This is a genomic window from Cupriavidus sp. GW823-FHT07A04 (assembly GCF_058794615.1).
In genome coordinates this window covers 1-56156 of sequence record NZ_JBXAHA010000004.1, presented here as the reverse complement: position 1 = coordinate 56156, position 56156 = coordinate 1, and the positions used below count along the sequence as shown (strand labels likewise).

49 protein-coding genes (1 of these 49 running past the window's edge) are annotated in these 56156 nt (G+C 66.7%); 23 read left to right on the top strand and 26 right to left on the bottom strand.

All coding sequences use genetic code 11. The features are described from left to right. The 7 genes from AC1Q7Q_RS08090 to AC1Q7Q_RS08060 form a co-directional block, all read right to left on the bottom strand. On the bottom strand, nt 1-633 hold the 5' portion of the coding sequence (locus AC1Q7Q_RS08090) for an NAD-dependent succinate-semialdehyde dehydrogenase (RefSeq protein WP_492375349.1). The gene continues 834 nt to the left of window position 1, outside the view; only the first 633 of its 1467 coding nucleotides appear in the window; it begins with the start codon at nt 631-633; its stop codon lies off the left edge, out of view. Nucleotides 634-701: 68 nt separating this feature from the next. Then, nucleotides 702-1964 carry a 4-aminobutyrate--2-oxoglutarate transaminase gene (locus AC1Q7Q_RS08085; RefSeq protein WP_492375348.1) on the bottom strand — a complete coding sequence of 421 codons (1263 nt, stop codon included), beginning with the start codon at nt 1962-1964 and terminating at the stop codon, nt 702-704. 52 nt (nt 1965-2016) lie between these two features. Further along, nucleotides 2017-3654 (bottom strand): ABC transporter ATP-binding protein, encoded by a 1638-nt coding sequence (locus AC1Q7Q_RS08080; protein ID WP_492375347.1) that lies wholly within the window; start codon nt 3652-3654, stop codon nt 2017-2019. Nucleotides 3655-3673: 19 nt separating this feature from the next. Then, the gene (locus AC1Q7Q_RS08075) at nt 3674-4513 is read right to left on the bottom strand and encodes an ABC transporter permease (protein ID WP_492375346.1); all 840 of its coding nucleotides are present in this window, start codon (nt 4511-4513) and stop codon (nt 3674-3676) included. After that, complete coding sequence (locus tag AC1Q7Q_RS08070; protein ID WP_492375345.1) at nt 4510-5514, bottom strand: ABC transporter permease; 1005 nt, start codon at nt 5512-5514, stop codon at nt 4510-4512. The genes AC1Q7Q_RS08075 and AC1Q7Q_RS08070 overlap by 4 nt, the downstream gene beginning before the upstream one ends. A 109-nt stretch (nt 5515-5623) precedes the next feature. Next, on the bottom strand, nt 5624-7186 hold the full coding sequence (locus AC1Q7Q_RS08065; protein WP_492375359.1) for an ABC transporter substrate-binding protein: 1563 nt from the start codon (nt 7184-7186) through the stop codon (nt 5624-5626). A gap of 119 nt (nt 7187-7305) precedes the next feature. Beyond that, nucleotides 7306-8682, bottom strand: a complete 1377-nt coding sequence (locus AC1Q7Q_RS08060) for an ArgE/DapE family deacylase (protein ID WP_492375344.1) — start codon at nt 8680-8682, stop codon at nt 7306-7308. A 177-nt stretch (nt 8683-8859) separates the two neighbouring features. Here AC1Q7Q_RS08060 and pdxR point away from each other — a divergent pair, with 177 nt between their 5' ends. The 3 genes from pdxR to AC1Q7Q_RS08045 all read left to right on the top strand — a co-directional run bounded on the left by pdxR (nt 8860) and on the right by AC1Q7Q_RS08045 (nt 13081). Further along, on the top strand, nt 8860-10458 hold the full coding sequence (gene pdxR, locus AC1Q7Q_RS08055; protein WP_492375343.1) for a MocR-like pyridoxine biosynthesis transcription factor PdxR: 1599 nt from the start codon (nt 8860-8862) through the stop codon (nt 10456-10458). Between the two features lie 56 nt (nt 10459-10514). Further along, nucleotides 10515-11546, top strand: coding sequence for an alpha/beta fold hydrolase (locus AC1Q7Q_RS08050; RefSeq protein ID WP_492375342.1), 1032 nt, complete (start codon nt 10515-10517; stop codon nt 11544-11546). A gap of 104 nt (nt 11547-11650) precedes the next feature. Then, complete coding sequence (locus AC1Q7Q_RS08045) at nt 11651-13081, top strand: FAD-binding oxidoreductase (RefSeq protein ID WP_492375341.1); 1431 nt, start codon at nt 11651-11653, stop codon at nt 13079-13081. 39 nt (nt 13082-13120) lie between these two features. On the opposite strand, the gene AC1Q7Q_RS08040 is transcribed toward AC1Q7Q_RS08045, so the two are convergent. The 4 genes from AC1Q7Q_RS08040 to AC1Q7Q_RS08025 are packed head-to-tail and all read right to left on the bottom strand — an operon-like array spanning nt 13121 to nt 15999. Further along, nucleotides 13121-13435 carry a HigA family addiction module antitoxin gene (locus AC1Q7Q_RS08040; protein ID WP_150986486.1) on the bottom strand — a complete coding sequence of 105 codons (315 nt, stop codon included), beginning with the start codon at nt 13433-13435 and terminating at the stop codon, nt 13121-13123. 12 nt (nt 13436-13447) lie between these two features. Beyond that, complete coding sequence (locus AC1Q7Q_RS08035) at nt 13448-13726, bottom strand: type II toxin-antitoxin system RelE/ParE family toxin (RefSeq protein ID WP_492375340.1); 279 nt, start codon at nt 13724-13726, stop codon at nt 13448-13450. A gap of 54 nt (nt 13727-13780) precedes the next feature. Beyond that, nucleotides 13781-14569 (bottom strand): ethanolamine ammonia-lyase subunit EutC, encoded by a 789-nt coding sequence (gene eutC, locus AC1Q7Q_RS08030; protein WP_492375339.1) that lies wholly within the window; start codon nt 14567-14569, stop codon nt 13781-13783. Nucleotides 14570-14616: 47 nt separating this feature from the next. Further along, on the bottom strand, nt 14617-15999 hold the full coding sequence (locus tag AC1Q7Q_RS08025; RefSeq protein WP_492375338.1) for an ethanolamine ammonia-lyase subunit EutB: 1383 nt from the start codon (nt 15997-15999) through the stop codon (nt 14617-14619). 181 nt (nt 16000-16180) lie between these two features. Here AC1Q7Q_RS08025 and AC1Q7Q_RS08020 point away from each other — a divergent pair, with 181 nt between their 5' ends. After that, nucleotides 16181-17218 carry an AI-2E family transporter gene (locus AC1Q7Q_RS08020; RefSeq protein ID WP_492375337.1) on the top strand — a complete coding sequence of 346 codons (1038 nt, stop codon included), beginning with the start codon at nt 16181-16183 and terminating at the stop codon, nt 17216-17218. Nucleotides 17219-17282: 64 nt separating this feature from the next. Here the strand turns inward: AC1Q7Q_RS08020 and AC1Q7Q_RS08015 are convergent, their stop codons facing one another. After that, on the bottom strand, nt 17283-18008 hold the full coding sequence (locus tag AC1Q7Q_RS08015) for a FadR/GntR family transcriptional regulator (RefSeq protein ID WP_492375336.1): 726 nt from the start codon (nt 18006-18008) through the stop codon (nt 17283-17285). 138 nt (nt 18009-18146) lie between these two features. On the opposite strand from AC1Q7Q_RS08015, the gene AC1Q7Q_RS08010 reads away from it, so the two are divergent. From AC1Q7Q_RS08010 to AC1Q7Q_RS07995, 4 genes are all read left to right on the top strand, one after another. After that, the gene (locus AC1Q7Q_RS08010; protein ID WP_492375335.1) at nt 18147-18935 is read left to right on the top strand and encodes a (Fe-S)-binding protein; all 789 of its coding nucleotides are present in this window, start codon (nt 18147-18149) and stop codon (nt 18933-18935) included. After that, nucleotides 18932-19642: a LutC/YkgG family protein gene (locus tag AC1Q7Q_RS08005; protein WP_492375334.1), complete on the top strand. Its 711-nt coding sequence runs from the start codon at nt 18932-18934 to the stop codon at nt 19640-19642. Before AC1Q7Q_RS08010 ends, AC1Q7Q_RS08005 begins: the two co-directional genes overlap by 4 nt. Beyond that, nucleotides 19639-21108, top strand: coding sequence for a LutB/LldF family L-lactate oxidation iron-sulfur protein (locus tag AC1Q7Q_RS08000; RefSeq protein ID WP_492375333.1), 1470 nt, complete (start codon nt 19639-19641; stop codon nt 21106-21108). The genes AC1Q7Q_RS08005 and AC1Q7Q_RS08000 overlap by 4 nt, the downstream gene beginning before the upstream one ends. Before the next feature lie 438 nt (nt 21109-21546). Beyond that, entirely contained in the window at nt 21547-23289 is a 1743-nt protein-coding gene (locus AC1Q7Q_RS07995) for a lactate permease LctP family transporter (RefSeq protein WP_492387144.1), read from the top strand. A 19-nt stretch (nt 23290-23308) separates the two neighbouring features. Here AC1Q7Q_RS07995 and AC1Q7Q_RS07990 read toward each other — a convergent pair whose 3' ends face one another. The 4 genes from AC1Q7Q_RS07990 to AC1Q7Q_RS07975 form a co-directional block, all read right to left on the bottom strand. Further along, on the bottom strand, nt 23309-24460 hold the full coding sequence (locus AC1Q7Q_RS07990) for a CaiB/BaiF CoA transferase family protein (RefSeq protein WP_492375563.1): 1152 nt from the start codon (nt 24458-24460) through the stop codon (nt 23309-23311). A 54-nt stretch (nt 24461-24514) separates the two neighbouring features. After that, nucleotides 24515-24970: a PaaI family thioesterase gene (locus AC1Q7Q_RS07985; protein WP_492375562.1), complete on the bottom strand. Its 456-nt coding sequence runs from the start codon at nt 24968-24970 to the stop codon at nt 24515-24517. Between the two features lie 180 nt (nt 24971-25150). Further along, entirely contained in the window at nt 25151-26131 is a 981-nt protein-coding gene (locus AC1Q7Q_RS07980; RefSeq protein WP_492375561.1) for a Bug family tripartite tricarboxylate transporter substrate binding protein, read from the bottom strand. Between the two features lie 116 nt (nt 26132-26247). Further along, complete coding sequence (locus tag AC1Q7Q_RS07975; protein WP_492375560.1) at nt 26248-28068, bottom strand: acyl-CoA dehydrogenase family protein; 1821 nt, start codon at nt 28066-28068, stop codon at nt 26248-26250. A 118-nt stretch (nt 28069-28186) separates the two neighbouring features. Between AC1Q7Q_RS07975 and AC1Q7Q_RS07970 the strand changes: the two genes are divergently transcribed. Further along, nucleotides 28187-29065, top strand: a complete 879-nt coding sequence (locus tag AC1Q7Q_RS07970; protein WP_492375559.1) for a LysR family transcriptional regulator — start codon at nt 28187-28189, stop codon at nt 29063-29065. A gap of 265 nt (nt 29066-29330) precedes the next feature. Here AC1Q7Q_RS07970 and AC1Q7Q_RS07965 read toward each other — a convergent pair whose 3' ends face one another. After that, a complete protein-coding gene (locus AC1Q7Q_RS07965) occupies nt 29331-29630 on the bottom strand; it encodes an antibiotic biosynthesis monooxygenase family protein (protein WP_492375558.1) in 300 nt (99 codons plus the stop codon). 247 nt (nt 29631-29877) lie between these two features. Here AC1Q7Q_RS07965 and nadC point away from each other — a divergent pair, with 247 nt between their 5' ends. Further along, nucleotides 29878-30714, top strand: a complete 837-nt coding sequence (gene nadC / locus AC1Q7Q_RS07960; protein WP_492375557.1) for a carboxylating nicotinate-nucleotide diphosphorylase — start codon at nt 29878-29880, stop codon at nt 30712-30714. Nucleotides 30715-30848: 134 nt separating this feature from the next. Here nadC and AC1Q7Q_RS07955 read toward each other — a convergent pair whose 3' ends face one another. Beyond that, complete coding sequence (locus AC1Q7Q_RS07955; RefSeq protein WP_492375556.1) at nt 30849-31394, bottom strand: MarR family winged helix-turn-helix transcriptional regulator; 546 nt, start codon at nt 31392-31394, stop codon at nt 30849-30851. 560 nt (nt 31395-31954) lie between these two features. On the opposite strand from AC1Q7Q_RS07955, the gene phnN reads away from it, so the two are divergent. The 6 genes from phnN to AC1Q7Q_RS07925 all read left to right on the top strand — a co-directional run bounded on the left by phnN (nt 31955) and on the right by AC1Q7Q_RS07925 (nt 39200). Further along, nucleotides 31955-33994 carry a phosphonate metabolism protein/1,5-bisphosphokinase (PRPP-forming) PhnN gene (gene phnN / locus AC1Q7Q_RS07950; RefSeq protein WP_492375566.1) on the top strand — a complete coding sequence of 680 codons (2040 nt, stop codon included), beginning with the start codon at nt 31955-31957 and terminating at the stop codon, nt 33992-33994. 70 nt (nt 33995-34064) lie between these two features. After that, complete coding sequence (locus AC1Q7Q_RS07945) at nt 34065-35057, top strand: tripartite tricarboxylate transporter substrate binding protein (RefSeq protein ID WP_492375555.1); 993 nt, start codon at nt 34065-34067, stop codon at nt 35055-35057. Between the two features lie 223 nt (nt 35058-35280). Further along, entirely contained in the window at nt 35281-36387 is a 1107-nt protein-coding gene (locus tag AC1Q7Q_RS07940; RefSeq protein ID WP_492375554.1) for a porin, read from the top strand. A gap of 277 nt (nt 36388-36664) precedes the next feature. After that, entirely contained in the window at nt 36665-36970 is a 306-nt protein-coding gene (locus AC1Q7Q_RS07935) for a FeoA family protein (protein WP_492375553.1), read from the top strand. 19 nt (nt 36971-36989) lie between these two features. Further along, on the top strand, nt 36990-38861 hold the full coding sequence (gene feoB, locus AC1Q7Q_RS07930; protein ID WP_492375552.1) for a ferrous iron transport protein B: 1872 nt from the start codon (nt 36990-36992) through the stop codon (nt 38859-38861). A gap of 18 nt (nt 38862-38879) precedes the next feature. After that, nucleotides 38880-39200 (top strand): DUF6587 family protein, encoded by a 321-nt coding sequence (locus AC1Q7Q_RS07925; protein WP_492375551.1) that lies wholly within the window; start codon nt 38880-38882, stop codon nt 39198-39200. A 242-nt stretch (nt 39201-39442) separates the two neighbouring features. On the opposite strand, the gene AC1Q7Q_RS07920 is transcribed toward AC1Q7Q_RS07925, so the two are convergent. Further along, the gene (locus tag AC1Q7Q_RS07920) at nt 39443-40798 is read right to left on the bottom strand and encodes a hypothetical protein (protein ID WP_492375550.1); all 1356 of its coding nucleotides are present in this window, start codon (nt 40796-40798) and stop codon (nt 39443-39445) included. An 802-nt stretch (nt 40799-41600) separates the two neighbouring features. Here AC1Q7Q_RS07920 and leuA point away from each other — a divergent pair. Further along, on the top strand, nt 41601-43298 hold the full coding sequence (gene leuA / locus AC1Q7Q_RS07915; protein ID WP_492375565.1) for a 2-isopropylmalate synthase: 1698 nt from the start codon (nt 41601-41603) through the stop codon (nt 43296-43298). 382 nt (nt 43299-43680) lie between these two features. Further along, nucleotides 43681-44325: an OmpW/AlkL family protein gene (locus AC1Q7Q_RS07910; RefSeq protein WP_492375549.1), complete on the top strand. Its 645-nt coding sequence runs from the start codon at nt 43681-43683 to the stop codon at nt 44323-44325. Nucleotides 44326-44377: 52 nt separating this feature from the next. Here the strand turns inward: AC1Q7Q_RS07910 and AC1Q7Q_RS07905 are convergent, their stop codons facing one another. Further along, entirely contained in the window at nt 44378-45073 is a 696-nt protein-coding gene (locus AC1Q7Q_RS07905; protein ID WP_492375548.1) for an HD-GYP domain-containing protein, read from the bottom strand. 106 nt (nt 45074-45179) lie between these two features. On the opposite strand from AC1Q7Q_RS07905, the gene AC1Q7Q_RS07900 reads away from it, so the two are divergent. Next, the gene (locus AC1Q7Q_RS07900) at nt 45180-45314 is read left to right on the top strand and encodes a hypothetical protein (protein WP_492375547.1); all 135 of its coding nucleotides are present in this window, start codon (nt 45180-45182) and stop codon (nt 45312-45314) included. A 58-nt stretch (nt 45315-45372) separates the two neighbouring features. On the opposite strand, the gene AC1Q7Q_RS07895 is transcribed toward AC1Q7Q_RS07900, so the two are convergent. Then, nucleotides 45373-46869: an AMP nucleosidase gene (locus AC1Q7Q_RS07895; protein ID WP_441632696.1), complete on the bottom strand. Its 1497-nt coding sequence runs from the start codon at nt 46867-46869 to the stop codon at nt 45373-45375. A 174-nt stretch (nt 46870-47043) separates the two neighbouring features. On the opposite strand from AC1Q7Q_RS07895, the gene AC1Q7Q_RS07890 reads away from it, so the two are divergent. Then, nucleotides 47044-47433, top strand: a complete 390-nt coding sequence (locus AC1Q7Q_RS07890) for a GNAT family N-acetyltransferase (protein ID WP_174426156.1) — start codon at nt 47044-47046, stop codon at nt 47431-47433. Nucleotides 47434-47487: 54 nt separating this feature from the next. Further along, a complete protein-coding gene (locus AC1Q7Q_RS07885) occupies nt 47488-47922 on the top strand; it encodes an EamA family transporter (protein ID WP_492375546.1) in 435 nt (144 codons plus the stop codon). Nucleotides 47923-47955: 33 nt separating this feature from the next. Here AC1Q7Q_RS07885 and AC1Q7Q_RS07880 read toward each other — a convergent pair whose 3' ends face one another. Next, nucleotides 47956-48957: an MBL fold metallo-hydrolase gene (locus AC1Q7Q_RS07880; protein ID WP_492375545.1), complete on the bottom strand. Its 1002-nt coding sequence runs from the start codon at nt 48955-48957 to the stop codon at nt 47956-47958. A gap of 52 nt (nt 48958-49009) precedes the next feature. Further along, nucleotides 49010-49603 (bottom strand): hypothetical protein, encoded by a 594-nt coding sequence (locus tag AC1Q7Q_RS07875; protein ID WP_492375544.1) that lies wholly within the window; start codon nt 49601-49603, stop codon nt 49010-49012. Nucleotides 49604-49864: 261 nt separating this feature from the next. Here AC1Q7Q_RS07875 and AC1Q7Q_RS07870 point away from each other — a divergent pair, with 261 nt between their 5' ends. Then, entirely contained in the window at nt 49865-51976 is a 2112-nt protein-coding gene (locus AC1Q7Q_RS07870) for a ParB/Srx family N-terminal domain-containing protein (protein ID WP_492375543.1), read from the top strand. An 81-nt stretch (nt 51977-52057) separates the two neighbouring features. Here AC1Q7Q_RS07870 and AC1Q7Q_RS07865 read toward each other — a convergent pair whose 3' ends face one another. The 3 genes from AC1Q7Q_RS07865 to AC1Q7Q_RS07855 form a co-directional block, all read right to left on the bottom strand. Continuing rightward, on the bottom strand, nt 52058-53047 hold the full coding sequence (locus tag AC1Q7Q_RS07865; RefSeq protein ID WP_492375542.1) for a Bug family tripartite tricarboxylate transporter substrate binding protein: 990 nt from the start codon (nt 53045-53047) through the stop codon (nt 52058-52060). Nucleotides 53048-53135: 88 nt separating this feature from the next. Further along, on the bottom strand, nt 53136-53501 hold the full coding sequence (locus tag AC1Q7Q_RS07860; protein WP_416051262.1) for an AtuA-related protein: 366 nt from the start codon (nt 53499-53501) through the stop codon (nt 53136-53138). Continuing rightward, nucleotides 53498-54859, bottom strand: a complete 1362-nt coding sequence (locus AC1Q7Q_RS07855) for an acyclic terpene utilization AtuA family protein (protein WP_492375541.1) — start codon at nt 54857-54859, stop codon at nt 53498-53500. Before AC1Q7Q_RS07855 ends, AC1Q7Q_RS07860 begins: the two co-directional genes overlap by 4 nt. 161 nt (nt 54860-55020) lie before the next feature. Between AC1Q7Q_RS07855 and AC1Q7Q_RS07850 the strand changes: the two genes are divergently transcribed. Further along, nucleotides 55021-55917, top strand: coding sequence for a LysR family transcriptional regulator (locus tag AC1Q7Q_RS07850; protein ID WP_492375540.1), 897 nt, complete (start codon nt 55021-55023; stop codon nt 55915-55917). Nucleotides 55918-56156: the final 239 nt, after the last annotated feature.

Below are 56156 nucleotides of genomic sequence, written 5' to 3'. Positions count from 1 at the left end.
GCCCGTCACCACGCTCAGCAGGCCGGCGGGCAGGCCAGCGCGTTCTGCCAGCAGCGCCAGCGCGAGCGCCGACAGCGGTGTGTCTTCCGCCGGCTTGAGCACCATGGCGCAACCCGCCGCCAGCGCCGGGCCGGCCTTGCGGGTGATCATGGCCAGCGGGAAATTCCACGGCGTGATGGCCGCGCACACGCCAACCGGTTCCTTGACCACCAGCAGGCGCTTGTCGGACGCGGGCGTGGCCAGCACGTCGCCGTGGACGCGCTTGGCTTGCTCGGCGAACCATTCCAGGAAGGAGGCGGCGTAGACGGCTTCCCCGCGCGCCTCGGCCAGTGGCTTGCCTTGCTCGGTGGTCATCAGCACGGCCAGGTCGTCGGCATTGGCCAGCATCAGGTCGTACCAGGCACGCAGCACCTGGGCACGCTCGCGGGCCGTCTTGCGGCGCCATGCGGCCTGCGCCACGCGGGCCGCCTCGATGGCGCGGGTGGCTTCCGCCGCGCCCATCAGCGGGACGGTGCCGATCAGCGAACCGTCGGCGGGGTTGGTCACGGGGAAGGTGGCGCCGCTGTCGGCGTTCTGCCATTGGCCGCCGATAAAGGCTTGCGAGCGCAGCAGGGTGGGGTCTTTGAGTTGCATGATCGTTCTGACTCTCTTTGTCTGTTCGTGGATGGCTTGGTGGATGGCTTCTTGGATGAATTCGTGGCTCAGCGCGTCAGCACATCGGCCAGGATATCCAGCCCTTCGTTCATCACCGCGTCGGAAATCGTCAGCGGGAACAGGAAGCGGATCACATTGCCGTACACGCCGCAGGACAGCAGCAGCAAGCCTTGCTCCAGCGCGCGGTTCTGCACCTCGCGCGTGAACTCCGCATCCGGCGCGCCGTCGGCGCGGCGGAATTCCACCGCCACCATCGCGCCCAGGCCACGGATCTCGGCGATCTGCGGCACGCGCGCCTTCAGGGTTTCCAGCCGCTCTACCAGGCGCTGGCCAAGTGCCGCGCCACGCGGGATCAACTGCTCGCCTTCCAGCACGTCCAGCACCGCCAGCGCCGAGGCCACGGCCAGCGGATTACCGGCATAGGTGCCGCCCAGGCCGCCGGGCGCGGGGGCGTCCATCACCTCCGCGCGGCCACACACCGCCGACAGCGGCATGCCGCCGGCCAGGCTCTTGGCCATGGTGGTGAGATCAGGCGCCACGTCGTAGTGCTCCATGGCAAAGAGCTTGCCGGTACGGCCGAAGCCGGTCTGCACTTCATCGGCGACCAGCAGGATGCCGTGCTCGTCGCAGATCGCGCGCAGCGCCTTGACGAAGGCCGGCGGCGCCACGTTGAAGCCACCCTCGCCCTGCACCGGCTCGAAGATGATGGCGGCCACGCGCTTGGGATCCACGTCGGCCTTGAACAAGTGCTCCATCGCCTTGAGCGCGTCCTCCACCGACACGCCATGCAGCGCGCACGGGTACGGCGCGTGGAAGACCTCGCCGGGGAACGGGCCAAAGCCCACCTTGTACGGCACCACCTTGCCGGTCAGCGCCATGCCCATCATGGTGCGGCCGTGGAAGCCGCCGGAGAAGGCGATCACGCCCGGGCGGCCGGTCGCGGCGCGGGCGATCTTGATGGCGTTCTCCACCGCCTCGGCGCCGGTGGTGAAGAACGCCGTCTTCTTGGCGCTGCGGCCTGGCGCGCGCTGGTTGATCCGCTCGGCCAGCTCGATATAGCTGGCATACGGCACGATCTGGTAGGCGGTGTGCGTGAAGCGCTCAAGCTGGCGTTGTATGGCTTCGACCAGGCGCGGGTGGCGGTGGCCGGTGTTGAGCACGGCGATGCCGGCGGCGAAGTCGATATAGCGCTTGCCTTCCACATCCCAGATCTCCGAATTCTCGGCACGCTCGGCGTAGAAGTTGCACATCACGCCAACGCCACGGGGCGTAGCGGCATCCTTGCGGCGAACCAGTTCGGCATTCTTCATCTGTTGCTCCATCTTTGATATCGGTTGTGCTGTCGGGGTTGTGCTGTTGAGTTCAGGCCGCGGCGCGGATCAGGGCCGGGTCCCACTCCTTGCCGGGAATCGCGGCAATCAGCCGCTGCGTGTAGGCATGCTGCGGCGCGTCGAAGATCTGGTCTGGCGGGCCGGACTCCACCACGCGGCCTTTGTGCATCACGATCACGTGGTGGCAGATCTGCGCGGCCACGCGCAGGTCGTGGGTGATAAAGATCAGGCCGATGTTCAGGCGCTTCTGCAGGTCGGCCAGCAGTTGCAATACCTGCGCCTGCACCGAGACATCCAGCGCGGAGACGGACTCGTCCGCCACCAGCAACTTGGGATCCAGCGCTAGCGCGCGCGCAATGCCGATGCGCTGGCGCTGCCCCCCGGAGAACTGGTTGGGATAGCGGTCGAACGCGGAAGGCTCCAGGCCCACCAGCTGCAGCAGCTCGCGAGCGCGCGCCTGCGCCTGCGCCAGCGGCACGCCATTGGCGACAGGCCCATCGGTGATGATGCGGCCCACCGTATGGCGCGGGTTCAGCGAGGCGAACGGATCCTGGAAGATCATCTGCACATCGCTGCGCAGCGGGCGGAACTGGCGCTCCGTCAGCCGGGCGATGTCCTGGCCGTCGAACAGCAGCTCGCCGCCGTCGATGTCGGTCAGCTTCAGCAGGCATTTGCCGATGGTGGACTTGCCCGAGCCGGATTCGCCAACGATGCCGAGCGTCTGCCCGCGCCGCACGCTGAAGCTCACCCCGTCCACGGCGTTGACCACGCGCTTCTTGCTGAACAGGCCGCCGCCGGAGGAATACGTCTTGCGCAGGTCGCGCACTTCCAGCACGGTCTCGGCCGCCTGCTGGTCGCGCGCCTTGGCGCGCCCGTGCGGCACCGCGCCAATCAGCCGCCGCGTATAGGGATGCTGCGGATGGTTGAGCACCTGCTGCACCGGGCCTACCTCCACCAGCACGCCCCGCTCCATCACCGCCACGCGGTCGGCGATTTCCGCCACCACGCCAAAATCGTGCGTGACGAACATCACGCCCATGCCCTTGTCGGCCTGGATGCGTTTGATCAGCGCCAGGATCTGGGCCTGCGTGGTCACGTCCAGGGCAGTGGTCGGCTCGTCGGCGATCAGCAGCGCCGGCTCCAGCGCGAGCGCCATGGCGATCACCACGCGCTGGCGCTGCCCGCCCGACAGGCGGAACGGATAGCTGTGGATCAGCGTGGCCGGATCGGGCAGGCCGACGAACTCCAGCAGTTCCAGCACGCGCTTTGTCCTCGCCTCGCCGGGGTAGGCGTCGTGCACGCGCATGACCTCGGCAATCTGGTCGCCCACCGTCATCACGGGGTTAAGCGCCGACAGCGGCTCCTGGAACACCATGGCCATGGCCTTGCCGCGCATGGACAGCAAGGTCTGCTCATCCTGCGTGAGCAAGTCCTTGCCCTGGAACAGGATCTGGCCGCCCTGCGGCTTCAGGTACGGCGGCAGCAGGCCCATGATGGCGTTGGCGCTCATCGACTTGCCCGAGCCGGATTCTCCGACGATGCAGAGAATCTCGCCGGCGTGCAGGTCATAGCTGACGTCCTTCACCGCGTGCGCACGGTCACCGCCCGTAGGCAGCGCAATGGTGAGGTCGCGCACGGATAGCAGCGGTAGCTTGTCTTGTGCTTGCATGGTGGCGTCTTCCTTGTCGTTACTCGCCACGGCGGCGCAGTTGCGGGTTCATGGCGTCGTTCAGGCCTTCGCCGATCAGATTGATGGACAGCACCGTCAGCAGGATGGCCACGCCGGGCCACACGCTCATCCACCAGGCCTCGCGGATCATGGTGCGGGCCGCGCCGATCATGAAGCCCCAGCTCATCATGTTGCGGTCGCCCAGGCCCAGGAAGGACAACGCGGACTCCGTCAGGATTGCCGTGGCCACCATGAAGGAGGCCGACACGATGATGGGCGACATGGCGTTGGGCAGGATCTGCGTGAGGATGATACGCAGCGGCTTCTGCCCGATCACCACCGCAGCCTGCACGAACTCGCGCTGCTTGAGCGTAAGGAACTCGCCGCGCACCAGGCGCGCCACCGGCGGCCAGGACACCACCGAGATGGCGGCGACGATGGAGTAGATGGTGGGATTGAAGATCGCCACGATCACCACCGCCATCGCCAGCTGCGGGATGGTCTGGAAGAACTCGGTAAAGCGCATCAGCGCGTCGTCGATGCGTCCGCCGCAATAGCCGGCCACCGACCCGATCAGGATGCCGAACACCAGCGCCACGCCGGTGGAGATCACGCCCACCAGCAGCGAGACGCGCGCGCCGTACAGCATGCCAGCGGTGATGTCGCGCCCGAGCATGTCGGTGCCAAAGGGAAACGCCGCGTCGGCAAACGGACGCACCAGCGGATCGCCCACCATCAGCCAGGGCGACTCCTCGTACAGCACCGGCGCCAGCAGCGCCACGGCGACCACCAGCATCAGCACGATCAGGCCGATCACGGCGCCGTAGTTGCGGCAATAACGTTGTGCGAAGGCTTTCATGCCGTGGCTCCCTTGCCGCCCACCGAGATGCGGGGGTCGATGAAGCGGTAGACGATATCGGTCACCAGGTTGAAGAACACAACCAGCGCCGAGGTGACGAAGAAGATGCCAAGCAGCAGCTGGTAGTCACGTTGCAGCAGGGCGTCGAACATCAGCCGGCCAATGCCCGGCCAGGAGAACACGGTTTCGGTCAGCACCGCGCCGCCTGCCATCTGGCCGAGCTGGATGCCGGCAAAGGTGATGACCGGCAGCAGCGCGTTGCGCAGCACGTGCACGCGGATCACGCGGCCAGCGGGCACGCCCTTGGCGCGCGCGGTCTTGACGAAGTCCATGCCCATGACTTCCAGCATCGAGGCGCGGGTCAGGCGCACGTACACCGCCATGAAGAAGCAGCCGAGCGAGATGGTAGGCAGGATCATGTGCAGCGCCACATCCTGGATGCGCGCCAGGCCGGTATAGCCTGCGCCGATGGTTTCCATGCCAAACGCCGGCAGCCAGCCCAGCACCACCGAGAACAGGATGATGGCCATCAGCGAGAGCCAGAACAGCGGCGTGGCGTACAACAGCAGCGCCGCGGACATCACCGCGCTGTCGATCCAGCGCCGCTTGTTCTCATAGCGCGTGCGCGCCGAGATCACGCCGAGAAACACGCCAAGCACGAGGGAAAAGACAAAGGCACCGCTCATCAGCACGATGGTGGCGGGCAGCCGGTCCAGGATCAGGTCGAGCACCGGCAGGTGATTGCGATACGAGTAGCCAAGATCGAGCTTGGCCACGCCTTTGAGATAGATGCCAAGCTGCGTGAGCACCGGCTGGTCCAGCCCGAACTGCTGACGCAACTGGCCAACGAAGGCGGCATCGCCCGCGCCGGCCTCGCCCGCCAGCACGGTGGCGGGGTCGCCAGGCGCCATGCGGATCAGGAAGAAATTGATGACGACCACGCCGAGGACGACCACGAGGGCCTTCCACAGTCGGGATAGCAGGAAAGAGAGGAAATTCACGACATGCTCCACGCGCGCGCCGGGCGGATGGCCCGGCGCGTGAACTGACTGGCGACTTGTTACCTGGGTAGCGGCGTACTCTGGCGTACTCTGGCGTACTCTGGCGTACTCAGTTCTTCTCGATGGAAACGTTGTCGAACGACTCGTTCAGGCCGATGGCAGTGGTCACGAGGTTCTTGACGTTCTTGCGGTACAGCGTGGGGAACTCCAGCTCGAACAGGTTGCCCGCGGCCACTTCCGTCATCAGGATCTTCTGCACCTGGCTGTAGAGCTTCTGACGCTCGGCCGGGTCCATGGTGACGCTGGCCTTGGCCCAGAGTTCATCGGCCTGCGGATTGCTGTATCCCTGCACATTGGCGAACGGCGTGCCCTTGACGATGTTCTTGGTCACGTAGAGCCGCTCCACGCCCAGCGCCGGATCCCCGTACTGGTAGGTGTAGGTGGCGGTCAGGTCGAAGTCCCAGTTGCTGACGCGGGCGGACCAGGTACCGGCATCGGCGGACTCGATGCTGACCTTGAAGCCAAGCTGTTCCAGCATCTGCTTCATGTACTCGTCAAGCCGGTCCCAGTTGGCGCCATAGGATGACGACAGGATCTTGACCGGGTACTGGCCCACGTTGACGCCGGATTCCTTGATCAGCTCGCGCGCCTTCTTCAGGTTGAAGTCATAGACGGGTGTGGTCTTGTCGAAGAACAGCGTGGCGGAGGCGAACGGGCTGACCGCCGGCTTGCCCATGCCGAAGAAGATGTTGTCCACGATCATCTTGCGGTTGAGCGCGTGCATCACCGCCTCGCGTACCTTGACGTTGTTGAACGGCGGCTTGCGCATGTTCATCAACAGGTTCGACATCGGCGAGAACAGCTCCCAGCCCTTGGTGGTGTATTCCACATTGGGCAACGCGCGCAGGCGCTTCACGTCCACGTTGTCCACGTCGCCGCCGCGCAGCACCTGCACGTCGCCCTTCTCGAAGGCCACCGCGCGCGAGGCCGAGTCCGGGATCACGTAGAACACCAGTTCATCCAGGTAGGGCTTGCCCTTCTTCCAGTAGTTGGGGTTCTTGGCCAGCTTGATATAGGCGCCCTTCTTCCATTCCTTGAACATGAAGGGGCCGGTGCCGACAGGCTTCTGGTTGGCCGGGTTGTTGCGGTAGTCCGTGCCGTCGTAGATGTGCTTGGGCATCATCGGCATGGTGCCGGTCTCGAACATCGAGATAAACGGCGGGAACGCTTCCTTGAGTTTGATCTCGACCGTGCCGTCGTTCACGGCGCGGATCGATTCCATGTACTTGTTCAGCACGGCGCGCGTACGAACATGCACTTCGCGCAGCATCTTGTCGATCGAGAACACCACGTCGGCGGAAGTGAAGGGCTTGCCGTCATGCCACTTCACGCCACTCTGCAGCTCGAACGTGTAGGTCAGGCCATCAGGCGAGATCTTCCACGACTTGGCCAGCTCCGGGCGCGGCTTGAGGTCGGGGCCGTAGGTGAGCAGGCCCTGGTAGATCTTGCCGGCGACATATTGCGTGGGCGCCTGCGAGTTCATCGCGCTGATCAGGATCGGCGGCTCGGGTTGCACGATGCCGGACAAGGTGCCGCCAACGGTCTGCGCAACCGCGTTGCCCGCGGGCAACAGTGCCGGTGCCAGGGCCAGGCCGGCGGTTGCCAGCGCCATCGACACCAGGCTTTTACCAAAGCTCTTTTTCAGGTGTTGGGTGAGGTGTTTCATCGGTCAGTTTCCTGTGGTGGTGATCGTGATCTGCGAATACGCGAAGACGATTTTCTGCGTGGACTTCAAGCGCTGACCGGCTCTACGCCGCACCAGTCGTGCATGAACTGTGCAAGCGTGGTGGCAACGCGCACCATGCTCTGGATGGAAACCGACTCGTCGATGCCATGGATGTTGCGGGCCTGCGGGCCGTAGCAGGTCACCGGCGTTTCCAGCATCAGGCGGAAATGCCGCGCGTCGGTGGTAGCGGTGGTGGCTTCGCGCCGCACCTCTTCGCCATTGACCTTGCGGTGGGCTTCGCCAAGCGCCTGCATGCTGGGCACATCGAGATCGAACTCGCAGCCCGGGGCGTGGAAGCCTTCGTAGCGCAGATCGAGCGTGAGGTTGCTGGCCAGGCGCTCCAGCGTGCCGCGCACGCAGGCTTCGACGCGCGCCTTGGCATCGGTCACGCTCATGGTCGGGTAGAAGCCGATGCGAATGCCGAGCGTGCAGGTGCAGGGCACCGACGAGTTCCATTCGCCGCCCTGGATCTGGCCGAGGTTGAAGTTGATCGGGTGCGCGTGGTCGCGGTACACGGCGGGGCGGTTTTCCGGCAGGTTCCATTCGGCCTCGAGCTTGCGCAGGTCGGCCATCACCTCGATGCCGGCCTCCACCGGGTTCACGCCGGTGGTCATGTAGGCGGCATGCGCCGGGCGGCCGGTGAGTTCGACGAACATCCAGAACACGCCCATCTGCGCGCTCATCAGGCTCTCGCCCAGCGGTTCGGGAATCACCACGGTGTCGAACGAGGCCAGCTTGCCGGCGCCCACCGCGCTGGCGAGCGCGGCCACGGTCGCCAGCGCGCCGTTGCCGGTGTTCTCTTCTTCGAGCACGGCATTGAAGCCGACCGCGCCGGCGGGCTGCACGCCGAGATCTTTCAGCGCCTTATAGGCGGCGAGCGTGCAGATGATGCCGGCCTTCATGTCGCCCGCGCCGCGGCCGAACAGCCAGCCGTCCTCGACAAACGGCGCATACGGCGACTGGCGCCACATCGACTCCGGGCCGGTGGGGACCACGTCCAGGTGGCCGTTGAACAGCACGGAGCGGCCGCCCTTCGTCGCCGGGCGATGCGTAGCCAGCAGGTTATAGCGTCCGCCGTCCGGACAGCATGGCGGCGAGAACAGCGGCAGATCCTTCAACGTCTCGCTGCGCAGGTAGATGCGCTCCGGCTCCAGGCCCAGCTCGCGCAGCGCGCCCTCCATGAACGCCACGGCCGGCTGTTCCTGCCCGGAGGGGCTGGGTGCCGCCACGAATTCCGACAACGTACGCACCATGTACGGCTCGAGCGCGCGCACGGCGGCGGCGATGGCATCGGTGGAAAGCGCGGGGGTGGCGGGGATAGAGGGCGTAGAGGACGTAGAGGACGTAGAGGACGTAGAGGGCATAGCGGTGGGACGTTGCATAAGTGGCTCCACTGGCTGTCCGGTGCGCGCGCTTGGAACGTGCCCGGAGAGGATCGAATCGGCCTGATTGGCAAAACGTCGTTGAGAAAAACGACGATCGAAACAAGATGTGTCGAAACTTAGCCGATCATTGGTACCATACATAGATCCATATTTTTCTTTTCGCGCGGGGCCACTTTGAAAGAGACGATTTTGTCGGAGCTGCTGCTGCAGCGTCTGGAGCGGCCCGCGGACGGTGCGGCGGACAAAAACGGCGCGCATATGAACCGCCAGCTCTACGAGATCATTCGGCAGGAAATCCTTGCTGGGTCTTTGGTTGCGGGTAGCAAGCTGCCTGCGTCGCGCCTGCTTGCGAAGGAGATAGGGGTTTCCCGCAATACCGTGCTTTACGCATTTGAGCAGCTGCTGGCAGAGGGCTATGTCACCGCGGCCAGCGGAAGTGGCACCTTCGTGTCGCAGAGTTTTCCCGACCATAGTGCATTGCACAACGTTAGGGCGCAAAGTGGCACCATGCCGGTGCTCGCGGCGCAGCAAAATCCGAATCGCTTCACGCTTTCGCGGCGGGGGCAACATCTGGTGTCGCATTCCGGTGCGTCGGATCGCCAATGGGGTGCGTTCGTCTCCGGCGTACCCGACGTTTCGTTGTTTCCGCACGCGGTCTGGGCACGGTTGCTGAACAAGCACTGGCGCGCCCCCAAGCCCGAGCTACTGACGTATGCGCACAACGGTGGCTACCTGCCGCTGCGCCGCGTGCTGGCCGAGCACCTGCGGCTGGTGCGCTCGGTGCGCTGCGAGCCGGAGCAGATCATCCTGACCACCGGCATCCACCAGGCCATCGACCTCATCGCGCGGCTGCTGGGCGATGTCGGCGACAAGGCCTGGATGGAAGACCCCGGCTACTGGGGCACGCGCAGCCTGCTCAACAGCGCCGGCATCGAAACCATCCCCGTGCCGGTGGATAGCGAAGGCCTTGCCCCGGATGCGGCCACGCTGCAGAACCCGCCGCGTTTTATCTTTGCCACGCCGTCACACCAATACCCGCTGGGCATGGTGATGAGCTTGTCGCGCCGGCGCATGCTGCTGGAATACGCGCGCCAGCGCGGCGCGTGGATCGTGGAGGACGACTACGACAGCGAATTCCGCTTCGAGGGCCGCCCGCTTGCCTCGCTGCAGGGGCTGGATGACCATGACCGCGTGATCTACATGGGCACGTTTTCCAAGACGCTGTTCCCCGGCCTGCGCATGGGCTTCATGGTGCTGCCCAAGCCGCTGGCGCCGCATTTCGCAACCGGGCTGTCGGAGCTGTTCCGCGAGGGGCAGCTGGTGCAGCAGGCGGTGCTGGCCGACTTTATCGAGGAGGGGCATTACGCCACGCATATCCGCCGCATGCGCCAGCGCTACGCGCAACGCCAGGGGCTGCTGCGCGAGGCCATCGCCACGCGCCTGGGCGCGGACTGGCCCACCTCCACGCATGAAGCCGGGCTGCATATGGTGATCCACCTGCCGCCGGGCGCCGACGACCTCGGCATCAGCATGGCGGCGCGTACCCAGGGCTTGTCGACGCGGCCGCTGTCGCGCTATTTCGCGGACCCCGCGCGGGCGACCAACCAGGGCTTGCTGCTGGGGTATGCCTGCGTGCCGGACGACGAGATCGCGCCGGCCTTCCACAAGCTGGCGGAAGTGATCGAACCCGCGCTGGAGCATCTGGCACGCACGCAGGCGCCGCGCCGCGCGCCGGTGGCGGGGATCAACCGGGAAGCCTGGAGCGGTGCTTGAGTGTGATGACGCGAGTGCGGGCACAATAGCCGCCATCCCTACCTGGAGCTGCTGACATGACCGTCGACAAAGACTACGCGCTGTTCGATGCCGGCACCGTGACGCTGCAATCCGGCCAGGCCTTCCCCGGCATGCAGCTGGCCTACAAGACCTTCGGCACGCTCAACGCCCGCAAGGACAACGTGATCGTCTACCCGACCTCGTTCAGCGCGCAGCACTACGACACCGAATGGCTGGTCGCACCTAGCGGGGTGCTGGATCCGGAACGCTACTTCGTCATCATCCCGAACCTGTTTGGCAACGGCCTGTCGGCGTCGCCGTCGAATGCCGCGGCACGGTTCGCCCCGGGCGCCTACCCCTGCGTGACCTACCACGACGCCGTGGCGGTGCAGCGCAGGCTGCTGCAGGAGGTGTTCGGCATCGAGAAGATCGCTCTGGTGTACGGCTGGTCGATGGGCGGCATGCAGGCCTACCACTGGGGCGCCTGCCATGCGGACATGGTCGAGCGGATCGCCGTGGTCTGCGGCAGCGCGCGATGCTCCCCGTTCAACCAGGTCTTCCTCGAAGGCGTCAGGGCCGCGCTCACTGCCGATGCGGCATTCAAGGACGGCCGCTTCACCGAGGCGCCGCGAGCGGGGTACCGCGCCATGGGCCGCGTGTACGCCGGCTGGGCGCTGTCGCATGCGTTCTACCGCGACGAATTGTGGCGGCAATCGGGCTTTGCCTCGCTGGAGGATTTCCTGGCGAGGACCTGGGACGTCAACTTTTCGCGCCGTGACGCCAACGATCTGCTGGCGCAACTGTGGACGTGGCAAAACGGCGATATCAGCCGCTGCGATGCCTTCGGCGGCGACCTGGACCGCGCGCTGGCGGCGATCCGGGCGCACGTGCTGCTGATGCCCGGCCAGACCGATGCTTACTTCCAGGCCCAGGACAACGCCGCGGAAATCGGCAAGCTCACCGGAGCCCGCACTGCCACGCTGCGGCCGATTCCCTCGGACTACGGGCACCGAGCCGGGAACCCGCACAGCATCCCGGCCGATCGCGCCTTCCTGGCCCAGGCGATCTCGGCGTTCATGGCGCAATGAGCCCCATTGCGGCGATGGTGCCATCGTCACCGGCCCGATTGGCCCTTAACGCTGTGCCCATCCTCCCATAGCATTAACACCCTTCTCCTTCACACACACCGCACATGGCAAGCCCCGCTCCCCAATCCGCTCCGTCCTCCGCCCTGCTCAGGGAACTCGCCACGCTGCTGGACGCGCCCGGGCTGCAAACCGGCGACGCCATCGAGACCCGCTTTCGCAAGGACTGGTACGCGCCGCTCGGCGCGGTGCCGCCGCTGGCGGTGGTGCGCCCGCGCAATACGGAAGACGTGGCCGCCGTGCTGGCGCTATGCCAGCGGCTGCGCCAGCCCGTGGTGCCGCAAGGCGGGCTGACCGGCCTGGCCGGCGCCGCCACGCCCGAAGGCGGCGAGCTGGTGCTTTCGCTGGAGCGCATGCGCGGCGTGGAAGAGATCGATGCGCAGGCCGGCACCATGACCGTGATGGCGGGCACCACGCTGCAGGCGGCGCAGGAAGCGGCGTGCGCGGCCGGCTGGCTGCTGGCGGTGGACCTGGGCGCGCGCGGCAGCTGCCAGATTGGCGGCAATATCGCCACCAACGCGGGCGGCAACCGCGTGATCCGCTACGGCATGATGCGCGACCAGGTGCTGGGGCTGGAAGCCGTGCTGGCCGATGGCACGGTGGTGTCGTCGCTCAACAAGATGCAAAAGAACAATGCCGGCTACGACGTGCGCCAGCTGTTTATCGGCAGCGAAGGCACCCTGGGCGTGATCACCCGCGCCGTGCTGCGTCTGGCACCGCTGCCCAGCGCCACGCAAACGGCGCTGTGCGCGCTCGAAACCTACGATGACGTGGTGCGCCTGCTGCGCCATGCGCAGCGCAAGCTCTCGGGGCGGCTGTCAGCCTTTGAAGTCATGTGGGCGGATTTCTACGGGCTGGTGACCACGCGCGTGCCCGGCGTGCGCGCGCCGCTGCCCGCCGGCCATCCCTTCTACGTGCTGCTCGACCTGCAAGGCAACGACGCCGCGCAGGATGCGCCGGTCTTTGAAGGCATGCTGGAATCCGCGATGGAAGCCGGCCTGATCCAGGACGCGGCGGTCGCCTCCAGCCACAAGGAAGCGCAGAGCTTCTGGCAACTGCGCGATGCGGTGGCCGAATTCCCGGTGATGTGGTCGCCCAATGCCGCCTATGACATCAGCCTGCCGATCGGCCGCATCGGTGAATTCGCCGAGACGCTGCGCGCCCGCTTGCTGGCGGTGTGGCCGCATGCCGAGCCGGTCAATTTCGGCCACGTGGGCGACAGCAACCTGCACGTCAGCGTGTACCTGCCCGGCGCCACCGACCACGACTTCCCCGAGCATGAGATTTCCGATGTGATGTACGGTGTGGTGCAGGAGTTCAAGGGCAGCGTCTCCGCCGAGCACGGCATCGGCTTTCACAAGAAGCCCTACCTGCACTGCTCGCGCACGCCGGAGGAGCTGGGATTGATGCGCTTGCTCAAGCGCTCGCTGGACCCGCACAACATCCTCAGCCCAGGGCGGGTGTTTGATCTTGCGTGAGCGCAGCAAGAAGCCCGCCTGAAAGGCGGGAAAATGTCATCAAGCCGCTTCCAGGTCGCGTGGCGCGATCTGGGCCGCGATCTCCTTGCCGTGTTCGCGCTGAGCCACTTTCAGGTCATAAGACTGCTGCAGGTTGAGCCAGGACTCGGCGTCGCCGCCAAAGTAGCGAGCCAGCCGCATGGCGGTGTCCGGCGTAATGCCCCGGCGCTCGCGCACGATGTCGTTGATGCGAGCCGCGGTGACATGCAGCGCCACGGCGAGCGCATTGGCGCTCATGCCAAGCGGGACGAGAAACTCCTCGCGGAGGATTTCGCCGGGATGGACCGGTCGCATACCGTTATGGAAGCGGGCCATGGTGATCTCCTTTCAGTGATAGTCCACGATCTCGACGGCCTCCGGGCCATCGGGTGTCCAAACGAAGCACACTCGCCACCGATCGTTGATGCGAATGCTGTGCTGCCCTTTGCGGTCGCCTCCCAGCACTTCGAGCCGGTTGCCAGGCGGGGACCGCAGGAAGTCGAGCGAGGCAGCAACCGCAAGCATCTCCAGCTTGCGTTCAGCCGTTGCCCTGATGTTGGCGAATCGTGGAACGCGCCGGCCTGAGAACAACGCTACAGTGTCCTCGCATTTGAACGACTGGATCATGGCGGAATTGTATATCGTTTACCGATAAACGAGTAGGACATCCGCGATGGCCAGTCAGTTCCCCAACGGTCCTTGCCGCGCCGATGGCTCCGGCAACACCCCATGCTCGCTGTCGTCCTTCAAATCCACCCCGCTGTGCCCGAGCGCCAGCGCCCCGCGCAACAGGAAGGCCAGCTTGGCCGCAGCCTGCGCATAGGGCAGCCCTTCGGGGCGCACGTTGGAGATGCAGTTGCGCTCGGCGTCGGTGCGGCCGGGGCGCGGGTCGTGCGTCAGGTAGACGCCGAGGCTGTCGGGCGAGCTCAGCCCGGGGCGCTCGCCGATCAGCATCACCACCTGGCGCGCGCCGAGGAGCAGCGCGGCTTCATCACCGAGCGCCACGCGGGCTTGCTCGGCCACCACCACGGGGCCGATGCGCCAGCCCGGCAGGCGCTCGCGCACGGCCAGCAGCAATGGCACGCCGTGGCGCTGCGCCGCCAGCGCGGACAGGCCGTCGGCCATCACGAAGACGACGTCGGGCGGCTCGGCAGGGCGCGCCCGCGCCAGCAGCGCGCGGCTGGCGTCGTCAAGCTGGCGGCCAAGGTCCGGGCGGCGCAGGTAGTGCTGCCGATCCGGTGCGGCGCTGTGCGCGGCCACGGTGTCGAAGCCGGCATTGCGCAATGCCTGTTCAATGGCTGCACGCGCCAGCGGCGCATGCACCGCGTCGCGCGCCTGCGCATGCGCCAGGCCGAACGCGAGCACGGTCTGCGTCGTCTGGCTGTTGCCGCAGCGGCCCAGTGCAATCCGTGCCACGGTGAACTGCCGCAGGCGCTGCCAGGGGTTGTCGTGGATCAGCTTCTGGCTCATGACGCGGGCCTCGTGCGGGCGGGAAAACGTTGGCTGGCCATGACGCGTTACAGGCCGTGCGCGAGTTGCAGCAGCGGCTGGCGCTCGGCCAGCTCCAGCAAGCGGCCATCCGCGCCGAGGATGCCCATGCGCTGCAGCCAGTCCTCGAACTCGGGCGCGGGGCGCAAGCCCAGCGTGTCGCGCAGGTAGAGCGCGTCGTGGAACGAGGTGCTCTGATAGTTCAGCATGATGTCGTCGGCGCCGGGCACGCCCATGATGAAGTTGATGCCGGCCACGCCGAACAGCGTCAGCAGCGTGTCCATATCGTCCTGGTCGGCCTCGGCGTGGTTGGTGTAGCAGACATCGCAGCCCATCGGCACGCCGAGCAGCTTGCCGCAAAAATGGTCTTCCAGCCCGGCGCGGATGATCTGCTTGCCATCGTACAGGTACTCGGGGCCGATAAAGCCCACCACGGTATTGACCAGCAGCGGCGAGAACGCGCGCGCCACCGCATAGGCGCGCGCCTCCATGGTCTGCTGGTCCACGCCGTGGTGCGCGTTGGCCGACAGCGCGCTGCCCTGCCCGGTCTCGAAATACATCACGTTGTTGCCCACCGTGCCGCGCGCCAGGCCTTGCGCGGCGTCATGCGCCTCGCGCAGCAGCGCCAGGCTGATGCCGAAGCCGGCGTTGGCGCGCTCGCTGCCGGCCACCGACTGGAACACCAGGTCCACCGGCGCGCCCTGCTCGATGGCGCGCAGCGTGTTGGTGACGTGGGTCAGCACGCAGGACTGGGTGGGCACATCGAAGCGGCAGCGCAGGTCGTCGACCAGCCGCAGCAGCGTGACGATGGCGCCGAGGCTGTCGGTGGCGGGGTTGATGCCGATGGTGGCATCGCCGCAGCCGTAGAGCAGGCCATCGATCATCGAGGCGGCAATGCCGCGGGCATCGTCGGTGGGATGGTTGGGTTGCAGCCGTACCGAGAGCCGGCCGGGCAGGCCGATGGTGTTGCGAAAGCGCGTGACGACGCGGCACTTGCGGGCCACCGCGATCAGGTCCTGGTTGCGCATCAGCTTGCTCACCGCCGCCGCCATCTCCGGCGTGATGCCCGGCGCCACGCGCGCCAGCGTCGCGGAGTCGGTCTCGTGCAGCAGCAGCCAGTTGCGCAAGTCGCCCACGGTGAAGGACGCGATCTCGTGAAAGGCCTGGGCGTCATGGCTGTCAATGATCAGGCGCGTGACCTCGTCGTCCTCGTAGGGCACCAGCGCCTCGGCCAGGAAGTGCGCCAGCGGCACCTCGGCCAGCGCCATGCGCGCGGCCATGCGCTCCTCCTCGCTGGCAGCCGCCAGCCCGGCCAGGTAGTCGCCCGAGCGCGCCGGGCTGGCCTTGGCCAGCAGGGTCTTGAGATCGGCGAAGAGATGCCGCCGCGAGGCTACGGTGTGGGCAAAGGTCATGGGATCTGTCTCGGTCAGCTGGCGGGCCCGCGAACAGCCCGATCATAGCAACCACGGGCGCACATTGTCGCCGCCCGGGCGCTTGCCTTCGCCGTCCGCCCATCGGACAATCGAGCGCCGTACAATGCACAGACGCCCGGCCGTCCACCAGACGGCGCGGCCCCTCAATGCAGGAGACTTGATGAATCAACCCGATCCGCCACGCATACCCCGCTTGCCGGATGCAAAGTGGTTCAATGTCACGACTGCCGCCTATATCCTGACCGCCCTGGCGCTCTGGATGGTGATGCAGGCCAACCTGGTGGCGGCGCTCATGGCGGGCCTGCTGCTGTACTCGCTGGTGGACGTGCTGGCGCCCAAGCTGGTGGGCCTGCACCAGCGCCACGACGCCCTGGCGGTGGCGATTCTCTCCGCTGTCACCTTGCTGGGGCTCACGCTTGGGGGCTGGGCGCTGGTGCGCTTTGTCAGCGGCGACGGCAATACGCTCGACACCCTGCTGATCCGCACCGCCGACATCATCGACAAGTCCCGCGCCCAGTTGCCGGTCTGGGTCAGCGACGCGCTGCCGCGCGGCGTGGATGAACTGGCCAACGCCCTCATTGCCTGGCTGCGCGAGCACGCGCAGATGGCGCAGAAGTTCGGCACCGAGGTGCTGCGCAGCCTCGCGCATATCCTGATCGGCCTGGTGATCGGCGCGATGGTCGCGCTGTACCGCGCCATCTCCAAGCCCAACCGCCGGCCGCTGGCCTCGGCGCTGGTGGAACGTGCCCGCAACCTGCAGCTGGCGTTCTCGCAGTTCATCTTCGCCCAGGTGCAGATCTCGCTGATCAACACCGCGCTCACCGCGGTCTACCTGCTGGTGGTGCTGCCGCTGTTTGGCGTGCACCTGCCGCTGGCCAAGACGCTGGTCGCCTTCACGTTCCTGGTCGGGCTGCTGCCGGTACTGGGCAACCTGGTGTCGAACACGGGCATCGTGGTGGCCTCGCTGTCGATCTCGCTGCCCATGGCGATCGCCTCGCTGTTCTACCTGGTGCTGATCCACAAGTTCGAGTACTTCCTCAACGCACGCATCATCGGCGCGCGTATCAATGCCGCCGCCTGGGAACTGCTCACGGTCATGCTGCTGATGGAGTCGCTGTATGGCGTCGCCGGTGTGATTGCCGGGCCGATCTACTACGCCTATCTCAAGCGCGAGCTGTCGAACAAGGGCCTGATCTGACGCCTGGCGTCACCGGTAGGACCAATTTCCGCCAATACAGCGCCCGCCGATCCGGTGCCCGGCTTCAGGGGCTTGCCCCGTCTCCTTGCTGCTCAACCCGGCTGCGCACAAAGTCGATGTGTGTCTGCATGGCGGTGCGCGCCTCCTCCGGGCGGCGCGCGCAGATCGCCTCGCACAGCGTGCGGTGCTGCAGCAGCAAGAGCGCGGAGGCATCCTCGTCCTGCACCCGCAGGCCCGTGCCGTTGATGGTGATGTGTTCGCGCAGCATGCCGATCACGCTGGTATGCAGGTGCAGGAACATGGTGTTGTGCGAGGCCTGGGCAATGGCCTCATGCAGCTTGGCGTCCGCCCCGGCCTCGGCGGCCTTGTCGTCTTGCTGGCGGGCGGCTTCCAGCGCGCGGAGCAGGCCGCGGATGCGCTTGAGATCCGCGGCATCCGCGCGCATTGCGGCAAAGTAAGCGGTAGCGCCCTCCAGCACCCGGCGAAACTCCAGGATATCGTCACGCAGCACCGGGTGGTCCGCCACCAGCTGGCGCCATGGCGAGGCAAAGCCGGTGCGCAGCTGCTCGGTGACGAACACCCCTGCGCCCTGCCGGCTTTGCAGCAAGCCTCGCGCCGCCAGCCGCTGGGTAGCCTCGCGGATGGTGTTGCGCGCCACGCCATATTGCTCGGCCAGGAGCCGCTCCGCGGGCAGGCGGGCACCAGCCGGCCAGGTGCCGTCCAGCATCGCCGTTTCCAGTTTCCGCATCACCTCTTCCACGCGCCCGCGCGCCTGCCTGCCCGCCGCCATCCTCTCGCTCCGAAATCCGTTCGCCACGCCCAACTGGTCCAACCAATTTGAACTGGCGCGCGTCTCGCGGAATTATGCGCTCAAACAACGGCCAGCCCTGAGCCCCACAGCCAGGCGGCCGCCCCCACGGAGCGAGACATGAAGCAAAGGCGCTATCCCCCTGCCCCGGCACAGGTCTACCTGTTCGCCACCTGCCTGGTCGACATGTTCGTGCCGCAAGCCGGCCTGGACGCCGTGCGGCTGCTGGAGCGAGAGGGCCTGACCGTGCACTTCCCGCGTGGGCAGAGCTGCTGCGGGCAGCCCGCCTATAGCAGCGGCAACCCGGCACAGGCCCGGGCCGTGGCGTTGGCCCAACTGGATCTATTCGCCGAACCGTGGCCGGTGATCGTGCCCTCTGGCTCTTGCGCCGGGATGATGCGGCACCACTGGCCGCAGCTGTTCGCGCAAGATCCCGTGGCCGGCCCCAAGGCCGCCCTGCTGGCCGAGCGCGTGTACGAGCTGAGCGAATTCCTGCTGCACGTGCTGAACGTCCGCTTCGATGTCAGCGGCGTCGCCGGCCAGCCACCCGAAACCGTGGTGCTGCACACCTCCTGCGCCGCCCGTCGAGAAATGGGTACGCGCGACCATGGCGTGGCCCTGGTCGACACCCTGCCCGGCGTCACGCGTACCGAGCATCAGCGCGAATCCGAATGCTGCGGCTTTGGCGGCACCTTCTCGCTCAAGCATCCCGACATCTCCGGTGCGATGGTGCAGGACAAGATCGCCTCGGCCTGCGCCACCGGCTGCGACCGGCTGGTCTCCGCCGACTGCGGCTGCCTGCTCAATATCGGGCACGCGGCCAGGCACCAGGGGGCGCCGCTGCCTGTCGAGCACCTCGCCACCTTCCTGTGGCGGCGTACCGGCGGTGCCGCCAAGGAGCAAGCATGAGCACACTGAGCGCCCGCGAGCGCATGCTCGGCCGGCTACGCGCGGCCGCACCCGCACCCGCTGCCACTGCCGATGCCAGCCAGCTGGATGCGCGCATCGACGCGCACTACGACGCCCGCCGCGAGGCGGCCACCCCCGCCGAGCTGGCGCAGGCCATGCAGGCGGCACTGGGCGCCTCGCACGCGCTGGCCTGGTGCGCCAGCGCCGAGGCCTGGCCCGCGCAACTCGCAGGCAGGCTCGCTGCCGCCGGCGTGCGCCGCCTGTTGCTGGACCCCGCCTCCGCGCAAGGCGCCGCGCTGATGCGCGCCCTGCCCGCCAGCGTGGCGCCGTTGTCTTACGCGCGCCCCATCGAAGCGTGGAAGGCGGAACTCTTCGACACCGTGGACGCGGGCTTTACCGTGGCGCGCTCCGGCATTGCCGCCACCGGCACGCTGGTGCTGGCGCCCGACGCGCAAACGCCACGCACGGTCTCGCTGGTGCCGCCGCTGCATATCGCGCTGGTATACGCCGAAACGCTGCATCCGGACCTGCATTGCGCCGCGCGCGCCGAGCGCTGGAGCGCGGGCATGCCGACCAACCTGGTGCTGGTCTCCGGCCCATCCAAGACCTCGGACATCCAGCAAACGCTGGCCTACGGCGCGCACGGCCCGCGCGAATTGTGGGTCATCATCGTGACCGGCAGCGCCGGAACAGGAGCCGCGCAATGAGTACGCCCACGACTACTCAGGCTGGTGCCAAACCCCTGCACTTCGTGCCCGCCGCGGACTTCAAGGCGCGCTCGCGCGCGGCGCTGGACGACCCCAAGTTGCGCAGCAGCTTCCGCGGCGCCATGGACTTCCTGCAGGCCAAGCGCGCCGTGCAGTTCCCCGACGGCGATGAGCTGGAGCAGTTGCGCGACCTGGGCGAAGCGATCCGCCAGCACGCACTGTCGCAACTGCCGGACCTGCTGGTGCAACTGGAGGACAAGCTCACCGCGGCCGGCGTGCAGGTGCACTGGGCCGAGACCGCGGACGAGGCCAATGCGATCGTGCACGGCATCGCACAGGCCCGCCAGGCAAGCCGCGTGATCAAGGGCAAGTCGATGGCCAGCGAGGAAATCGAGCTGAACCATTACCTGGCCGAGCGTGGCATCGACTGCATCGAGTCCGACATGGGCGAGTACATCGTGCAGCTCGCGGGCGAGAAGCCGTCGCACATCGTGATGCCGGCCATCCACAAGACGCGCGGCGACATTGCCGCGCTGTTCGAGCAGCATATCCCCGGCACGCCCTATACCGAGGACGTGGACGAACTGATCCAGACCGGCCGGCGCGCGCTGCGCCAGGAATTCGTCAACGCGGACATCGGCCTGTCCGGCGTGAACTTTGCCGCCGCGGACACCGGCACGCTGTGGCTGGTGGAAAACGAAGGCAACGGCCGCCTGTCCACCACCGTGCCCGATGTGCATATCGCCATCATGGGCATGGAGAAGGTAGTGGCCCGGCTTGAGCACATCGTGCCGCTGTCCAGCCTGTTGACGCGCTCGGCCACCGGGCAGGCCATCACCACCTACTTCAACCTGATCTCCGGCCCGCGCCGCGCGGGCGAGCGCGACGGCCCGCGCGAGGTGCACCTGGTGCTGCTGGATAACGGCCGCAGCCAGGCCTATGCCGATGCGCAACTGCGCGCCACGCTGCAGTGCATCCGCTGCGGCGCGTGCATGAACCATTGCCCGGTGTACACCCGCATCGGCGGCCATGCCTACGGCACCACCTACCCCGGCCCGATCGGCAAGATCATCTCGCCACACCTGCTCGGGCTCGATGCCACGGCGGACCTCGCCACCGCCTCCAGCCTGTGCGGCGCCTGCGGCGAAGTCTGCCCCGTGCGCATCCCGATTCCGCAATTGCTGATCCGCCTGCGCACCGAAGCCAACCGCGATCCCGACGAACAGGTTGCGCATCCGCTGCGCGGCCAAGGCGCCAAGTTCAGCCGCGGCGAGCACCTGGTCTGGCGCTTCTGGAGCGGCGCGTTCGCGCATCCGCTCGCCTACCGGCTGTTCCGCTGGGCCGCCACGCGGCTGCGGGTGCTGACGCCAAAACAGCAACTCGGGTGGACCCGGCACCGCGCACCGCTTACCCCAGCGCCGCGCAGTCTGTCGGACTTGCTGCGCGAGCGTGGACAGGCGGAGTAGGCCCGCCAGCGGGCAACACAGCGCAATGCGAAGCGAGCCCCCCAAGCGATGCGAAGCGAGCCGTCAAGGTTTACCAGGCCGTATGGGGCGCCTCGTCGGCAGACAAAAAGAGCGGAAAAGAGGGGGCCGTGTCTGAGCATCGCCTTAAGGCGATGTGAGTTTGGCCCCCGGCCGCTCTTTTTGGCTGCCGACGAGGGGGTGTCGCCCCATCCGGCGCGCCTTCTTTGCCTACTTTCTTGGCAAGACAAGAAAGTAGGTCGCCGCCCCGCAGGGGTGGTGAAACCGCCTTTGACTTTAAGCCTTTGACTTTAAGCCTTTGACCTTAAGCCTTTGACTTCGCCGTCAGGCAACAAGGCAACAAAAACCAGACAAAAAAACACAAGCAACAAAACGCCCCACCCCAGTTCACTCAAACACAATCCCCGGAGGAGACCCACCGTGCAACCCTGGACCCAGACCTACACACCGCTAGGCAGCCTGTGGCTGTCCGCGCTCGCGGCAGCGCTGCCCATCCTGTTCTTCTTCCTCGCCCTGGCGGTGCTACGCATGAAAGGCCATGTGGCAGCAGCCATCACGCTGCTCCTCGCCATCGGCGTGGCGATCTTCGCCTACGGCATGCCCGTGCGGCAGGCGCTCGCCGCCGCGGGCTTCGGCTTTGCCTACGGCCTGTGGCCGATCGCGTGGATCATCGTGACCGCAGTGTTCCTCTACAAGATCGTGGTGAAGACCGGGCAGTTCGACATCATCCGCGCATCCGTGCTCGCCGTCACCGATGACCAGCGCCTGCAGATGCTGCTGATCGGCTTTGCCTTCGGCGCCTTCCTGGAAGGCGCGGCGGGCTTTGGCGCGCCGGTGGCCATCACCGCGGCCCTGCTGGTGGGCCTGGGCTTCAACCCGCTCTATGCGGCGGGCCTGTGCCTGATCGCCAACACCGCGCCGGTGGCCTTCGGTGCCATGGGCATTCCCATCATCGTGGCGGGCCAGGTGACCGGCATCGATGCCATGCACATCGGCGCGATGGCGGGCCGGCAATTGCCGCTGCTGTCGCTGGCGGTGCCGTTCTGGCTGGTGTTCATCATGGACGGCAAGCGCGGCGTGAAAGAGACATGGCCGGCGGCGCTGGTGACCGGCGCGAGCTTCTCGGTGACGCAGTATTTCACCTCGAACCATATCGGGCCGGAGTTGCCTGACATCACGTCGGCGCTGGTGAGCCTGGTGTCGCTGACGCTGTTCCTCAAGGTGTGGCAGCCCAAGAGCGCAAGCCAGCGGGCTGGCGGCGCGGTGAAGGCGAGCGGCGGGGCGGCAGCACTGGCGCGCATGGGTGGCGGGTTGGCAAGCGATGCGGGCAGCTTCGGCAACGGGGCGGGCGACGGGGCGGGCAACAACCGCCGCGCCTCGCCCTACACCGTGGCACAGACCGTGCGCGCGTGGGCGCCCTTCGGCATCCTTACCGCCATCGTGACGGTCTGGAGCCTGCCGTCGTTCAAGGCGCTGTTCGCCGGCAACGGCGCGCTGGCTGGGTGGGTGCTGAAGTTCCATGTGCCGGCGCTGGACCAGCTGGTGATCAAGGCCGCGCCGATCGTGGCACAGCCTAAGGCCTACGAAGCTGTGTTCAAGCTCGACCTGGTATCGGCGGTGGGCACCGCCATCCTGCTGACCGCGCTGATCTCCGCCGTGCTGCTGCGCATGAAGCCGCGCGATGCGCTGGCCACCTTCGGCGAAACGCTGATGGAGCTGCGCCGCCCGATCCTGTCGATCGGGCTGGTGCTGGGCTTCGCCTTTGTCGCCAACTACTCGGGCATGTCGTCGACGCTGGCGCTGCTGCTGGCCGGCACGGGCGCGGCGTTTCCGTTCTTCTCGCCCTTCCTGGGCTGGCTGGGCGTGTTCCTGACTGGCTCGGACACGTCGTCCAATGCGCTGTTCTGCTCGTTGCAGAGCACCACCGCGCACCAGATCGGCGTGTCCGACACGCTGCTGGTGGCGGCCAACACCACCGGCGGCGTGACCGGCAAGATGATCTCGCCGCAATCCATCGCGGTAGCCTGCGCGGCCACCGGGCTGGTCGGCAAGGAATCCGAGCTGTTCCGCTTTACCGTGAAGCACAGCCTGCTGTTCGCGGTGATCGTGGGCATCATCACCATGCTGCAGGCTTACGTGTTCACGGGGATGATTCCCCACTAAGCGGGCATGGCCGCCAAGCTCAGGCGCTGTCGTTGGCGGCGTCGCGCGGCAGGAACTGGTCACCCTCGGCCAGGGGCGCGTAACGGTAGGTGGCGGGCGTGCGGCTGAGCTTGACGGGCGACCCAAGGCCCTTGTAGCCATCCGCCATCTCCACCACCATCTCGCGGTGGACGGTATGCGGATGCTGCAAGGCGTCCGCCACCGACAGCACCGGCGCGCACGGCACGCCGGCGGCCACCAGCGTATCGGCCAGCACCTTGCCATCCAGCTTGCCCATGCGCGCTTCCAGTTCCACCTTGAGCGCGGCACGGTTGACCGAGCGCGCGCCGGCGGTGGCATAGCGCTCATCGTCGGCAAACCCGGGCATCTCCAGGTGCTCGCACAGGATGCGGAACTGGCGATCGTTGCCGACCGCGAGAAAGATCGGGTCGGTGGCGGTGGCGACGGTGTCGTACGGATAGATGTTCGGGTGCGCGTTGCCGGTGCGGGTCGGCTCCTTGCCGCTCATGAACCAGTTGGCCGCGTGCGGATGCAGCAACGACAGGCCCGAGTCGTACAGCGCCGCCTCGACAAACTGGCCGCGCCCGCTGCGCTCGCGCTCCTGCAGGGCCAGCAACACGCCCAGCGCGGCGTTCAGCCCCGTGACCATGTCCACCACCGGCAAGCCCACGCGCAGCGCGTCGCCGCCGGCTTCGCCGTTGATGCTCATGATGCCCGCCATGGCCTGGATGGCCGCGTCGTAGCCGGGCAGGCCACCCAGCGGGCCATCCGCGCCAAAGCCGGAAACCCGGCAGTGCACCAGGCGCGGGAAGCGCGCCGACAGCGCGTCAAACCCCAGCCCCCATTTTTCCAGCGTGCCGGTCTTGAAGTTCTCGACCAGTACGTCGGCGTCCGCCAGCAGGGCAAGCAGCACCTCGCGGTCGGCATCGGTGGTCAGGTCCAGCCGCATCACGCGCTTGTTGCGGTTCAGGCCGAAGTAATAAGAGGCCACGCCGTCCTTGAACGGAGGGCCCCAGGTGCGGGTATCGTCGCCTTGTGGCGGCTCGATCTTCAGCACGTCGGCGCCATGGTCGCCAAGGATCTGGCCGCAGAACGGCCCGCCCAGGATGCGGGAGAGATCGACCACGCGGATACCGGCAAGCGCGCCGGGCGAGACAGGGAGTTTGCTCATGAGAGGGGTTCCGTAACTGCGGCGATGAACGTGCGACAAAAAACGCGGATTGGCTCAGGCGGCCGGCGCGGGCGTGCGATCCAGCAACTTGAAGGTGCCGGTGGCCAGCGCCAGCAGCTCGCCCTGCGCATCGCGGATCTCGCCGCGCGCGAAGCACAGGGAACGGCCGCGCCGCTCGCACCAGGCGGTGGCGGTCAACTCGCCGCGCCCGGGGGCGGTGAAATGCACCGACAAGTCGATCGTGGCCACGCCAAAGCGGCGCGGATCGTGGCCGCGCGCGGCGCAGGACAGCGCGCAATCGAGCAGCGTGGCCAGCGCGCCGCCGTGCACGTCGCCGCGGCTGTTGGTGTGGTCCGGGTGGTAGGCCATGCTCACGCGCGCCTCATTGGCGTTGATGTGCACGCCGGTCAGGCCGAACACGCGGGCCATGGGCATCGGCAGGGCAAACAGCAGGCCCGGCGCTTCGCCGGCAAATTCGTTGACGGGCGCGGGCGAGGAAAGATCGGTCATGGCGGGCACAGAGTAGGTTGGGGCCGCATGAAGGCAAAGCGGGCACCGCTATGCCGCGATGCCCACGAATTCGCCCACATGCCGCCAGGTGCATTGGACTGCACGCAGGTTGGCAAACGTCGATACTACCGCCGAACCGGCCATGATTCATAGCCTGGCTTGGCGGAGCGTGCCCCTGGCTCAGTCCAGCTGAGCACCCGATTTCTGCACCACGCCGCGCCATTTGGCCACCTCTGCCTTGACGAAGCTGCCAAGCTGCTCGGGCGAGGTCGATGGCGGCAGTTCCAGCCCTTGCGCCTGCAGGGTCTTGCGCACTTCGGGCTGTTGCAGCGCATCGGCAAAGGCGTGGTTGAGCTTGGCGATGACCGCTGGCGGCGTGCCGGCCGGGGCGACCACGCCGAAGAACACCGAGACGTCGAAGCCGGGCACGCCCTGCTCGGCCACGGTGGGCACATCGGGCAGCGCCTGCGAGCGGGCCTTGGTGGTCACGCCCAGCACGCGGAACTTGCCGCTCTTGATGAAGGGCAGCGCGGTCAGCACGTCGGTGAAGCTCATGCTCACCTGGCCGCCAAGCAGGTCGTTCAGCGCCGGGCCGGTGCCCTTGTAGGGAACGTGCTGGAAGTCCGTGCCGGCCAGGTTGTTGAACAGCACGCCAGCCAGGTGCGAGGACGCGCCATTGCCCGACGAGGCGTAGCTCAGCTTGCCGGGGTGCGCCTTGCCGTAGGCGATCAGCTCACCGACGGTCTTGACGGGCACCGAGGGGTTCACCACCAGCACATTGGGCAACTGGCCGATCTGGATCACCGGCGCAAAGCTCTTGATCGGGTCATATTTGATCTTGCGGTACAGGCTGACGTTGATCGCCAGCGGCGCCGAGGTGCCGAACATCAGCGTGTAGCCATCCGGCTCGGCGCGCGCCACGGCTTCGGCGCCGATGTTGCCGCCGGCGCCGGCGCGGTTTTCCACCACCACGGTCTGGCCAAGGCTGCCCTTGAGCGCGGACGCCAGGGTGCGCGCCATCACGTCGGTGGGGCCGCCGGGCGGGTAAGTCACGATCATCATGATGGGCTTGGACGGGTAGTCCTTCTGCGCCAGCGCGGGGGCAATGCCCACGCAGAGGGTGCAGGCGGCGACAGCGGCGAGGCGTTGCCAGAGGGTCATGGTTGTCTCCTGATATTGGTCTATTAGGTCGATGTCCACCCGGCGGGGCGCCATGGTGAAGTGTGCTGCGCCGGCTTCTGGCGGCGCAGCGGGGGCTGTGTCCTGCCCTTGCGGGATCAGAACAGGTTGACCTGCGCCACGGTCGTGGCGGCGTCCACTGCGCCATCCTCTGGCGGCGCAATGGTGTCGGCCAGCCAGTCGGGCTCGGCCTCGCCTGCCAGCGGATCCTGCGGCAGCACGCGATGCAGCAGCACCAACTGGGCCAGGCGCATGCGGCGCACGGAACCGATGCGGCCCGCTTCCCAAGCCATGGCGACCGCGCTGGTCACGTGGTACAGCCCGGATGCGGCCTGGCGCGCCAGCACGTCGCCATCGGCGCCGGCTTCGGCGGCGCGGGCGGCCAGCGTGGTGGCACGCGCGATCGCGGTGGTAAAGACGCCGCGTGCGCCGGCATGCATCGGCGTGGCTTGCAGCAGGCCGGCCAGGTGAGCCTCGAGCACGGGCAGCGCGCCTTCGCGGCGGATCGCGCGCAGCACGTCCAGGGCGACGATATTGCTGGTGCCTTCCCAGATCGAGCCAAGATGCGCGTCGCGCACCAGGCGCGGATCGCTCCATTCCTCGATATAGCCGCAGCCGCCACGCATTTCCATGGCGTCGCCGGTGACCTTGCGCGCATCGCGGCAGGCGCGGAACTTGATCAGCGGCGTCAGCACGCGCATCAGCGGATAGGCATCGGCCTCGCCGGCATCGGCGCGGCGCAGCGCCTCGGCGGTCTGGAACACCATGGTGCGGGCCTGCTCGGTGGGCAGCGCGAGCTTGAGCAGCTGGCGGCGCATCAGCGGCATGTCCAGCAGGCGCTTGCCAAAGGCCCGGCGTTCGCGCGCGATGAACTGGCCCTCCGACAAGGCGCGGCGCATCAGGCCGGCCGCGCGTACGCCGTTGGACAGGCGCGAGTTGTTGATCATGTCGGCCATCTGCACGAAGCCCCGGCCCAGCTCGCCCACCAGGTAGGCATGCGCGCCTTCCAGGCGGATCTCGCCACTGGCCATGGAGCGCGTGCCAAGCTTGTCTTTCAGGCGGATGATGCGATAGTGGTTGGCGCTGCCATCGGCCAGCGTGCGCGGCAGCAGGAACAGCGACACGCCTTTGATGCCGGGCGCGGCCTCGCCGTTTTCGTCCTCGACGCGAGCCAGCACCATCGCCAGCGCGGCGTCCGGGTTGGAGCAGAACCACTTGTCGCCCGACAGGCGCCAGCCGCCCTCGGCCTGCGCATCGCGCGCGGCGCGGGTGGTGGTGGCAGCCACGTCGGAGCCTGCGCCCTGCTCGGTCATGAACATGGCACCCTGGTACAGGTCCTCGAAGACCTGGGTGGTGAGGTTCGGCAAGAAGCGCTCGACCACCGCCGGATCGCCGAACTTGCGCAAGGTGCGGGTCAGCGAATCCGTCATCGACAGCGGGCAGCACAGGCCGAACTCGGCCTGCACGAACAGGTAGGTCAGCGCGTACTTGGCCACGGCCGGCATCGGCTTGTCCCAGCCCAGCACGCCGCCACGGTGCGACGCCGCCGCCAGACCGAACTCGGAGAAGGCAACCCGCTCAAGCTCCACATAGGCCGGATGCTTCTCGATGTGCTGCGCGTCGATGCCCGTGCGGGTGCGGTGCGACAGCGTGGGCTTGTTCTGGTCGGCGGTATGCGCCAGCGTGTCCAGCACGCCGCCGGCCAGCGCGCCCATGCGATCGAGGTGGGGCAGCAGGTGGGCGAACAGGTCGGGCGGGAGGTAGAGCGGCAGCAGCGCGCGCAGGTCCGGATCGCTGGCAAACAGGTTGACGCCTTGCTGGTCGGGCACCGGATGGGCGGGCGTGGCCGAGGTTGCGGGAATGGCCGAGGCGGCCGGGGTGGCCGAAGAGGCAGTATGGCGCGCTGCGCTGGTCCGCATGAAGTGTCTCCTGTGTTTGCCGGCACGTGGCGCCGGATACTTTGTCTGCATTATTCAAAGTCCGGCGATTCGTGTCTAATTCTAAAATTGGCTTGGTCCATATATTTTTTATATCGCCATGGAATTCCGTCACCTGCGCTACTTCCTCGTCCTCGCCGAAGAACTCCACTTCGGCCGGGCCGCCCGCCGCCTGTCGATCTCGCAGCCGCCGCTCTCGCTCAATATCCAGCAGCTGGAAGCCTCGGTAGGCGCCCGCCTGTTCGAGCGCGACAGCCGCGGCGTGCGCCTGACGGCCGCTGGCCGGGCTTTTCGCGAATCGGCCAGCGCGCTGCTGGCCCAGGCCGAGGAGGCCCGCTTGCTGGCGCGCGAGATCGAGGCCGGCGCCGTCGGGCGGCTGCGCATCGGCTTCGTGGGCTCCATGCTGTACCGCGGCCTGCCCCAGCGCCTGCGGGAGTTCCAGGCCAGCTACCCCGGCATCCAGGTGGCGTTGACGGAACTCAACTCACAGGAGCAGATCGACGCGCTGCTGCATGACGGGCTGGATGCTGGCTTCATCCACACCGACCGCGTGCCCGACGAACTGGCCACCGCACTGGTCCATAGCGAACCTTTCCTGTGCTGCGTGCCGCACGATCATCCCCTGGCGCGCCAGGCCACCGTGGCGCTGAGCGAGCTGCGCGGCGAGCCCTTTGTGCTGTTCTCCCGCAAGGCCTCGCCCGACTACTACAACCGCATCTTCGAGATGTGCGCGGCGCAGGGCTTCTATCCGCAGATCCGGCATGAGGTGCGGCACTGGCTGTCGGTGGTGTCCCTGGTGTCGCAAGGAACCGGCGTGGCGCTAGTGCCGGCGGCGCTGCAGAGGTCGGCAATGGCGGGGGCGGTGTTTTTGCCGCTGGCGCAGGCGACGGTGCCGTCGGAGGTGTATTGCGTCTGGAAGGCAGGAACGGACGAGCCCGCGCGCGACCGCTTCCTGGAGAAGATGCGGGATGAGAAATAAGGAGGTGGGACGGGAAGAAAGCCGGGCCTTTCCTGCTCACCCCGAAATGCGGCGAGCACTTGCGATGGCGAACGCACTCAGGGTAAACACTAGGACTACCAAGAAAATGCCACCTGCTTTACCGGCAGGTGGCATGTCAAATACGCGTGGAACGGGGTGTTCAGCGTGCAAGCAGCATACCCGCTGCACTTTCCCCCACCAATAACGCAATTGCGTTATTCGGGACCCTACTCAAGCGGGGGGAGGATTGCCCCCCGGTCCGGATTCAGAACCCCTCGACCGCCACGCTGACATGGCCCACGTTGGGCGCAGCGGCAAAGTAGTCGCCAACCAGCTTGCGCCATTCGGCGAAGTCCGCGGATTCGCGGAAATCCACCATGTGGTTCTCGACCGTATCCCACTTGACCTCCAGCGTGAAGTGCGAGGGGTTTTCGATCGACCTGAGCAGCCGCATGGCGTGGCAGCCGCGGGCGCGCTTGAAGAGCGGCGCCGCCTTGGCAACCGCTGCCTCGAAGTCCGACTCCGTGCCCGGTTTGATCTGGAACTGCGCTATTTCGAGAATCATGTCTTGTGCTCCGTCTGTGCGTGTCAGGAAGGCCGGGGCCTGGCCCGGTCGTGCGTCGACAAGCATTTTATGACAGGCCGGGACATCGCGCGTCGCCGCTAAATTATTCTTAGATGTCGAACATTACTTGACAAGGCCACGGCAACTGCTAGGATTGCCATACGTACTTCGATATCTAAGTATTTTTTGCATTCACATCAAGACCGCGACACCAACCCACCGGACCCCCGGAACCCTGGAGCCAAGCATGTACGACCCATTTGCAACCGACAAGCTGATTGACCTGTGGCTGACCGAAGACATCGGCGCCTGCGACCTGACGGTCCACACCATGATCGAGAAGGGCGAGACGGGTTCGTTCTATATGAATGCGCGTGAGCCGATGCCGATCGCCGGTGTGGATGTGGCCGCCCGGGTGTTCTCCCGCTACGATCCGTCGCTGCATGTGGATGTGCGCGTGAGCGATGGCGACAAGGTCGCCAAGGGCGCCATCCTGATCGCCGTGAGCGGTTCGGCGCGCAGCGTGCTGACCGCCGAGCGCACGGCGCTGAACATCATGCAAAGGCTGTGCGGGATCGCCAACCATACCGCCCGCTACGTGGAGGCAATTGCCGGCACCAAGGCGCGCCTGATCGACAGCCGCAAGACCACGCCGGGGCTGCGCGTGCTGGAGAAGCACGCGGTGACCTGCGGTGGCGGCCTGAACCACCGGCTGGGGCTCGATAACGGCGTGATGATCAAGGACAACCATATCGCCGTGTGCGGCAGCATCGCCGCCGCCGTGGAGCGCGCGCGCCGGCAACTGCCCGTGCTGACCAAGCTGGAAGTGGAGTGCGACCGGCTGGACCAGGTGCATGAAGCCCTGAAGGCGGGCGTCGACGTGATCATGCTGGACAACATGTCCGTGCCCGACATGCGCGAAGCCGTTGCCATCGTCAACGGGCGCACCAAGGTGGAGGCGTCCGGCGGCATCAACCTGGAGACCATCCGCCCCATCGCCGAGACTGGCGTTGACTACATCTCCACCAGCAAGATCACCCAGTCCGCGCCGGCCGTGGATATCGGGCTGGACGATGCGGTGTGAACAAGCGCTGTGAACAGGCGGTGTAAAGATACCGTGTGAGCGGGAGTCACTCCTTCCCGCCACTTTGACGCGCGCCTGGCTGCTGCCTTGCGCGCTTTTTTTATGCCGCGCTCGCCGCCAGCGCCGTCACTGGCTCAAAGATCCGCCAGCAGCCGCCCCAGCTCGCGCGTCGATGGCACACGCCGTGCCGTGCCCTGGGCCTCTTCCTCATCCTTGGCCAGGTTGCGGTTGATGGCAATCAGCACCTTGCGCGCAATCGCGACGTCCTCGGCCGAGACCCCCTCCACGCTGATCTCGTTGACCTCCTCGGCCAGCGGCACCAGCTTGCGCTTGAGGGCGCGTCCCGTCTTGGTCAGGAACACATGGACATTCTTCTTGTTGCCGGGCAGGTGCATGCGCTCGATATAGCCCAGCGCTTCCAGCGCCTTGACCGCCGCGAACGTGGTCGGCTCAGTGACGCCCGCCAGGTCGCTCAGCTCCCGCTGCGACAAACCGTCGTGATCCCAGAGGATCCGCAGGATGGTCCAGTGCCCATAGTAGACCGTGTGTTCGGCCAGGCGCATCTGCAGGGCGCGGATATAGGCCCGGGCGGCGTCCTTCACCATATGCGCCAGGCGCTCGTTGGCGATGTCGCCCGGCTGGGCGGGCACCTGCGTTTCAGTCAGTTTTGAAGTGGCCATAAGACGGTGTGGGAGTCCTTGTCGGCGCCGGCCATGCCCGCGCCCGAAGATGGAAAACATGATAACGCGTTAGCAAAGCGGCCGTATGTTCCGCCACGCCGCTCTCCCGGCGGATATTCGCCAGCTAACCATTTTTCTTCGACCGAATGTAGTGCTCACTACATCAGTGCGGGCTTGCGCCACGACGATGCAGCAACGCACCTGCAGAGGGATTTCCCTGCTAGACATTGCTGGAATCCCCGCCACAGGCCGTGGATACGGCCCTTCCCGGCGATGGCCCGACTCTTGCATATTCTTAGATGTCGAACTTATCTTGACAAGGCTTCATCTGGTGCTAGCATTGCCTTTGTACTTCGATATCTAAGCATATTGTCTGAGGACATACGCGGCACAGTCGACGAAATGGGACCAGGAATGGGACCAAGAGAAAGAAGAGGATGACCATGAAGAACCCCGAGACCTGGAACGACACATGCACAAGCAGCCTGGAATCCTCCCCCCATCCGAACCGCGTCGGGCCATCGGCTTTGGCGGCGGTCTCCACCACGCGGGATAAGCCCGTGCAAGCTGTCGGCACCTTCTTCCTCGTGGTTGGCCCCAGCGGCGCGGGCAAGGACTCGCTGATGGACGGTGCCAGGGCGGCGCTGCTGGCCGATCCGCGCTATGTGTTTGCCAGGCGCGTCATCACCCGGCCAACGGGTTCGCCGGGCGAGGACCACGAGGGCGTGACGGAGGCCGAATTCTCGGCGCGCGAGGCGGCCAACGCCTTCCTGATCACGTGGGCAGCGCATGGCTTGCGCTATGGGCTGCCGGCCGGCTTGCTGGATGAACTGGAGCGCGGCCGGCACGTCATCGCCAACGGCTCGCGCGGCATTGCTGCCGCGCTGGCTGGCCGGCTGCGCAACTTCGTCGTCATCCATGTCACGGCGCCGCTGCAGGTGCTGGCGCAGCGCATTGCCGCGCGCGGACGCGAATCCGGCGACGCGGTGCTGCGCAGGCTGGAGCGCATGCCCGATCCGATTCCCGCAGGCGTGGCGAGCGTCTCCGTATTGAACGACGCGGCCATGGAGGTGGGCATCGCGCGCTTCCTGGAAGCGCTGCACACGGCGTCGACGCCGCTCAAGGCCAGACGCATGCCGATCGCCACCGGCGACGCGCACATTGCTTACGTGTCGCCCGCCTTTGCCGCTGGCCAGACCCGCATGGCTGTGCGCTCGGGAACGGCCGAGATCCCCGCGGCCTTGCATGTGGTCGAGAGCCCGGCCTTGCTGCAGGACGAAGAAATCGGCCTGTCCGATGCCCTCTTCGATCGCCTGGGCGTTGCGCCCGGCAGCATCGTGCGCCTGCGCCGGATTCCCGGCCCCGTCAGCCGCGATGTGCTGCGCAAGAAGCTGCGCGGCGATGCCTTGAGCGAGGCCGAGTACGAAGCCGTGCTGCGCGATGCGGTGGAGGGCCGCTATACGGAGATCGAGCTGACCGCGTTCCTGGTGGCTGCCTCGCAGCACCTCACCGATGCGGAAGTGGTCAGCGTCGCTCGTGCCCGCACGCGCTTTGCCCCCAGGATCGGCTGGGACGAACCCATCGTGGTGGACAAGCACTCCATGGGTGGCGTGCCGGGCAGCCGCATCACGCTGATCGTGGTGCCGATCGTCGCGGCGTTCGGGCTGGCGATGCCCAAGACCTCGTCGCGCGCGATCACCTCCGCGGCCGGCACCGCCGAGGCCATGGAGACGGTGGCGCGGGTGGACCTGGACATCGACGACGTGCGCCGCTGCGTGGAGCAAGCGCGGGCCTGCATTGCCTGGAACGGCCGCCTTAATCACTCGGCTATCGACGATGTGATGAATGCCATTACGCGCCCGCTCGGCCTGGACGCCAACCGGTGGTCGGTGGCATCCATCCTCTCCAAGAAATACACAGCGGGTTCGACCCATGTGATCGTCGACCTGCCCTTCGGCCCGCAGGCGAAGCTCAAGTCGCAAGCCGAAGCACAAGCCCTGGGCGTCTTGTTCGAAGCGGTGGGCGCGGGGCTGGGCATGCAGGTGCGCGCGTTCGCGACGCACGGCAGCAAACCCATCGGGCGCGGCGTAGGCCCGGCACTGGAAGTGCGGGATGTGCTGCAGGTACTCAACGGCAGCCCCGACGCGCCCGCGGACCTGCGCGAGAAGGCCCTGTTCTTTGCCGGACAGATTCTTGCGTTCGACCCGGCCGTGGGATCTCCCGCCGAGGGGCGGCGGATTGCGGGCGAATTGCTTGCCTGCGGGGCCGCAAGCGCCGCATTCGACCGGATCGTGGCCGCGCAGGGCGCAAGGGCGGCACCGGATGCACCGGGCCACCATGTCCACACCGTACCGGCCAGCACGGCGGGCGTCGTCGCGGACATCAACGGCTTTGCCATCGCTGGCATTGCGCGCGGCGCCGGCGCGCCACGCCGGCCTGGCGCTGGCGTGGACCTGCTGTGCACGGTGGGAGACCGGCTCGTTGCCGGGCAACCGCTATTCAGGATCCACGCCGAGACCGCCAGCGATCTGGAGGCGGGCGTACGGGCCCACGCTTCGGCGGAGCTCGCCGGGCCACCGATTCGTATCCGGCGGGACTAGCAGCGCGTCCGAGCGCGCCGCCTGCACTGGCGCACTGATCTATCATTTCCTTCAACCGATGAGGCAACAAATGACATCCTTATCCGTGGTACGCAGTCTCGCATCGATCTCCTTGCTGGGGGCCACGCTGTTCGGCCTGCCCGCGCAGGCGAGCGCCAATATCGGCGGCGACTTTCCACAAAAGCCGATCCGGCTGGTGGTGACGTTCCCGGCGGGCGGGGGAACCGACACGCTGGCGCGGGTGATCGGCACGGAGGTGGGCCGCAGCCTGGGCCAGCCCGTGGTGGTCGACAACCGGCCAGGCGCCAGCGGCAATATCGGCGCCGAGTACGTCGCCAAGAGCCCGTCGGACGGCTATACCTTGCTGGTTGTCAACAGCAGCTTTGCCATCAACCCCGGTGTGTTCCGCAACCTGCAGTTCGATCCGGGCAAGGACTTCAGCGCGGTGATCTCCGTGGCATCCGTGCCATCCGTCATCGCCGTACCCGTTTCTTCCAAGATCCAGACGTTCAATGACCTGCTGGCAGCGGGGCGCTCGGGCAAGCCGCCGACGTACGCCTCCTGCGGCAACGGCACGCCCCAGCACCTTGCCGGCGAGCTACTCAAGATCTCGGCCAGGATCGACCTGCTGCACGTGCCTTATAAGGGTTGCGCTCCGGCGCTCGCCGATGTGCTGGGCGGCCAGGCCGACGTCAGCATCAACACGCTCAGCAACACGGTGCCTTACCTCAAGGCCAACAAGCTGCGCGCGCTGGCCGTCACCTCCAAAGGCCGGTCGCCGCTGCTGCCCGACGTGGCCTCGGTGAGCGAGCTTGGAGTCAGTGGCTATGACGTCGACCAGTGGTTTGGCATCCTGGCCCCGGCGCACACACCGCCGGACATCGTGCTAAAGCTCAACGCGGCCATCGCCAAGGCCGTCGCCAAGCCGGAGGTCAAAGCCAATCTCGCCCAACTGGGATTTGCCACCGCCAGCAGCACCCCGGCGGAATTCCAGAAAGTGGTGAACACCGACATCGAGCGCTGGAAGAAGCTCGCCGCGCAGATCGGCCTGCGGGTCGACTAAGACCCGCAAAAAGCTAACAAAAACTCACAGAAGCCGACAGAAGCCTGCTAAAGGTCGCCAAGGCCAACTGAGACCCACGGGGCAACGCGCGCCGCCCGCCCCACCCATTCCCATTGCAGCACCGCTACGCCACGGCCATCACGGATCCCGTGCGACCGCTTGCGCCTTGCGTTTGCACTTGCCGTAAGGAAAAGACATGAAGGAAATGAAGGAAATCAAGGCAATGAAAGACGTCCCCCGCCTGACGCCCGTATTCGCGTTCGCCATCGCAGCACTCACCCTGTCCGCCTCCGCCTGGGCGCAGTCCGGCCTGGTGCTCTATGGCGTCGCCGACGTCGGCATCGAATACCTCACCCACGCCGACGCCAGCGGCAACGCCCTCGCCCGGATGGCTTCGGGCAATCTGTCCGGCTCGCGCTGGGGCCTGCGCGGCACGGAAGACCTCGGCGGCGGCACCAGCGCGCTGTTCGTGCTCGAAAGCGGCTTCGATATCGATGCGGGCACGCTGGGCCAGGCCGGCCGGCTGTTCGGGCGGCAGGCCTATGCCGGGTTGAACACGCCCTATGGGCGGATCACCGCGGGCCACCAGAACAACCTGCTCTACGACATCCTGATCAACTACGACGCCATGGCCATCGCGCCGCGCTACTCCGCGTTCCTGATGGATAGCTCACTCGCGGGACGCTATGACAACGCCGCCAAGTACGTAGGGAAGTTCGGCGGGCTGACGGCAAGCGCGATGTACGCGTTCGCGCGCGGGACCTCCGTAACCATAGGCACCACCAGCACCATCACGGGCGAGACCGCCGGCAACGCACGGAACGACCGCGCCTGGAGCACCGCGCTGGAATACGCCACGGGCAACGCCGGGGCCACAATCATCTACGACCAGCAGCAGGGCACCACCGGCCTGTCCGGCCAAAACCCGGCGCAGCGCGACCGGCGCATTGCCGTAGCCGGCAGCTACGCGTTCGCTCGCGCCAAGGTGTTCGCGGGCTATCGCTGGCTGAGCGGCGACATTGGCAGCACCCCCACCGTGGCCGCGCGCCGCAACGATCTGTTCTGGCTCGGCGCGAGCTATGCGTTTACGCCAGCGCTGACGTTGAGCGCGTCGGCCTACGTGATGAACGACAAGCGCAGCGCGCAAGATCCCTGGAGCCTTGTCGGCACGCTGGACTACGCGCTGTCCAAGCGCACCGATGGCTACCTGACGCTCGGCTACGTCAAGAACAAGGACGGTTCGCGTGTCGGCCTGAACGGCATCCAGGCCAGCATCGGCCCCGGCCTGAACCAGCTTGGCGCGGTGGCGGGCATCCGGCACAAGTTCTAGGCCGGGCGGGCTGCGGCACGGTGAGCAGGGCGCGGCACCCGCACAGGGTGCCGCATGGTCGGGCGTAACCGATTGTTGCCCGACGTGCGCTATGGGGCGATTGCAGACCGCCGGCATTGTCGTGCGCCATGCATGCATGGCGCACTGATAGCACAACGGCGCGAAATCGAAACGCCCGCATGCAAATCGGCTACAATAGGAACGATTTTCATTTACCAACCCTGGTGTGAGTTTGCCGACTGCGTGCCGTGCCTCGCGCCAACGGACTGGAAGCCACATGCGGTTGTCTGAACTTCCGCGGCGCACCGCCGCTGTCATCGTGTCAATCGATGACAATTCTCCTAACGATCCAATAGCACGCCGCCTGCGCGAACTCGGCTTTGTGCCGGGCGAAGCCGTACAGGTCATTGCGCTGGGACCGTTCGGCATGGATCCCCTTGTCGCCCAGGTGGGCTTTACCCGGTTTGCCTTGCGCCGCGCCGAAGCGGCCCGCATCACCGTGGAAGCGGTGAGCGCTTCCGTCTCCAGCATCACGCCGGCAGCGCAGCCCGACGCGCCCGCCGCCAAACGCTCCGCTGCCTGACCGGGCACCTGCCAAGAATATGTCTGTCGCCAACCCGACTTCCGCTTCCCAGCGTCCCGCATTGCGCGTTGCGCTGGTGGGCAATCCCAATTGCGGCAAGACCGCGCTGTTCAACCGCCTGACCGGCAGCCGCCAGAAGGTGGCCAACTACGCTGGCGTCACCGTCGAGCGCAAGGAAGGCCATTTTGTTTCGCCAGCCGGCCGCCAGGTGCGTGTGCTGGACCTGCCGGGTGCCTATAGCCTGCACGCGGCCAGCCTGGACGAAGCCATCACGCGCGACGTTTGCCTGGGCAAGCGCCCGGGCGAGCCGCGCCCCGAACTACTGGTGTCGGTGGTGGATGCCACCAACCTGCGCCTGCACCTGCGCTTCGTGCTGGAGTTGCGCCGTCTCGGGCTGCCGATGGTGCTGGTGCTCAATATGAGCGATGCCGCGGCCAAGCGCGGCATCCACATCGACCGCGACAAGCTGGCCGCCGCGCTCGGCGTGCCGGTGGTCCAGACGATTGCCGTCAAGCGCGATGGCGCCGCCAGCCTGCTGGCCGCACTGGACGCGGCCTTGCCTGAAGTGCCGGCTGCAGCCCCCGAGCCGGCATCCGACCTGGACGTGCACCAGGAGGTCAAGCGCCTGCTGGATGCCGCCGTGACCATGCCGGCACGCACCGCGGCCATGGACGACCGCCTGGACCGCATCCTGCTGCATCCGGTGTTCGGCCTGGCGATCCTGGCCGTGCTGCTGTTCCTGATGTTCCAGGCGGTGTTCTCCTGGGCCGCCCCGCTGATGGACGGCATAGAGGGCGGCGTGCACTGGTTCGGCGAGATCGTCGGCAGCCATCTGCCCGAGGGCATGCTGCGCAGCCTGCTGGTGGATGGCCTGATCGCCGGCCTGGGTGCCGTCGTCGTGTTCCTGCCGCAGATCCTGATCCTGTTCCTGTTCATCCTGACGCTGGAGGAATCCGGCTACCTGCCGCGCGCCGCCTTCCTGCTCGACCGCCTGATGATGGGCGCCGGCTTGTCCGGCCGCTCCTTTATCCCGCTGCTCTCCAGCTTTGCCTGTGCGATTCCCGGCATCATGGCCACGCGCACCATCCAGGACCCGCGCGACCGCCTCGCGACCATCCTGGTGGCCCCGCTGATGACGTGCTCCGCGCGCCTGCCCGTGTACGCCCTGCTGATCGGCGCCTTCATCCCGGCGCGCACGGTGATGGGAATGTTCAATCTGCAGGGCCTGGTGCTGTTCGTCCTCTATGTGGCGGGCATCGTGAGCGCGCTGGTGGTGGCGTACGTGCTGAAGTATTTCCGCCGCGACCGCACCGACCACCCGCTGATGATGGAGCTGCCCTCGTACCGCATCCCCAATGCGCGCGACGTGGCAATCGGCCTGTGGGAGCGTGCCCGCATCTTCCTGTCCCGCGTGGGCAAGGTGATCCTGACGCTGACGGTGCTGCTGTGGTTCCTGGCCACGTTTCCGTCGCCGCCGGACGGCGCCACCGCCCCGGCCATCGACTACAGCTTCGCCGGCATGATCGGCCGGGCGCTGGAGCATGTTTTTGCCCCGATCGGCTTCAACTGGCAGATCTGCATCGCGCTGGTGCCGGGCCTGGCCGCGCGCGAAGTCGCCGTGGGCGCGCTGGCCACCGTCTATGCGCTGTCCGGCAGCGAGGACGCCATGGCCAGCCAACTGGTGCCGATGATCGCCGCGCAATGGTCGCTCGCCACGGCGCTGTCGCTGCTGGCCTGGTACGTGTTCGCGCCGCAATGCATCTCCACGATGGCGGTGATCCGGCGCGAAACCGGCTCCTGGAAGGTGATGGCCGCCTCGACGGCCTACCTGGCGGGCCTGGGCTACCTGGCTGCCTTTGCCACGTACCGCATCACCCTGATGCTGAGCTAAAGCGAGGACATTGCAGCCATGAGCCTTTACCATGCCTTTGAAACCCTGCTGGTGCCGCTGATCGTGCTGGGCTGCACGCTCTCCGTGCTGGCTCGCTATGCACCGCGCACCCGTGAACGGATCAAGAGCGGGCTGGCGGCGCGCCTGGGCGGCACCGCGGCCACCGGCTGGCGCCAGCGCGCGGTGGCCTGGCTGGCACCGCAGGCAGCGGCCGGCTGCGCCAGCGGCTGCGACAGCGGCGGCTGCAATACCTGCGGCTCCAGCACCACCGACAGCGCGCAGCAAGTGCCCGCCCAACAGGCCGGCGAGCAGATCATCCGCTTCGTGGCCAAGCGCTGATACGCCCCCAAACCCATCGCTAGCCACGTTTTTGATCCACGCAGAAACGGGTACGCTTTGGGTTCGCCGCGCTGGTTCACAGCGTCTTCGGCACCTCCTCCCTCCCGCTTTCCCCCCTCGTCCGCACCTGCGCGGCACGATCTCCATCAGGCGGCCGTCTGGCGACGGATCATTGAAACCACAGAGAAACAAGCGCGGGCAGTTGCAACGACGCGCGGCAGGAACACATGCCGGGCGCCGCATCAGCTCACCGTTCCCGGAATCGTGATGGAAATCGGCTGCAGTTCAGGGCCGGCCGTGCAGGTCGCTGTCACCGTGAAATCGCCAAGCGCCAAGGGCGTCACCACGATCTGCGCAGCATTGACGCCACCCGCGAACGCTACGTTGGCACTGCTGGCCCAGCTCCAGCCCGTGCAGCCAAGATAGGGAACATCCGCGCCGAAGTTCTTGAGCGTGGCGGTGACGGGAATCGGCACGGGCAGCGACAGCAGCAGCTTGAGCGGTTGTGGCCCGTTATAGACCAGCGCCCACTTCGGCTGCTCCGTCACCGTCAGGCTGGCCTTGGGCGTGCCCGCTATCTTGCTGCTGGCCGCGCTCACCTGCAGCAGGCTCTGCGCGGTGGGCGTGCCGATCACGATGCTGGTGCTCAACGTGGCCTGCCGCGTGGCCGGATCCGCCGCGACGGAGAGCGTTGGCGAGGTGGCGGCGTAGCTCCAGGTGCCGTCGAAATCCGCGGTGGAATCATGCGAATCGCTGCGGATCACGCGCGCGTTGAAGACCTGCGGATAGCCGTTGAGCACCGACAGCGCGTTGATGGGCACGCCCCCTTGTGAAAGCTCGAGCCGGTAGGTGTAGCCACTGTTCTTCTGCACCGTCACCAGCATCTGCCCGCTGACAGCATTGCCGTTGGGCGCGGTGACCGAGACCGTGACGGTGCCGACCGCGGCAGCGGTATCCGAGCTGTTGACGCCCGTCAGCGATGCGGCATTCTGCGCGGCGCTGACCTGCACGTTGCTAGTCGAGCTGGCCCAGGCCCAGTCGTGCACGGCTGCGCTGACGTCGCTGCCGTTGCCATCGACCAGCGTCGCCGTGACCGGCTGCACCTGCCCGTCAACCAGCGACAGGACCGGATTCGACAGTGCCAGGTTGTAGCTGACGGCGGTGGGCTGCACGGCCACCGTGGCGGTTTGCGCGGGCAGTTGCGTGGTGCTGTTGTCCGCCGCCTTGATGGTGGCCACCACCTGGATGGTGGCCGTACCCACCGCCACACCCGTGATGGTGGCGCTGGCGTTTGCGGCCGGCACCACGGTGGCAATGGCGTTGCTGGACGAAGTCCAGGCAAAGGTGCTGGACGACGTTACGTCCGCTCCCTTGCTGTCCACCACCGAGGCTGACATCGAGATGCTGCGGCCCACCCCGACCTGTCCCGAGGTCATCGTGAGCGTCACCGAGTATTTCACCGGGGTGGTATCCGCCGCGGTGCTCGCGGTGCTGGGCGATGCAGCGCCCGAGCCGCCACCGCCCCCGCCACAGCCCGCCATCAGCAATGCCATGGCGGCGCAGGCCAGCCATGCTGGCCACATCTTGGTGTTTCTCATGATGTCTCCCCGTATGGCGTTAAATCCCGGGCCCCCTGCCGACAAAAGCGGAAGCAGGGCGCCGCTGGCCAGACTCGTTTGGTTGGCGCGACCGGACAGGTAAATGGCGGAATTGGACAGTCACGCGCTTTCTAGGCTAGTCACGATGTGCAAGCTGCTGTACCAGCCAAACGGCTGAGAGTTCGGCGCTTATGTACGCTGACGCACGCCTGGGCTCAGTCACAAGTCCGTGCCGATGGCCAGGCGGAGGTGGCTGGCCAACTGGTTATCCGCAGGGGACCCGCGCACTCGTCCTTGACGCCCGTTCGCGTTCTCGACTATTCTTGCCGGATGCCGACCGCTGAAAAGCGGGCTCGGCACGCATGACAAGTACAAGTGATCGACGCACCTTGGTAATTGGCGTAAGCCGCGTCATCCGCGTCATCCGCACCGCTTCCCACACACCACGCAATGCACCAAGCCACCTGCTTCCACCGCCGCGCCGCCGATGCCTCCCGCATCGCTGCAGCCGTGCGCGTGCCGGCAGCAGGTCGCGCGCTGGGTACCGCCATTGCTCTAGTTGCACCGGCCCTGTCGGCGCCGCGTCTTTCCTCCTCGCTACTGCTAGACCTACTGATCGGTTGCCGGGCCTAGTGCCTAGTGGCAGTTCGGCAGCCTCGCGCCACCCTTTTTCCGCATCGGCTTTCTGACGCCTTCGCTATTGAGCGTTTCAACGCCCTGGCGATCCTGCGTCCTGCTTTTTGCCTTTTACTTTTTGCTTTTTGTCTCTTGCATCTTCCCGCGAGGAAGGAGAACCGTCATGATGTTGCGCAACCCCGCCACCAAATACCGCCCTGCCACTACCGTAGATATCGCCGACCGAACCTGGCCCGCCAAGCGCATCACGCGCGCGCCGGTCTGGATGAGCACGGATCTGCGCGATGGCAACCAGGCCCTGATCGAGCCGATGAACCCGCAGCGCAAGCTCCGCTTCTTCGAGCAACTGGTCAAGATCGGGTTGAAGCAAATCGAAGTGGCGTTCCCCTCGGCCTCGCAGACCGATTTCGATTTCGTACGGATGCTGATCGAGGAAGACCGCATCCCGGACGACGTGACCATCGTGGTGCTGACCCAGGCGCGCGAAGACCTGATACAACGCACCATCGAATCCGTGCGCGGCGCCGCGCGCGCCGTGGTGCACCTCTACAACCCGATCGCCCCCGCGTTTCGCCGCATCGTGTTTGGTGCGAGCCGCGAGGAGGTCAAGGAGATCGCGCTGGCGGGCACCCGCCTGATCAAGGCGCTGACCGACGGCATGCCCGAGACGGCATGGACCTACGAATACTCGCCCGAGACCTTCAGCATGACCGAGCTGGATTTCTCGCTCGAGGTTTGCGATGCGGTATCCGCGATCTGGCAGCCTAGCGCCACGCGCCCGCTCATTCTCAACCTGCCGACCACGGTGGAATGCAGCACACCCAATATCTTCGCCGACCAGGTCGAATGGATGCACCGGCATCTTGCACGGCGCGCAGGCATCGTACTGTCGGTGCACCCGCACAATGACCGTGGCACCGCAGTGGCAGCCGCCGAGCTTGCCGTGATGGCGGGCGCCGATCGCGTGGAAGGCTGCTTGTTTGGCAATGGCGAGCGCACCGGCAATGTCGACCTGGTGACGCTGGCGTTGAATCTCTACACGCAGGGCGTGGACCCCGAGCTCGATTTTTCCGACATCGATGAAGTGCGCCAATGCGTGGAGGATTGCAACCAGCTCCCCGTGCATCCGCGCCACCCGTATGTGGGCGACCTCGTCTTCACGGCCTTCTCCGGCTCGCACCAGGATGCGATTCGCAAGGGCTTCGCGCAGCAGAAGACGGATGCGATCTGGGAGGTGCCATACCTGCCGATCGACCCGGCCGACCTTGGCCGCAGCTACGATGCGGTGATTCGCGTAAACAGCCAGTCCGGCAAGGGCGGCATGGCCTACCTGCTGGAACAGGTGCACGGCATCTATATGCCGCGCCGCCTGCAGATCGAGTTCAGCCGCGCGGTGCAGTCGATGACAGACGAGAGCGGGCTCGAAGCCAGCGCCGATGACTTGTATGGCTTGTTCAAGCGCGAATATCTCGAACATGAGGCGCCGCTGCGCTATATGGGCCATCAGATGGTGTCCGGCAACGACGGCCAGGTGGAGATCGAAGTGGCGTTGCTGCGCGATGGCGAAGCGCTGCGCGCGCGCGGCCGGGGCAACGGCCCGATCGATGCATTCGTCAGCGGCCTCAAAGGCGCGCTGGACATGCCGGTGCGCGTGATGGATTACCACGAGCACGCGCTGTCGTCCGGCGCCAATGCTGCCGCGGCCTGCTATGTGGAAGTGCGGGTAGGAGACTCCGCCACGGGCTTTGGCGCTGGCATCGACGCCAGTATCGTCACGGCATCGCTCAAGGCCGTGGTGTCGGGCGTGAACCGCCACCTGCTTGCGGCCAGCCAAGTGCGGCGCGAGCAAGCCCTGGCCGATTGATGCCGCCCGCGCCCGGGCTCAAGGCCTCGGCGCAGAAAAACCGGTGTGCCCCGCCCCCACGGGGCACACCCGGAAAGACGCCCTTGCGGGACGCCCACGACATGCTCGTTGCTTGACTGTATGCACAGCGTAAGGCGGGTGCAAACTTGCCGCCACGAATATTTGCGCATGTCCTTAGAAGCCCGGCCCGGGATTGGAAATGCGAAAGCGCGCTGCGCGGCTCGTGCGCAAGCAGCCCAGCGCGGGCCGGGACTGTAGCAACGCGGCGACGCATGCGCATGCGCGCGCCACCGATGCCCATCTTCTTGCTTTCGGTCAAGGCTCAACCGGAAACGCTGCGCCAAACTGTGCGTGAAGTTTCCTAAAACACGAGCCAACCATCATGAAGAAGCACCTGCATATCCGTCTGTGCACCACTGCCATTGCCACCCTTGCCGTGCTCGGCGCCGTTGCCGCAACGCCTGCCGCTGCCGCCGATGAAGCGCAGGGCAACTGGATGGTGCGCTTGCGCGGCACCTATCTCGACATGGCCGGCAAGTCCGACCCGATCGGCGGCGTTGGCGCCTCGGACCGCATCACGGTCAACAACAAGTGGATTCCGGAACTCGATGTCACCTACTTCTTCACGCCGCACATCGCCGCCGAGCTGGTGCTGACCGTGCCGCAGAAGCAGAACGTCTACCTGGATGGCAACAAGATCGGCTCCTTCACCCATCTGCCGCCGACGCTGCTGGTGCAGTATCACTTCATTCCCAACGGCACCTTCCGCCCGTATATCGGCGCTGGCCTGAACTTCACGCGCATCTGGGGTGCCGACATTGCCAACAATTCGCTGTCGCTCGACAGCTGGAGCGTGGCGCCGGCCCTGCAGATCGGCATGGACTACAAGCTCACCAAGAACTGGTTCCTCAATGCCGACGTCAAGAAGGTGTGGCTGTCGAGCGATGTGAAGGCGGCCGGTGTGAAGGTCTCGAACGTGAGCCTGGATCCGTGGCTGTTCAGCATGGGTGTGGGCTACCGCTTCTGACGAATCGCGGTACGTCGCTCCACGGCACAACGAACGCGCGGCGGATCCCGCGTCAGGTTCTGGCTTGGCGCGGGATCTGCCGCAATGCGTTGCGACTCAAGCCATAGAAGCGCGCGACCACGGCCATCTCCGAGCCAGCATCCAGCAGCGCTTGCGCTGATTTCCGGCTCCGCAGTATCTGCGGGATGCTGGCGAGGAAAACGCTCGCCACGTCCGGGTCGAAATGCGTGCCGGAACCTGCCGAGACAATCGACAGCGCATCGTCGTCGCTCATGCCGGGACGATAGCAACGCGACTCCGTCATGGCATCGAACGCATCGGCGAGCGCCACGATACGCGCGGCCAGCGGGATCTCCTTGCCGGCCAGGCCGCGTGGATAGCCCGTGCCGTCGAAACGCTCGTGGTGATGGTGCGCGACCTGCGATGCCAGACGCATCAGCACGTCCGCACTGCCCGCGAGGATGTTCGCGCCGATCTCTGCATGCCGCTCGATCACCTGCCGCTCTTCGGGGAGCAGCTTGCCAGGCTTGAGCAGTACGGCATCGGGGATGGCAAGCTTGCCCACGTCGTGCGCCGGCGTAACGAGCCGTATGCGCTCGCAGTGCGCCGCATCCAGCCCCAGCAGATCGGCAAGGCAGGCGGCGATCGTCGCGGTGCGAACGAGATGGCCCGATGCATGCGGGTAACGCAAGCAGCCAGCGAGCGTCAGGCTGGCCAGCGTCATAACCGCATGGGGATTCGTAGTCATGGTGCTGAAGCTGGGCGAAGCGCGAGATTCTATGCCTGTCGAGGCATATCGCCAATAGCTGATGGCGAACCGCCTTCGTGGCCACGCACTTCGCCTGCCTCAATCCATGCTGAGACTGGCCTATGCGGTGTTTCCGGAACGGCACAATATGTCAGCCAAGGTCAGGGTGTTCCTTGACTTCCTGGTGGCGCATTTCGAGGGGAAGCCGGCCAAGGCGCGTGGCGGCCCGACCGCGTGGTGAGTGAGGGATGCAAGGCACCGGCGTCCCCGCTCGCACGGGAACGCCGGCAGGAGCCAGCCTACCGAAACGCCGGCTCGTCGAAACTACGCAGCTTTCGCGAGTGCAGTTGCTCGGCACCGCCCTCGCGCAAGATGCGAATCGCCTCCAGCCCGATCGACATATGCTGGCTCACCCGCTGCCGATAAAACGCATTGGCCATGCCGCGCAGCTTGAGTTCGCCATGCAGCGGCTTGTCGGACACGCATAGCAAGGTGCCATACGGCACCCGCAGGCGGAAGCCGTTGGCCGCGACCGTGGCGCTTTCCATGTCGATGGCAATCGCGCGCGACTGGTTGAAGCGGGCGTACAACGCCTTGGACTTGAGCTCCCAGTTGCGGTCGTCCGTGGAGACAACGGTGCCGGTGCGCATGCGGGTCTTCATCTCGTTGCCGGACAAGCCCGTCACACGCACCACGGCCTCTTGCAGCGCGACCTGGATCTCGGCGATAGGCGGCACCGGCACCCAGGGCGGCAGGTCGTGATCGAGCACGTGGTCATCGCGCACATACGCGTGCGCCAGGACGTAGTCGCCGAGTTGCTGCGAGCGGCGCAGGCCGCCGCAGTGGCCAACCATCAGCCAGCAGTGCGGGCGCAGCACGGCAAGGTGGTCGGTCATGGTCTTGGCGTTGGACGGGCCCACGCCGATATTGACCAGCGTGACACCGAGATTGTCCTCGCGCACCAGGTGATAGGCGGGCATCTGCGGCAGCGCGCGCGGGCGCAGCGCGTCGTCGGGCTCGGCCTCGCCGCGCTCTTGCATCACATCGCCGGGTTCGACGAAGCGCACGTAGCCGTCCGCGCCTTGCGCGTCTTCGGCGGCCATCAGCGAGCGGCCGAGCGCAATGAATTCGTCGACGTAGCGCTGATAGTTGGTAAACAGCACAAAGCGCTGGAAATGCTGGGGCGCGGTGCCGGTGTAGTGATAGAGCCGCTGCAGCGCCAGGTCCACGCGCTCGCCGGGAAACATCGAGAGCGGCCAGGCTTCGCCGGGCACCGGCTCATAGGTGCCGTTGGCAATGGCGTCGTCGATGCGGCTCAGTTCGGGCAGCACGAACGAGGCTTCGAGCTCGCGCGCCTGCGTGTAGCTGATGTCCGTGGTGGAGGCTTCGATGACGAACGGCAACGGGATCGGGCGGCGGCTGACGCCGACCACCACGGGCACGCGGTGGTAGCGTATCAGGCGCTCGATCTGGTCGCGGTAGTAATCGGCCAGCAGTTCGGGGCGGGTGACCGTGGTGCCGTAGACCCCGGGGTAGGCAACCGTGCCCCAGGATGGCCGGCTGTCGGTGACCATGGTTTCGAGATTGACCGAGATGCCAAGGTAGGGATAGCAGGCATGTGCCGCGGACGGCAGCGGCTGGCCCTGGGCGAAGGCATCGAAGCGCGCGCGGATCGCGCCGACCGAGGCATCGTAGATTTCACGGATGCGAGCCAGCGCCGCGTCGGCGTCGGAGAACTCGGCCAGCTGATCGGCCGGATGGGCGGAAGAGAAGATCGAGGCATTCATGGGAAACATGATACCCCGCTACAGAGCGGAAGCAACATGGCCTGCCGCAAATTGACGGGCCTTCGCGCGCTCGCTACACTGCCTGCAGTCTTTTTTTGCGGCCCCGCGCCGCACTCGCCTCGTGACGCCCCCCATTAGAAGGGCAGCGCCGAGTTGCCGTATCTGCTTGCATTGGGAGCCCCGATGGAAATCCGCAATCTGCTGCCAGAAGAGATCGAGGCGGCCAGACAACTCCTTGCGGCCAACGGATGGGCGCACCGCGTTGCCAACACGGAACGCTTCGCCCGGCTGATCGCCAACTCGCAACGGGTGGTGGTGGCGGTCGATAACGGAGAGATCGTGGGTTTCGCGCGGGCGCTGTGCGACGATATCTCCAACGGTTACCTGTCGATGGTCGCGGTGACGCCGAGCCATCGCCGCCGCGGCATCGGCCGCGCGCTGGTGCGCCACATCGTCGGCAACGATCCCGATATCACGTGGGTGCTGCGCGCCGGGCGCTCGTCCGAGGCGGCCTTCTTCGGGCAGCTCGGCTTTGTGCCCTCGCTGGTGGCCATGGAGCGCCGGCGCACCTGAGCCGGGCCCGGCGGGCTGGCCTGCCGCTCAATCCTTCATCGCGCACAACAACACATGGCCTCTTCCACCGGTTGGTTTCATTGGGCGTTGCTGTCGGCCGTATTTGCCGCGCTGACGGCGATCTTCGCCAAGATCGGGCTGGAAGGCATCAACTCGGACCTTGCCACGCTGGTGCGCACGGCGGTGATCATCGTGGTGCTGAGTTTTTTCGTGGTGCTCACGGGCAAGTGGAGCAACCCGCTCGCGCTGTCGCCGCGGACCTGGATCTTCCTCGTGCTCTCCGGACTTGCCACGGGCGCCTCATGGGTGTGTTACTTCCGGGCGCTGAAGATTGGCGATGCCTCGAAGGTGGCGCCGGTGGACAAGCTGAGCCTGCTGCTGGTGGCGGTGTTCGCCGTGATCTTTCTCGGCGAACGCCCCAACCTGCGCGAGTGGGCCGGCATCGCGCTCGTCGGCGCCGGCGTGCTGGTACTAGGGTTCAAGCGCTAAGAGGCAACTCCGGCACATGGGGTCGCATCGACATTACCGGTCCGTGCGCAGCGGCCCGTATTCCACCGGCACCCAGGCGTAGCCCTTGCTCTCCACGCGCACATGGCCGATCCCCGGGAACGGCAGGTGGGCGCCCGCCACCCACAGCTTGCCGCGCGCGGCATCGGCGAACATCTTCTTGCGCGTGCGCACCGCCTGCGTGCTGTCCGAGTCGAATTCCAGCGCCACCTCTGGGCGGCGGAACTGCACCGCGTGGCTGTGCACGATATCGCCCCACACCAGCAGGCTTTGATCGCCTGACTTGAACAGGTAGCCACTGTGGCCCGGGGTGTGCCCGCGCGCCGGCACCGCGCTCACGCCCGCCACCAGCTTGTCGCCCGCGCCAAAGGTACGCATCCGGCCGGCGGCCTGGTAAGGGGCGACGGCGGCGCGCGCCATGGCGAACGAGGACTGCGCGTCCTGTGGCGCGCGCGCGGCGGTGGCTTCGTCCAGCCAGTAGCCCGCCTCGGCCTTGTCGACATACACGTTGGCGTTGGCGAAGACGGCCTTGCCGTCGGCCGTCAGGCCGCACGCGTGATCGCCGTGCATATGAGTCAGCAGCACCGTATCGACCTGGGCGGGGTTGTAGCCCGCCGCGCGCAGGTTCTCGACAACGCGGCCCAGCGTGGGGCCGAAGCAAGCCGCCGTGCCGGTGTCAACCAGGATCAGGTTGGTGCCAGTGTTGATCAGGTATGCGTTGACGGCGGTCTGCATGCCGGGCGTGGAGGCCACGAACATGCGCGCGAGCAGGCCTTGTACCTCGCCCGGGCTGGTGAACTTGAGCACCTTGGTGTCCAGGTCGACATAGCCGTCGTAGAGCGCGGTGACCTCGAACTGGCCCAGCATCATGCGGTAGTAGCCGGGCACCTGGGTCTTCTGCTGGGCCGGCGGGGCCGCTGGCGGCCGGACCTGCGCCAGCGCGGGCAGGCCGGCAAGGGCGAGGGCGCAGACCATCGAAAGCGAAGTCAGGCGGGCAGCAAGGCAGGGCAGGGTCATGGGTCGATCCTTTAGGAGGGCAAGCCAGGCAAGGCCACGTGCCGCTGCCTGATCAACGGCTGTTTTGCGCAGCGCCGGAACGCAGATACGCCAGCGCCGGTGCCAACTGTGCCAGTGCCGGAGCCTGCGCGCAAACGTGCGAAGCAGTGCTCCAGGGATAGGGCAGGCGGGCCAGCCAGCCGTCGAGCACCTGTTGTGCGGTGTCGGCGGGCAACACGTCCATGGCCTCGATCACGATGGTGAGTGCCTGCACGCGCCGGGCGCCATCTTGCCCGGAGAACTCCCACGCGTAGCTGCCGCAGCCCACGCGCACACCGCCGCTGGCCTTGTCGGTCATGCCTACCAGCCAGTCACAGCCATAGCGTTGCGCGTCGGCTGCGGGCGGGGCCTCCGCCAGGCAGAACGTGTAGACGTTGTCGTAGCTCTGGCCAAAGCGCCGCACCAGCACGTCGCTGATCGTGGCCAGGCCTTCACTGCGGGCCGGGAACACGATGGCCTCGGACTTGACCGTCATCTCCAGCGTGGCATCGGCAGCGAAGGCGTGCGCCATCAGATGGGGGCGGTTCTCATCCTTGGCGCGGATATAGGTGCGGATCAGGGCCTGGGGATCGAGGGCCCCGGAAAACGTCGATACGGGTGCGTTCATGCGTGCCTTTTGCGTAGTTGGCGGCATGGTAGCCCGTCTCCCGCGCCAGCGGTGGCGCGGCCCTCCCGCCAGCAAGGTTGCTTCGGAATGCGCCGATTCCCGCAATCGCACCGGCCTGGTTGCCTTTGCTTCAAGACCTTTCGTCACGAGCACGTCATCAAGCCGGCATAGATTGTGGCCCTGCCGCCGCCCGCCCCCACAGGCGGGCGGCAAACGAGAACACACGAGAACAAACGAAAACAACGAACGAGTGAAAGATCGATGATCAAGCGAAAGCAATGGGCTGCAGTGGCCTGTACCCTGGCAACGGCAGCGCTGGCCGCCTGCGGCGGCGACGGCGACCAGACGCAGGCTGCGCAAGCGGGCAGCGGCGGCAGCACCGGAGGCAATGGCGGCAATGGCGGCGCGGTGACGCAGCCGGCCGCGCTCACGCCGCTGGCGGGCGGCTCGCTCTATGTCGGCGCGGTGAGCTTCGGCGATACCGTGTCCGTTGCGCTCGACCAGCCGGCCACCGGCCAAGTCACGCTACGCTTTCTCGATTCCCGCTTTGGCCTGGGCGGCACGCTGGTGGGCAGCTACACGCGTAGCGGCGACACCTACAAAGTCACCAAGCTGGCGGCAGCCGGTGCCGACGTACCCGCGGCACTGGCCACCGCCGCGAGCGCCATCAGCTTTGAGTTCGTGGTCGATGCCGGCGTGCTGTCCGGTGCGCTGGGCCAGGTGCCCAACCTCCTCGCGGGCGGCGGCGCGCTGCTCCAGGGCCACGTGAGCGCGGCCAACAAGGGCGCGCAGCTAAGCGATGTCGCTGGCGTCTACAACTATCTGCGCCAAGCAGGCACCACGGCCGCCGTAGGACAGGTCAAGATCTCCGCGAACGGGACGGTGCGCGCCTGCGCCGGCGCCGCCTATGCCGACAATTGCGCCGGCGGCGAAAGCGGCACGCTCGCCGCGGACGCCGACCAGCAGCGCTTCCCCGGCGCCTTTGCCGTGACGCTGGGCGGCAGCAAGATCGGCCGCCTCTTCGTGGCACGCCAGGATGGTCAGGCAACGCTGTTCGTCGACGAAGCCGCCAGCAATGCCGACGGCAGCCCACGCAACGGCAGCTGGGTGCTCAAGAGCACGCAGGCCATTGCCGCTGGCGCCGCCGACGGCGACTGGCTATGCGCCGAGCCCGAGCTGGACGACGGCAACGCGGCCACTGGCCGCACCCGCCGCAACATCGTGTCGATCGCGGGCAACCGGCTCGCCGCCGACAATATCGCCACGGACGTCGCGCTGAACTACAACGCGGCCATCGGGGCCAGTGGCGCCATCGCCACCGGCGCCAATGGGCTGATCTCCGGGGCCTGGCAGGACACCGTCGCCGCCCAGCCGCAAGCCGCCTCGCTGGCGTTTCTGCCGGTCACCGCCAAGCTGGCCTACCAGCTGCGCGACGTACCCGGCGCCAAGCGCCGCCTCCAGAGCGTTTGCACGCCGCTGGCCGCGCAAACCCCGACCACCACTTACCTGCAAGCCAAGGCCGGCGATATCGTGCAGGTCACGCTGGCCGACCTGCGCCCGACCCAGCCAGCCATCGGCTTCGACCAGATCTACTACAAGCTGGGCCGCTACGCGGCCGACCCGGCCAAGAAGTTCGACGATGCCTGCGAGGCCAACGGCCAGAACAAGGCCAGCACGACGACCGCTGCCTCGCGCCTGGACAACCTCGCCTCCTTCACCTGCACCAAGGCGGTCGGCAACAAGCCTGCGGATATGAAGACCATGGTGATCGGCCCGGCGGGCAAGCCGTACCTGACTGACGGCCATCACACCTTCACCAGCGTGTGGGAGGCTACCGACGGCGGCCCGCAGGCGAAGATGTGGATCAAGGTGCAGGACAACCTGGCCACGCAGGACCGCGCCACGTTCTTCCGCACGCTACGCGAGCGCAAGCTGATGTGGCTGAGGGACACCGCCAACCGCCCGACCACACCGGCCGATCTGCCGCCGGCGCTCGGCCTGCGCAACGGCCTGGGCAACGACCGCTATCGCTCGCTGGTGTATTTCACGCGCGACATCGGCTACCAGCAACTGGCGGACGCCACGGAGTTCACGGAGTTTTACTGGGGTGACTGGCTGCGTCAGCGCGTCAACCTGGACAACTACCGCCTGGACGACACCACGAGCTACCTGAGTGCCGTGCGCGCAGCGGCCACCGCCATGGTGGCGCTGGCCCCCGCCGATCCGGTGAGCAGCGGCAAGACCGCCGTGGCGCTGGGCGGGCTGACGGTGCTCAACGAGACGGAGTTCACGGCGTTGTCGCAGCCGGTGGGCAGCGCCAAGCCCGGCAAGCTGCCGTATGCGGTGGGCTACAAGGCGACGCTGGCCCAGTAAGCTGGCCTGGCCGCCTCGCCGTGCAGGTGGATCGCACAGCGAGGCGGCGCAACGACGCCAGAATCTCTTTGAAATGGCCTCTTATTCAGGCTGGATGTTGGCGGCCTTGATGATGCGGCCCCACTTGGCCGATTCCTGGGCCTGGAACTTGGCCAGCTCTGCGGGCGTGCTGGTAAACACATCGGTGCCGGTGGACTGGTAGAAGTTTGCCGCCGTCTCGCTCCTGGCGGCCTTCACCATCAGGGCGTTGAGCTTGTCCACCACCGGCTGCGGCGTCTTGGCCGGCGCGTAGGCGGCGAACCAGTAGCTCATCTCATAGCCCTTGACGCCGGCTTCGTCGATGGTCGGCACATTGGGCGCCAGCGGCGAGCGCGTCTTGCCCGACACACCGAGCGCCTTGAGCTTGCCGCTCTTGACCTGGGGCAGGCCGGTGGCGGTATCCGTGATCATCATCTGGATCTGGTTGCCCAGCAGGTCGGTGATGGCCAGCGGGTTGCTCTTGTAGGGCACGTGCAGCAACTGCACATGCGCCATCTGCTGGAACAGCTCCCCGGCAATGCGCGAAGACGAACTGCCGCTGCCAAAGCTGAGCTTGCCCGGCTCCTTCTTGGCCAGCGCGATGAATTCCCCCACGTTGTTGACCGGCAACTGCGGGTTGACCACCATGATCTGGCCGCCACGGCCCAGCGCGGTCACCGGCACGTAGTCCTTGACCGGATCGTAGGGCAGCTTCTTGAACAGATGCTCGTTGGCCGCATGCGTGGTGTTGGTGCTGATCAGCACGGTATAGCCGTCCGGGCTGGCCTTGGCCACGTCGCTGGCAGCGATAAAGCCGTTGGCGCCGGGCTTGTTGTCGACCACCACCGTCACCTTGGCATCGACCGTAATGGCCTGGCCGATCGCGCGGGCGAGCTGGTCCGTGGCGCTGCCGGCGGCGAACGGCACCACGAAGCGAATCGGCTTGTCCGGAAACTCCGCCTGCGCCGGGCCGGCCAGCAGCGCGAGCGCCGCGGCGGCGGCGATGCCGGTGACCACTTTCAGGCGGGAAGCGGGCTTGGTGTATGCGGACATCTTTGGTCTCCTGTTCGAATCTGGAATCGTTCTGGTTTGTCGTTTTGGTTTGTCGCTTTACTTCGGTGTTCTGCTTCGGTGTTCTGCTTCAACCAGCGCCGGCCAGCCGCGGGGGCAAAGGGATTTCCAGTTGCAGCAGCAGGAAAGACAGTGCCTTGCCGTGCGTATCCAGGTTGAGGGCATCGTTCACGCCGCCATCGAGCACGCCGTCGATGACGAAGTTCATCGCCTGCAGCGAGGACACCAGGTAGCGCTTGACCGCCGCTGGCTGGCGGTAGCGGAACAGCGCCGCCACCGCGTCCTCGGTGACATGCGCGACAAGGTGGTCGAAGTCGCGCGCGTCGTAGGCGATCACGCTGATGTTGGAGCGATCCCCCTTGTCGCCCGTGCGTCCGTGCGCGAGCTGGTAGAGCGCGATGGTGGTACGGGTAGCGGTAGCGGCGGTTGCGTTCATGGCAGCAGGGAGTGGCTTGCGGTGACGGCGCTGCGCGGCACCAGGCAGGACATGGCGTTCAGCCGCGCGCGCAACGCGGTGCGCACACCGCCGCCGCCGGCGGGGCCGCAGGTGTACAGCGCATTGACTTCACGCAGCAGCGCTTCGGCCACGGGCTTGTCCTCATGGGCCAGCGCAGCGCGCAGGCGTACGTCCTGCGCCTGTGCCTCGCCGGGTTGTGTTTGTTGCAGCAGGCGGCCGCCATCGTCGGCAAAGACGCTCAGCACACCGATCAGGTCGAAGCGGATCGGCACCGCATGGCCGAGCAGGTCCATGCGCTTGCGCACGATCTGCGCAGCCAGGCGTGCGCGCGCCGCCGCGTTCGGGCCGGCGTAGGAGATCTCGCCTTCCGCGATCCAGCCGCCTTCGTAGAACAGGTTGGCCTTGAGCTGCTCGGGCCGCTCGCGGCCACGCACATTGCGCACCGCCACGCGGTCCGGGCCAATCTGCTCGACCGTGGCCGCGCTGATGTCGGCGACGACGTCGGGCGTCAGATAGGCGGCGGGGTCGTGCACCTCGTAGAGGAGCTGCTCCTTGACCGTGCGCAGGTCCACGCAGCCGCCCGTATCCGCCGCCTTGCCCACTTCGATATTGCCGTCTTCGTCCAGGCGCACGATGGGATAGCCGACGGCGTGCACATCCGGCACGTCCTTCATGCCGGGATCGGCGAAATAGCCGCCGGTGACCTGCGCCCCGCATTCCAGCAAATGCCCGGCCATGGTGGCGCGCGCCAGGCGGTCCCAGTCCTGCCACGACCAGCCAAAATGCGCCATGGCCGGGCCCACTGCCAGCGCGGGATCCGCCACGCGGCCGCACACCACTACCTGCGCGCCGGCGCGCAGCGCATCGGCAATGCCCTGCGCGCCAATGTAGGCGTTGGCGCAAACGAAGCGCGCCTCCGGAAAGGCCGCGCCGACAATCTTGCGCAGTACCGCGCGGCCCGCATCGTGCGAGAGATCGTCGCCCTCCACCACCGCCACCCGCGGCGGTGCCAGGCCCAGCTCCGCCGCCAGCGCGCGCACGCGCTGCGCCGCAGCATGGGGATTGGCCGCGCCGAAATTGCCGACGATGGGAATGCCGTTGGCCAGGCACAGCCCCAGCACCGGCGCGAGCAAGGCGTCGAGCAGCGGCTCGTAGCCGTGGGCGGGATTGTTGTGGCGCGCCAGCTGGGCCAGCGCCAGCGTGCGCTCGGCCAGCGTCTCGAACATCAGCACGGCCGGCCCGCCCGCTGCGATCAGCGTGCGCACCACGGGCAGGGCGGCGTCGGTGCGGTCGCCGGAGAAGCCGGCGCCGGAGCCGATCAGCAAAGGGGCGGTCATAGGATGAAAGCCTGGTGAGAACCGGGTGAACAAAGGCTGGCCGCGCGCGGGGTTGCGGGCCGATGCGGCTATTCTAGACGCGCCGCCGTCAACCAAAAAGCGGATAATTTGGATTAATCTATCGATTTTCCAGATTAAATCGAAGCCGCTCGCGCTTGCCAATGAACCTCTCCGTCAAACACCTGCGCGCCTTTGTGGCCCTGGTCACGCACCGCAACTTCACCCGCGCGGCGCAGGCCTGCCATTTGTCGCAATCCGCCTTCAGCGCGCTGATCCAGACGCTGGAGGAGCAAGCCGGCACGCGGCTATTCGAGCGCACCACGCGCCATGTGGAACTCAGCGTGGAAGGACGGCGCTTCGAAGACGTGGCGGCGCGGCTGCTGGCCGATTTCGAGACCGCCTTCGCGGAGCTGCGCGACCACGCCGAACGCCGCAAAGGACGCGTCTCGATCGCCGCGCTGCCCTCGCTGGCGGCAGGCGACCTGCCGCCGATCCTGGCCGCCTTCCACCAGCGCTACCCCGGCATCACCATCGAACTGTTCGACCTGCTGGCTGACGGCTGCATCGACCTGGTCAGGCGCGGCCGCGCGGATTTTGCGCTGGCGCCCGCCCCCGCGCAGGATAGCGACCTGCGCATCGAGCCCCTGGTAACGGACACCTTCCACCTGGTCTGCCCCGCAGGCCATCCCCTGGCCAGCCGGCGGCGCGTGACGCCCCAGGCGCTGGCAGGCCTGCCCTTTATCCAGCTCTCCCGGACCAGCAGCGTACGCCAGCACCTGGATGCCGCGCTGCATCCGCTCAAGCTCAACGGGGTCATGGAAGTGGAACACCTGGCCACCGTGGCCGCGCTGGTAGCCGCCGGACTTGGCGTGACCGTGGTGCCAGCCCTGGCGCTATTCCAGTTCCAGCAAGAAAGCCTGGCCATCCGGCCCATGCAGCTGCCATCGCTGGTGCGGGATATTTGCCTGGTGCGCTTGAGGGAGAGGGGAGATTCGACAGCGGCGGCAGCGATGATCGAAGCGCTGCAAGCGCATTTCAAGAAGGGCAAGGCAGGATAATCGACAAAGATGGTCCTGCACACCGACGAGCACCAGCACAAGCATGGCGCCAGACCCGCGATCCGGTGTAGCCGTGATCCCCGAACGAAGGGCGGGAATCACCCCAGCGCGATGCGAAGCGAGCCGTGAAGGTGTGCCCAGGCCGTATGGGGCGCCTCGGGCTTCGGCGAAAAGAGCGGAAAAGAGGGACCCATGTCTGAGTATCGCCTTAAGGCGATGCGAGTTTGGGTCCCGGCCGC

Coding starts and splice junctions, on each gene's coding strand:
- AC1Q7Q_RS07935 (WP_492375553.1), top strand. CDS start 36,665: ATGCGGTTGTCTGAACTTCCGCGGCGCACCGCCGCTGTCATCGTGTCA.
- AC1Q7Q_RS07880 (WP_492375545.1), bottom strand. CDS start 48,957: ATGACCCTGCCCTGCCTTGCTGCCCGCCTGACTTCGCTTTCGATGGTC.
- AC1Q7Q_RS07965 (WP_492375558.1), bottom strand. CDS start 29,630: ATGATTCTCGAAATAGCGCAGTTCCAGATCAAACCGGGCACGGAGTCG.
- AC1Q7Q_RS07940 (WP_492375554.1), top strand. CDS start 35,281: ATGAAAGACGTCCCCCGCCTGACGCCCGTATTCGCGTTCGCCATCGCA.
- AC1Q7Q_RS07850 (WP_492375540.1), top strand. CDS start 55,021: ATGAACCTCTCCGTCAAACACCTGCGCGCCTTTGTGGCCCTGGTCACG.
- AC1Q7Q_RS08005 (WP_492375334.1), top strand. CDS start 18,932: ATGAGCACACTGAGCGCCCGCGAGCGCATGCTCGGCCGGCTACGCGCG.
- AC1Q7Q_RS07900 (WP_492375547.1), top strand. CDS start 45,180: ATGCTGAGACTGGCCTATGCGGTGTTTCCGGAACGGCACAATATGTCA.
- feoB (WP_492375552.1), top strand. CDS start 36,990: ATGTCTGTCGCCAACCCGACTTCCGCTTCCCAGCGTCCCGCATTGCGC.
- AC1Q7Q_RS07895 (WP_441632696.1), bottom strand. CDS start 46,869: ATGTTTCCCATGAATGCCTCGATCTTCTCTTCCGCCCATCCGGCCGAT.
- leuA (WP_492375565.1), top strand. CDS start 41,601: ATGTTGCGCAACCCCGCCACCAAATACCGCCCTGCCACTACCGTAGAT.
- AC1Q7Q_RS07905 (WP_492375548.1), bottom strand. CDS start 45,073: ATGACTACGAATCCCCATGCGGTTATGACGCTGGCCAGCCTGACGCTC.
- AC1Q7Q_RS08060 (WP_492375344.1), bottom strand. CDS start 8,682: ATGCAACGTCCCACCGCTATGCCCTCTACGTCCTCTACGTCCTCTACG.
- AC1Q7Q_RS07945 (WP_492375555.1), top strand. CDS start 34,065: ATGACATCCTTATCCGTGGTACGCAGTCTCGCATCGATCTCCTTGCTG.
- AC1Q7Q_RS08045 (WP_492375341.1), top strand. CDS start 11,651: ATGGCAAGCCCCGCTCCCCAATCCGCTCCGTCCTCCGCCCTGCTCAGG.
- AC1Q7Q_RS07925 (WP_492375551.1), top strand. CDS start 38,880: ATGAGCCTTTACCATGCCTTTGAAACCCTGCTGGTGCCGCTGATCGTG.
- AC1Q7Q_RS07980 (WP_492375561.1), bottom strand. CDS start 26,131: ATGACCCTCTGGCAACGCCTCGCCGCTGTCGCCGCCTGCACCCTCTGC.
- AC1Q7Q_RS08075 (WP_492375346.1), bottom strand. CDS start 4,513: ATGAAAGCCTTCGCACAACGTTATTGCCGCAACTACGGCGCCGTGATC.
- AC1Q7Q_RS07920 (WP_492375550.1), bottom strand. CDS start 40,798: ATGAGAAACACCAAGATGTGGCCAGCATGGCTGGCCTGCGCCGCCATG.
- AC1Q7Q_RS07860 (WP_416051262.1), bottom strand. CDS start 53,501: ATGAACGCAACCGCCGCTACCGCTACCCGTACCACCATCGCGCTCTAC.
- AC1Q7Q_RS07910 (WP_492375549.1), top strand. CDS start 43,681: ATGAAGAAGCACCTGCATATCCGTCTGTGCACCACTGCCATTGCCACC.
- AC1Q7Q_RS07865 (WP_492375542.1), bottom strand. CDS start 53,047: ATGTCCGCATACACCAAGCCCGCTTCCCGCCTGAAAGTGGTCACCGGC.
- AC1Q7Q_RS08000 (WP_492375333.1), top strand. CDS start 19,639: ATGAGTACGCCCACGACTACTCAGGCTGGTGCCAAACCCCTGCACTTC.
- AC1Q7Q_RS08035 (WP_492375340.1), bottom strand. CDS start 13,726: ATGATCCAGTCGTTCAAATGCGAGGACACTGTAGCGTTGTTCTCAGGC.
- AC1Q7Q_RS08065 (WP_492375359.1), bottom strand. CDS start 7,186: ATGGCGCTGGCAACCGCCGGCCTGGCCCTGGCACCGGCACTGTTGCCC.
- nadC (WP_492375557.1), top strand. CDS start 29,878: ATGTACGACCCATTTGCAACCGACAAGCTGATTGACCTGTGGCTGACC.
- AC1Q7Q_RS08010 (WP_492375335.1), top strand. CDS start 18,147: ATGAAGCAAAGGCGCTATCCCCCTGCCCCGGCACAGGTCTACCTGTTC.
- AC1Q7Q_RS07870 (WP_492375543.1), top strand. CDS start 49,865: ATGATCAAGCGAAAGCAATGGGCTGCAGTGGCCTGTACCCTGGCAACG.
- AC1Q7Q_RS08050 (WP_492375342.1), top strand. CDS start 10,515: ATGACCGTCGACAAAGACTACGCGCTGTTCGATGCCGGCACCGTGACG.
- AC1Q7Q_RS07875 (WP_492375544.1), bottom strand. CDS start 49,603: ATGAACGCACCCGTATCGACGTTTTCCGGGGCCCTCGATCCCCAGGCC.
- AC1Q7Q_RS08025 (WP_492375338.1), bottom strand. CDS start 15,999: ATGACCTTTGCCCACACCGTAGCCTCGCGGCGGCATCTCTTCGCCGAT.
- AC1Q7Q_RS07890 (WP_174426156.1), top strand. CDS start 47,044: ATGGAAATCCGCAATCTGCTGCCAGAAGAGATCGAGGCGGCCAGACAA.
- AC1Q7Q_RS08040 (WP_150986486.1), bottom strand. CDS start 13,435: ATGGCCCGCTTCCATAACGGTATGCGACCGGTCCATCCCGGCGAAATC.
- AC1Q7Q_RS07955 (WP_492375556.1), bottom strand. CDS start 31,394: ATGGCCACTTCAAAACTGACTGAAACGCAGGTGCCCGCCCAGCCGGGC.
- eutC (WP_492375339.1), bottom strand. CDS start 14,569: ATGAGCCAGAAGCTGATCCACGACAACCCCTGGCAGCGCCTGCGGCAG.
- AC1Q7Q_RS07990 (WP_492375563.1), bottom strand. CDS start 24,460: ATGAGCAAACTCCCTGTCTCGCCCGGCGCGCTTGCCGGTATCCGCGTG.
- AC1Q7Q_RS07885 (WP_492375546.1), top strand. CDS start 47,488: ATGGCCTCTTCCACCGGTTGGTTTCATTGGGCGTTGCTGTCGGCCGTA.
- AC1Q7Q_RS07970 (WP_492375559.1), top strand. CDS start 28,187: ATGGAATTCCGTCACCTGCGCTACTTCCTCGTCCTCGCCGAAGAACTC.
- AC1Q7Q_RS07985 (WP_492375562.1), bottom strand. CDS start 24,970: ATGACCGATCTTTCCTCGCCCGCGCCCGTCAACGAATTTGCCGGCGAA.
- AC1Q7Q_RS08080 (WP_492375347.1), bottom strand. CDS start 3,654: ATGCAAGCACAAGACAAGCTACCGCTGCTATCCGTGCGCGACCTCACC.
- AC1Q7Q_RS08015 (WP_492375336.1), bottom strand. CDS start 18,008: ATGGCGGCGGGCAGGCAGGCGCGCGGGCGCGTGGAAGAGGTGATGCGG.
- AC1Q7Q_RS08085 (WP_492375348.1), bottom strand. CDS start 1,964: ATGAAGAATGCCGAACTGGTTCGCCGCAAGGATGCCGCTACGCCCCGT.
- AC1Q7Q_RS08020 (WP_492375337.1), top strand. CDS start 16,181: ATGAATCAACCCGATCCGCCACGCATACCCCGCTTGCCGGATGCAAAG.
- AC1Q7Q_RS07855 (WP_492375541.1), bottom strand. CDS start 54,859: ATGACCGCCCCTTTGCTGATCGGCTCCGGCGCCGGCTTCTCCGGCGAC.
- AC1Q7Q_RS07975 (WP_492375560.1), bottom strand. CDS start 28,068: ATGCGGACCAGCGCAGCGCGCCATACTGCCTCTTCGGCCACCCCGGCC.